At 72.3% G+C, this 55,733-nt stretch carries 53 protein-coding genes and 1 pseudogene (2 of these 54 cut by a window edge); 13 read left to right on the forward strand and 41 right to left on the reverse strand.

Annotation, left to right across the window (positions count from 1 at the left end; all coding sequences use genetic code 11):
* Nucleotides 1–688: the 3' portion of a biotin/lipoate A/B protein ligase family protein gene (locus ACF06X_RS08830; protein ID WP_392286511.1), read on the forward strand. The gene continues 386 nt to the left of window position 1, outside the view; the window shows 688 of its 1,074 coding nt (coding positions 387–1,074); the start codon falls outside the window, past its left edge; it ends in the stop codon at nt 686–688.
* Nucleotides 689–729: 41 nt separating this feature from the next.
* On the opposite strand, the gene ACF06X_RS08835 is transcribed toward ACF06X_RS08830, so the two are convergent.
* The 10 genes and pseudogenes from ACF06X_RS08835 to ggt all read right to left on the reverse strand — a co-directional run bounded on the left by ACF06X_RS08835 (nt 730) and on the right by ggt (nt 12,639).
* On the reverse strand, nt 730–2,139 hold the full coding sequence (locus ACF06X_RS08835) for an amidase (RefSeq protein ID WP_392286512.1): 1,410 nt from the start codon (nt 2,137–2,139) through the stop codon (nt 730–732).
* A gap of 65 nt (nt 2,140–2,204) precedes the next feature.
* On the reverse strand, nt 2,205–3,719 hold the full coding sequence (locus ACF06X_RS08840) for an NCS1 family nucleobase:cation symporter-1 (RefSeq protein ID WP_392286513.1): 1,515 nt from the start codon (nt 3,717–3,719) through the stop codon (nt 2,205–2,207).
* Between the two features lie 102 nt (nt 3,720–3,821).
* The gene (locus ACF06X_RS08845; RefSeq protein ID WP_392286514.1) at nt 3,822–4,823 is read right to left on the reverse strand and encodes a TIGR03842 family LLM class F420-dependent oxidoreductase; all 1,002 of its coding nucleotides are present in this window, start codon (nt 4,821–4,823) and stop codon (nt 3,822–3,824) included.
* Between the two features lie 11 nt (nt 4,824–4,834).
* Nucleotides 4,835–6,238 (reverse strand): dihydropyrimidinase, encoded by a 1,404-nt coding sequence (gene hydA, locus ACF06X_RS08850; RefSeq protein ID WP_392286515.1) that lies wholly within the window; start codon nt 6,236–6,238, stop codon nt 4,835–4,837.
* Between the two features lie 30 nt (nt 6,239–6,268).
* Nucleotides 6,269–7,549 (reverse strand): aspartate aminotransferase family protein, encoded by a 1,281-nt coding sequence (locus ACF06X_RS08855; RefSeq protein WP_392286516.1) that lies wholly within the window; start codon nt 7,547–7,549, stop codon nt 6,269–6,271.
* The gene (locus ACF06X_RS08860) at nt 7,546–8,388 is read right to left on the reverse strand and encodes a nitrilase-related carbon-nitrogen hydrolase (RefSeq protein ID WP_392286517.1); all 843 of its coding nucleotides are present in this window, start codon (nt 8,386–8,388) and stop codon (nt 7,546–7,548) included. The genes ACF06X_RS08855 and ACF06X_RS08860 overlap by 4 nt, the downstream gene beginning before the upstream one ends.
* Before the next feature lie 238 nt (nt 8,389–8,626).
* Nucleotides 8,627–9,961, reverse strand: a complete 1,335-nt coding sequence (locus ACF06X_RS08865; RefSeq protein ID WP_392286518.1) for a UL36 very large tegument protein — start codon at nt 9,959–9,961, stop codon at nt 8,627–8,629.
* 121 nt (nt 9,962–10,082) lie between these two features.
* Nucleotides 10,083–10,517 (reverse strand): PPOX class F420-dependent oxidoreductase, encoded by a 435-nt coding sequence (locus ACF06X_RS08870; RefSeq protein ID WP_392286519.1) that lies wholly within the window; start codon nt 10,515–10,517, stop codon nt 10,083–10,085.
* Nucleotides 10,518–10,539: 22 nt separating this feature from the next.
* A pseudogene (locus ACF06X_RS08875) lies at nt 10,540–10,611 on the reverse strand (XRE family transcriptional regulator); the annotation flags it as partial.
* Between the two features lie 225 nt (nt 10,612–10,836).
* Nucleotides 10,837–12,639, reverse strand: coding sequence for a gamma-glutamyltransferase (gene ggt, locus ACF06X_RS08880; RefSeq protein ID WP_392286520.1), 1,803 nt, complete (start codon nt 12,637–12,639; stop codon nt 10,837–10,839).
* A gap of 104 nt (nt 12,640–12,743) precedes the next feature.
* Between ggt and ACF06X_RS08885 the strand changes: the two genes are divergently transcribed.
* Nucleotides 12,744–13,475: a hypothetical protein gene (locus ACF06X_RS08885; protein WP_392286521.1), complete on the forward strand. Its 732-nt coding sequence runs from the start codon at nt 12,744–12,746 to the stop codon at nt 13,473–13,475.
* On the opposite strand, the gene ACF06X_RS08890 is transcribed toward ACF06X_RS08885, so the two are convergent.
* Nucleotides 13,426–14,682 (reverse strand): cytochrome P450, encoded by a 1,257-nt coding sequence (locus tag ACF06X_RS08890; protein ID WP_392286522.1) that lies wholly within the window; start codon nt 14,680–14,682, stop codon nt 13,426–13,428. The genes ACF06X_RS08885 and ACF06X_RS08890 overlap by 50 nt on opposite strands.
* Nucleotides 14,683–14,817: 135 nt before the next feature.
* On the opposite strand from ACF06X_RS08890, the gene ACF06X_RS08895 reads away from it, so the two are divergent.
* Together ACF06X_RS08895 and ACF06X_RS08900 are read left to right on the forward strand one after the other, a co-directional pair.
* Nucleotides 14,818–16,149 (forward strand): radical SAM protein, encoded by a 1,332-nt coding sequence (locus tag ACF06X_RS08895; RefSeq protein WP_392286897.1) that lies wholly within the window; start codon nt 14,818–14,820, stop codon nt 16,147–16,149.
* Between the two features lie 124 nt (nt 16,150–16,273).
* A complete protein-coding gene (locus ACF06X_RS08900) occupies nt 16,274–17,848 on the forward strand; it encodes an alpha/beta fold hydrolase (protein ID WP_392286523.1) in 1,575 nt (524 codons plus the stop codon).
* A gap of 52 nt (nt 17,849–17,900) precedes the next feature.
* On the opposite strand, the gene ACF06X_RS08905 is transcribed toward ACF06X_RS08900, so the two are convergent.
* The 15 genes from ACF06X_RS08905 to ACF06X_RS08975 form a co-directional block, all read right to left on the reverse strand.
* A complete protein-coding gene (locus tag ACF06X_RS08905) occupies nt 17,901–18,773 on the reverse strand; it encodes an amino acid ABC transporter permease (protein WP_392286524.1) in 873 nt (290 codons plus the stop codon).
* Complete coding sequence (locus tag ACF06X_RS08910) at nt 18,770–19,414, reverse strand: amino acid ABC transporter permease (RefSeq protein WP_392286525.1); 645 nt, start codon at nt 19,412–19,414, stop codon at nt 18,770–18,772. Before ACF06X_RS08910 ends, ACF06X_RS08905 begins: the two co-directional genes overlap by 4 nt.
* Before the next feature lie 17 nt (nt 19,415–19,431).
* Nucleotides 19,432–20,361 (reverse strand): glutamate ABC transporter substrate-binding protein, encoded by a 930-nt coding sequence (locus ACF06X_RS08915; protein WP_392286526.1) that lies wholly within the window; start codon nt 20,359–20,361, stop codon nt 19,432–19,434.
* Nucleotides 20,362–20,377: 16 nt separating this feature from the next.
* Nucleotides 20,378–21,124 carry an amino acid ABC transporter ATP-binding protein gene (locus tag ACF06X_RS08920; RefSeq protein ID WP_392286527.1) on the reverse strand — a complete coding sequence of 249 codons (747 nt, stop codon included), beginning with the start codon at nt 21,122–21,124 and terminating at the stop codon, nt 20,378–20,380.
* Between the two features lie 152 nt (nt 21,125–21,276).
* The gene (locus ACF06X_RS08925) at nt 21,277–21,714 is read right to left on the reverse strand and encodes a DUF6278 family protein (protein ID WP_392286528.1); all 438 of its coding nucleotides are present in this window, start codon (nt 21,712–21,714) and stop codon (nt 21,277–21,279) included.
* Between the two features lie 102 nt (nt 21,715–21,816).
* Entirely contained in the window at nt 21,817–22,770 is a 954-nt protein-coding gene (locus tag ACF06X_RS08930; RefSeq protein ID WP_392286529.1) for a glycerophosphodiester phosphodiesterase, read from the reverse strand.
* Between the two features lie 269 nt (nt 22,771–23,039).
* A complete protein-coding gene (locus tag ACF06X_RS08935; RefSeq protein WP_392286530.1) occupies nt 23,040–23,819 on the reverse strand; it encodes an exodeoxyribonuclease III in 780 nt (259 codons plus the stop codon).
* Nucleotides 23,820–23,886: 67 nt separating this feature from the next.
* Nucleotides 23,887–24,519, reverse strand: coding sequence for an MBL fold metallo-hydrolase (locus ACF06X_RS08940; protein WP_392286531.1), 633 nt, complete (start codon nt 24,517–24,519; stop codon nt 23,887–23,889).
* 54 nt (nt 24,520–24,573) lie between these two features.
* A complete protein-coding gene (locus ACF06X_RS08945; RefSeq protein ID WP_392286898.1) occupies nt 24,574–25,875 on the reverse strand; it encodes an alpha/beta fold hydrolase in 1,302 nt (433 codons plus the stop codon).
* Nucleotides 25,876–25,902: 27 nt separating this feature from the next.
* Nucleotides 25,903–26,487 (reverse strand): hypothetical protein, encoded by a 585-nt coding sequence (locus tag ACF06X_RS08950; protein ID WP_392286532.1) that lies wholly within the window; start codon nt 26,485–26,487, stop codon nt 25,903–25,905.
* Nucleotides 26,484–27,659 (reverse strand): ROK family glucokinase, encoded by a 1,176-nt coding sequence (locus ACF06X_RS08955; RefSeq protein WP_392286533.1) that lies wholly within the window; start codon nt 27,657–27,659, stop codon nt 26,484–26,486. The genes ACF06X_RS08950 and ACF06X_RS08955 overlap by 4 nt, the downstream gene beginning before the upstream one ends.
* 36 nt (nt 27,660–27,695) lie before the next feature.
* Nucleotides 27,696–28,484, reverse strand: a complete 789-nt coding sequence (locus ACF06X_RS08960; protein WP_392286534.1) for an ATP-binding cassette domain-containing protein — start codon at nt 28,482–28,484, stop codon at nt 27,696–27,698.
* Complete coding sequence (locus tag ACF06X_RS08965) at nt 28,481–29,539, reverse strand: ABC transporter permease (RefSeq protein ID WP_392286535.1); 1,059 nt, start codon at nt 29,537–29,539, stop codon at nt 28,481–28,483. Before ACF06X_RS08965 ends, ACF06X_RS08960 begins: the two co-directional genes overlap by 4 nt.
* Nucleotides 29,536–30,555 (reverse strand): sugar ABC transporter substrate-binding protein, encoded by a 1,020-nt coding sequence (locus tag ACF06X_RS08970; RefSeq protein ID WP_392286536.1) that lies wholly within the window; start codon nt 30,553–30,555, stop codon nt 29,536–29,538. Before ACF06X_RS08970 ends, ACF06X_RS08965 begins: the two co-directional genes overlap by 4 nt.
* 85 nt (nt 30,556–30,640) lie before the next feature.
* Nucleotides 30,641–31,360 carry a GntR family transcriptional regulator gene (locus ACF06X_RS08975; protein ID WP_392286899.1) on the reverse strand — a complete coding sequence of 240 codons (720 nt, stop codon included), beginning with the start codon at nt 31,358–31,360 and terminating at the stop codon, nt 30,641–30,643.
* 143 nt (nt 31,361–31,503) lie between these two features.
* Here ACF06X_RS08975 and ACF06X_RS08980 point away from each other — a divergent pair, with 143 nt between their 5' ends.
* Nucleotides 31,504–32,514 (forward strand): Gfo/Idh/MocA family oxidoreductase, encoded by a 1,011-nt coding sequence (locus ACF06X_RS08980; RefSeq protein ID WP_392286537.1) that lies wholly within the window; start codon nt 31,504–31,506, stop codon nt 32,512–32,514.
* A gap of 140 nt (nt 32,515–32,654) precedes the next feature.
* On the opposite strand, the gene ACF06X_RS08985 is transcribed toward ACF06X_RS08980, so the two are convergent.
* Genes ACF06X_RS08985 through ACF06X_RS09000 form a run of 4 tightly spaced genes read right to left on the reverse strand, consistent with a single transcriptional unit; the run spans nt 32,655 to nt 36,242 of the window.
* A complete protein-coding gene (locus tag ACF06X_RS08985; RefSeq protein ID WP_392286538.1) occupies nt 32,655–33,083 on the reverse strand; it encodes a PaaI family thioesterase in 429 nt (142 codons plus the stop codon).
* Between the two features lie 4 nt (nt 33,084–33,087).
* Entirely contained in the window at nt 33,088–34,266 is a 1,179-nt protein-coding gene (locus ACF06X_RS08990; RefSeq protein ID WP_392286539.1) for a cytochrome P450, read from the reverse strand.
* Nucleotides 34,267–34,275: 9 nt separating this feature from the next.
* A complete protein-coding gene (locus tag ACF06X_RS08995) occupies nt 34,276–34,947 on the reverse strand; it encodes a response regulator (protein WP_392286540.1) in 672 nt (223 codons plus the stop codon).
* Nucleotides 34,944–36,242: a sensor histidine kinase gene (locus ACF06X_RS09000; protein ID WP_392286541.1), complete on the reverse strand. Its 1,299-nt coding sequence runs from the start codon at nt 36,240–36,242 to the stop codon at nt 34,944–34,946. The genes ACF06X_RS08995 and ACF06X_RS09000 overlap by 4 nt, the downstream gene beginning before the upstream one ends.
* Before the next feature lie 145 nt (nt 36,243–36,387).
* On the opposite strand from ACF06X_RS09000, the gene ACF06X_RS09005 reads away from it, so the two are divergent.
* Entirely contained in the window at nt 36,388–36,606 is a 219-nt protein-coding gene (locus ACF06X_RS09005) for a hypothetical protein (protein ID WP_392286542.1), read from the forward strand.
* Nucleotides 36,607–36,726: 120 nt separating this feature from the next.
* On the opposite strand, the gene ACF06X_RS09010 is transcribed toward ACF06X_RS09005, so the two are convergent.
* The 5 genes from ACF06X_RS09010 to ACF06X_RS09030 all read right to left on the reverse strand — a co-directional run bounded on the left by ACF06X_RS09010 (nt 36,727) and on the right by ACF06X_RS09030 (nt 41,075).
* Entirely contained in the window at nt 36,727–37,932 is a 1,206-nt protein-coding gene (locus ACF06X_RS09010; RefSeq protein WP_392286543.1) for an NAD(P)/FAD-dependent oxidoreductase, read from the reverse strand.
* Between the two features lie 113 nt (nt 37,933–38,045).
* Complete coding sequence (locus tag ACF06X_RS09015; RefSeq protein ID WP_392286544.1) at nt 38,046–38,990, reverse strand: RNA polymerase sigma-70 factor; 945 nt, start codon at nt 38,988–38,990, stop codon at nt 38,046–38,048.
* A gap of 35 nt (nt 38,991–39,025) precedes the next feature.
* Nucleotides 39,026–39,385: a hypothetical protein gene (locus tag ACF06X_RS09020; protein ID WP_392286545.1), complete on the reverse strand. Its 360-nt coding sequence runs from the start codon at nt 39,383–39,385 to the stop codon at nt 39,026–39,028.
* Between the two features lie 11 nt (nt 39,386–39,396).
* Entirely contained in the window at nt 39,397–40,332 is a 936-nt protein-coding gene (locus tag ACF06X_RS09025; RefSeq protein WP_392286546.1) for a DMT family transporter, read from the reverse strand.
* A 131-nt stretch (nt 40,333–40,463) separates the two neighbouring features.
* Nucleotides 40,464–41,075, reverse strand: coding sequence for a dihydrofolate reductase family protein (locus tag ACF06X_RS09030; RefSeq protein ID WP_392286547.1), 612 nt, complete (start codon nt 41,073–41,075; stop codon nt 40,464–40,466).
* A 170-nt stretch (nt 41,076–41,245) separates the two neighbouring features.
* Between ACF06X_RS09030 and ACF06X_RS09035 the strand changes: the two genes are divergently transcribed.
* Nucleotides 41,246–41,989 carry an SDR family oxidoreductase gene (locus ACF06X_RS09035; protein WP_392286548.1) on the forward strand — a complete coding sequence of 248 codons (744 nt, stop codon included), beginning with the start codon at nt 41,246–41,248 and terminating at the stop codon, nt 41,987–41,989.
* Nucleotides 41,990–42,161: 172 nt separating this feature from the next.
* On the opposite strand, the gene alc is transcribed toward ACF06X_RS09035, so the two are convergent.
* Complete coding sequence (gene alc / locus ACF06X_RS09040) at nt 42,162–43,277, reverse strand: allantoicase (RefSeq protein WP_392286549.1); 1,116 nt, start codon at nt 43,275–43,277, stop codon at nt 42,162–42,164.
* 4 nt (nt 43,278–43,281) lie between these two features.
* The gene (gene allB, locus ACF06X_RS09045) at nt 43,282–44,625 is read right to left on the reverse strand and encodes an allantoinase AllB (RefSeq protein WP_392286550.1); all 1,344 of its coding nucleotides are present in this window, start codon (nt 44,623–44,625) and stop codon (nt 43,282–43,284) included.
* A gap of 345 nt (nt 44,626–44,970) precedes the next feature.
* Here allB and ACF06X_RS09050 point away from each other — a divergent pair, with 345 nt between their 5' ends.
* The gene (locus ACF06X_RS09050) at nt 44,971–45,792 is read left to right on the forward strand and encodes an IclR family transcriptional regulator (RefSeq protein ID WP_392286551.1); all 822 of its coding nucleotides are present in this window, start codon (nt 44,971–44,973) and stop codon (nt 45,790–45,792) included.
* Nucleotides 45,793–45,854: 62 nt separating this feature from the next.
* Here ACF06X_RS09050 and ACF06X_RS09055 read toward each other — a convergent pair whose 3' ends face one another.
* Nucleotides 45,855–46,541: an ABC transporter ATP-binding protein gene (locus tag ACF06X_RS09055; RefSeq protein WP_392286552.1), complete on the reverse strand. Its 687-nt coding sequence runs from the start codon at nt 46,539–46,541 to the stop codon at nt 45,855–45,857.
* Nucleotides 46,538–47,623 carry an ABC transporter permease gene (locus ACF06X_RS09060; protein ID WP_392286553.1) on the reverse strand — a complete coding sequence of 362 codons (1,086 nt, stop codon included), beginning with the start codon at nt 47,621–47,623 and terminating at the stop codon, nt 46,538–46,540. Before ACF06X_RS09060 ends, ACF06X_RS09055 begins: the two co-directional genes overlap by 4 nt.
* Nucleotides 47,624–47,735: 112 nt before the next feature.
* On the opposite strand from ACF06X_RS09060, the gene ACF06X_RS09065 reads away from it, so the two are divergent.
* Nucleotides 47,736–49,091: a histidine kinase gene (locus ACF06X_RS09065; RefSeq protein ID WP_392286554.1), complete on the forward strand. Its 1,356-nt coding sequence runs from the start codon at nt 47,736–47,738 to the stop codon at nt 49,089–49,091.
* Nucleotides 49,088–49,714: a response regulator gene (locus ACF06X_RS09070; RefSeq protein WP_392286555.1), complete on the forward strand. Its 627-nt coding sequence runs from the start codon at nt 49,088–49,090 to the stop codon at nt 49,712–49,714. The genes ACF06X_RS09065 and ACF06X_RS09070 overlap by 4 nt, the downstream gene beginning before the upstream one ends.
* A gap of 33 nt (nt 49,715–49,747) precedes the next feature.
* Here ACF06X_RS09070 and ACF06X_RS09075 read toward each other — a convergent pair whose 3' ends face one another.
* Nucleotides 49,748–50,071 (reverse strand): DUF5955 family protein, encoded by a 324-nt coding sequence (locus ACF06X_RS09075; RefSeq protein ID WP_392286556.1) that lies wholly within the window; start codon nt 50,069–50,071, stop codon nt 49,748–49,750.
* A 154-nt stretch (nt 50,072–50,225) separates the two neighbouring features.
* On the opposite strand from ACF06X_RS09075, the gene ACF06X_RS09080 reads away from it, so the two are divergent.
* From ACF06X_RS09080 to ACF06X_RS09090, 3 genes are all read left to right on the forward strand, one after another.
* Nucleotides 50,226–50,840: an NTP transferase domain-containing protein gene (locus tag ACF06X_RS09080; RefSeq protein ID WP_392286557.1), complete on the forward strand. Its 615-nt coding sequence runs from the start codon at nt 50,226–50,228 to the stop codon at nt 50,838–50,840.
* A gap of 225 nt (nt 50,841–51,065) precedes the next feature.
* Nucleotides 51,066–52,697, forward strand: coding sequence for a malate synthase A (gene aceB, locus ACF06X_RS09085; RefSeq protein WP_392286558.1), 1,632 nt, complete (start codon nt 51,066–51,068; stop codon nt 52,695–52,697).
* Between the two features lie 272 nt (nt 52,698–52,969).
* Nucleotides 52,970–54,136, forward strand: coding sequence for a GDSL-type esterase/lipase family protein (locus tag ACF06X_RS09090; protein WP_392286559.1), 1,167 nt, complete (start codon nt 52,970–52,972; stop codon nt 54,134–54,136).
* 35 nt (nt 54,137–54,171) lie between these two features.
* On the opposite strand, the gene ACF06X_RS09095 is transcribed toward ACF06X_RS09090, so the two are convergent.
* Nucleotides 54,172–55,733, reverse strand: the 3' portion of a protein-coding gene (locus ACF06X_RS09095; protein WP_392286560.1) for a hypothetical protein. 331 nt of this gene lie beyond the right edge of the window; the window shows 1,562 of its 1,893 coding nt (coding positions 332–1,893); its start codon lies beyond the right edge, outside the window — the gene reads right to left on this strand; it ends in the stop codon at nt 54,172–54,174.

Here is a 55,733-nt window from a genome sequence, read left to right on the forward strand (position 1 = left end):
CCGGCCGCCGACCCTGCGGGTCTGGGAGTGGGGCGCACCGGCCGTGGTCATCGGCAGCTTCCAGTCCCTGCGCAACGAGGTGGACGCGGAGGCGGCCGCGCGCCACGGCATCGAGGTGGTCCGCCGGATCAGCGGCGGCGGCGCGATGTTCATCGAGCCCGGCAACACCATCACGTACTCGCTCTCGGTCCCCGGCGACCTGGTCCGGGGGCTCTCCTTCACCGACAGCTACGCCTATCTCGACGACTGGGTCCTCGGCGCGCTGGGCGACATGGGGATCAGGGCCTGGTACCAGCCGCTCAACGACATCGCCACGGAGGCCGGCAAGATCGCGGGCGCGGCGCAGAAGCGGATGGTGGGGGTCGGGGGCGAGGGTGGCGGTGGGGGTGCGGTCCTGCACCACGTGACGATGGCGTACGACATCGACGCCGAAAAGATGACCGAGGTGCTGCGGATCGGCCGCGAGAAGCTCTCCGACAAGGGCACCAGGAGCGCGAAGAAGCGGGTGGACCCGCTGCGCCGCCAGACGGGCCTGCCGCGCGAGGCGGTGATCGAGCGGATGATCGAGTCCTTCCGAAGCCGATACGGCCTGAGCGAGGGCCGGGTCACGGATGAGGAGACGGCGGCGGCCGAGAAGCTGGCGACGGCCAAGTTCGGAACCCGCGAGTGGACGGCCCGGGTGCCGTAGGACACGCCGAGGCTCGCACGCTCGCCTCACGCGTGTGTCCCTCAGGCGGGCGCGGGCGAGGGCGGGTGGTGGTCGAACCAGCGGCGGGTGTCCTCGAGTTGGGCGGCGAGGGAGATCAGCAGCGGCTCGCTTCCGGCGGGTCCGAGGAGCTGGGCTCCGACCGGAAGTCCGTCCGGGGTGAACCCGGCGGGCACGTTCACGCCCGGCCAGCCGAGCACGTTCCACGGCCAGGCGTAGGGGCAGGCGGCCGCCATCGTCAGATCGGTCCGCCAGGCCGGCATCGCGTCGAAGGCCCCGATCCGGGGTGGCGGCGCCGCCGTCGTCGGGGTGAGCACGACGTCGTACGTGTCGAACAGCCCGCCGATCCTGCGGTGTTGGTGGACCTCGCGGGCGCGGGCGGCCCGCAGGAGGCGGCCGCCGAGACGCCGTCCGGTGCGGGTGGCGCCGCGGGTGCGCGGGTCGAGCAGGGTGGGGTCGGGGTGCCGGTCGGCGTACTCGGCGATCCCGGCTGTCGCGCGGGGCAGGAAGCTCAGCCCGATGAGGCCGTAGCGGGGACGGGCCTCGTCCACGGTGTGTCCGAGGCCGGCGAGGGCTTCGGCGAGGTCGGTGACGGCCAGGGCAATCCCCGCGTCGAGCGGGTTGCGGGTGGCCGTGAAGGGAGGCCGCCACGCGAGGGCGATCCGCAGCCGTCCGGGCTCCCGGCGGGCGGCGGCCGAGGCGTCCACGGCGGTCGGCTGGAACCGGTCGCCCGCGTGCGGCCCGGCGACCGCGTCGAGGAGCAGCGCGGCGTCGCCGACGGTCCGGGCGAGCGGCCCGTTGACGGTGAGCCCCTGGAAACAGTCGTCGTAGGGGTGGACGGAGACCCGGCCGCGCTGTGGCTTGATGCCGACGAGGTGCGTCCAGGCGGCCGGTATCCGGATGGATCCGGCGCCGTCGGAGCCGAGCGCGGCGGGCACGAGTCCGGCGGCGACGGCCGCGGCGGACCCACCGGAGGAGCCGCCCGGGGTGTGGCCGGTGTTCCAGGGGTTGCGGGTGGCGCCGAAGGCGGGGCCCTCGGTGAACGGCCACTGGCCCAGCTCGCAGGAGTTGGTCTTGCCGACGATCACGGCTCCGGCGGCGCGCAGCCGGCGCACGGCCTCGCCGTCCTCCGTCGCGTCCGGGATGTCACCGGCGCAGCCGAAGCGGGTGGGCAGGCCGGCGACGTCGGTGTCGTCCTTGACCGCGATCGGCACGCCGAGCAGCGGCAGCTTCTCCCCCGCGGCGAGTCTGCGGTCGGCCTCGGCCGCCTCGGCGAGGGCGGCCTCGGGCCGGGTGCAGCGGAAGGCGTTGAGGGTGGGCTGGGTGGCCTCGATCCGTGCGAGCGCGGCCTGGACGAGGGCCGTCGAGGTGACGGCCCCCGCCCTCAACTCCCGTACGTTCTCAGCCAGTCCGGTGTACTCGGTCGCGGTCACGGCAGCCCCCTCGTCTCTTCGGCTGCCGGAACCCTACTGGAGCGTAACCTCGCTGTCAGTTCACTTCAGCCCACTTCAGTTCCCTGGAGAGTTCGGTTTCGTCCCGCACTCATGAGCCCGGTGTAGAGCAGCAGGGACGCCGCAAGACCGACGGCCCACCCGTAGTCCGCGAGCGGCCTGAGGAAGGGGATGAGGCCGTCCGCCGGGAAGGGGCCCTTCCCGGGGGCCGAGTGCGAGCCGCCGATCGCCAGGACACCGCCGACGGCGAAGGCGAGGAAGGCGACCGGGTTCCAGCCGCCCCGGTACCAGTAGGGGCCGCCCGCCCGGTAGAGGCCGGCCAGGTCGAGGACGGTCCGGCGGACGATCCAGTAGTCGGCGATGAGGATGCCCGCGACCGTACCGAGAAGTCCGCCGACGAGCCCGAGCCAGGTGAAGATGTACAGCTCCGGCGTCTCGGTCAGCTTCCACGGCATGATCAGGACACCGACGACACCCGTGATCAGCGCCCCTGTACGGAAGTTGACGAGCTTCGGCGCGAGGTTGGCGAGGTCGTACGCCGGTGAGACCACGTTCGCCGCGATGTTCACCGAGATCGTGGCGACCAGCACGGTGACCAGGGCGAAGAGGAGCCCGAAGACGTTGTCGGTCTTCGCGGCGAGCGCGACCGGGTCCCAGACGGGCGCTCCGTACACCGCCTGCGAGCCGGAGGTGACGAAGACGGAGAGCAGCGCGAACAGCGTCATCGTCGTCGGCAGGCCGAGGGTCTGGCCCCAGATCTGCGCCCGCTGGCCAACCCCGAACCGGGTGAAGTCCGGGATGTTGAGGCTCAGGGTCGACCAGAAGGCGATCATTCCCATCAGCGACGGGAAGAACACCGGCCAGAACTCCGCGCCCCAGCCCAGCTTCGAGGGCTGGTCGAGGAGCGGTCCGAACCCGCCCGCCTTCACCGCGATCCAGACCAGCAGCACGAGCGCGCCGACGATGACGAAGGGCGCGGCCCAGTTCTCGAAGCGGCGCAGCGCCTCCATCCCCCGGTAGATGATGGCGAGTTCGAGGATCCAGAAGAGGACGAAGCACAGCCAGAGCGTCCACGGCTGGCCGCCCACCACGGCGGCCTCGGCCCAGCCGCCGAAGACCTTGTCGAGCAGGATGAAGATCCCCTGGCCGCCGATCCAGGTCTGGATGCCGAACCAGGCGCACGCGACACCGGCGCGGATCAGGGCGGGAAGGTTGGCGCCGCGCAGCCCGAACGAGGCGCGGGCGAGGACGGGGAAGGGGATGCCGTACTTGGGGCCCGCGTGCCCGGTCAGCAGCATCGGCAGGAGCACGATCACATTGGCGAGGGCGATCGTGAGGACCGCCTGCTTCCAGTCCATGCCGAGGGCGACGAGTCCGGAGGCGAGCAGCCAGGAGGGGATGTTGTGGGCCATGCCGACCCAGAGCGCGGCGAAGTTGTACGTCGTCCAGCGGCGCTGTTCGACGGGGACGGGCAGCAGGTCGTCGTTGACGAACCGGGGGTCTTCCGGGACCGTGCCGGGCGGGAGTTCGACACGGCCCTCGGGTATGGCGGTGGAGGTCATGGCGGCGTGCCCCTTCTCTTCGTCGTACGGAGCGCCCGTCAGGCGTCGCGCGCGTCAGGACTCGCGCGCGTCGGGTGTCGCCTGCGTCAGGTGTCGCGCGCGTCAGGCGTTGATCGCCCGGATGATCCGCTCGCCGTAGGCGTCGATCGTCGCCTCCCTGGCGTCGTGCATGGCGTACACGGCGAACTGGTCCACGCCCAGCTCCCGTAGCCTCCGCAGCTTCTGAATGTGGGCCTCGGCCGGCCCGAGCAGGCAGAAGCGGTCGACGATCTCGTCGGGGACGAAGTCGGTGGAGGGGTTGTCGGCCCGGCCGTGGTGGCTGTAGTCGTAGCCCTGCCGGTTCTTGATGTACGCGGTCAGCTCCTCCGGCACCATCTCCGAGTGCTCGCCGTACTTGGCGACCAGGTCGGCGACGTGGTTGCCGACCATGCCGCCGAACCAGCGGCACTGCTCGCGGGCGTGGGCCAGGTCGTCCCCCACGTAGGCCGGGGCGGCGACGCAGACGGTGATCGCGTCGGGGTCGCGGCCCGCGTCGGCGGCGGCCCGGCGGACGGCCTTGACCATCCACTCGGTGAGGAAGGGGTCGGCGAGCTGGAGGATGAATCCGTCCGCCTTCTGTCCGGCGAGCGCCAGCGCCTTCGGCCCGTACGCCGCCATCCAGACGGGCAGCTTCCCGTCCTTGATCCACGGGATGCGGATCGGGTTGCCGTCGACGACCGCCTCCCGGCCCTCGGCGAGGTCGCGGATGACGTCGATGGCCTCGCCGAGCCGGGCCAGGGTGTTGGGCCTGCGGCCGGCGACGCGCATGGCGGAGTCGCCGCGGCCGATGCCGCACACGGTCCGGTTGCCGAACATGTCGTTGAGGGTGGCGAAGGTGGAGGCGGTCACCTCCCAGGTGCGCGTGCCCGGGTTGGTGACCATGGGGCCGACGCGCAGCTTCGTGGTGTGTTCGAGGATCTGGCTGTAGATGACGAAGGGTTCCTGCCACAGCACGGCGGAGTCGAAGGTCCAGCCGTAGCGGAAGCCGTTGCGCTCCGCCCGGCGCATCAGGCCGACGACCTGCGAGGCGGGCGGATCGGTCTGCAGGACGAGTCCGAAGTCCAAGGAGCAGCCTCCTAGTTCAGGTACTGACAGGTGGAGCGGGGGACGAAGACGCCGTGGCCGGTGCGGCCCACGAACGTCCTGTGGTCGATGACGGTCTCGCCGCGCGAGAGGACCGTCTCGACCTGGCCGGTGACCGTCTTCCCCTCGTACGCCGAGTAGTCGACGTTCATGTGGTGCGTCTCGGCCGACAGCGTCTGTGTCGCGTGCGGGTCGTAGATGACGATGTCGGCGTCCGCGCCCGGCGCGATCGTGCCCTTCTGCGGGTAGAGGCCGAACATCCGGGCCGGGGTCGCGCAGGCGATCTCGATCCAGCGGCGGCGGGTGATCCGCCCCTCCACCACCGCCTGGTGGAGGAGGTCCATGCGGTTCTCGACGCCCGGCAGGCCGTTGGGGATCTTGGAGAAGTCGCCGCGGCCCAGCTCCTTCTGCCCCTTGAAACAGAACGGGCAGTGGTCCGTGGACACCACCTGGAGGTCATTGGTCCGCAGGCCCCGCCAGAGCGCCTCCTGGTGCTCGCGGGGCCGCAGCGGCGTCGAGCAGACGTACTTGGCGCCCTCGAAGCCGGGCTCGGCGAGGTTGTCGGTGGAGAGGAAGAGGTACTGCGGGCAGGTCTCGCCGAAGACGTTGAGCCCCATGTCGCGGGCCGCCGCCAGCTCGCGGACCGCCTCCTCCGCGGAGACGTGGACGACGTAGAGGGGCGCCCCGGCCACCCGGGCGAGCTGGATGGCCCGGTGGGTGGCCTCGGCCTCCAGCAGGACCTTGCGTACCTCACCGTGGTGGCGCGGGTCGGTCTCGCCGCGGGCCAGGGCCTGTTCGACCAGGACGTCGATCGCGATGCCGTTCTCGGCGTGCATCATGACGAGCCCGCCGTTGTGCGCCGCGCGCTGCATCGCGCGCAGGATCCGGCCGTCGTCGCTGTAGAAGACGCCGGGGTACGCCATGAAGAGCTTGAAGGAGGAGATGCCCTCCTCCACCAGCTTGTCCAGCTCGCCGAGGCTCTGCTCGTTGACGTCCGAGAGGATCATGTGGAAGCCGTAGTCGACGGCGCACTTGCCGTCGGCCTTGGCGTACCAGGTGTCGAGCCCTTCGCGCAGGGAGTGGCCGACGCTCTGCACGGCGAAGTCGACGATGGTGGTGGTGCCGCCCCAGGCGGCGGCCCGGGTGCCGGTCTCGAAGGTGTCGGAGGCGGCGGTGCCGCCGAACGGCAGCTCCATGTGGGTGTGCGCGTCGACCCCGCCCGGGATGACGTACCGGCCGGTGGCGTCGATGGTGCGATCGGCGGTCCAGCGGGCGGCGGCGTCGGAGCCGTGGGCGGCGAGCGCGGCGATCCGGCCGTCCTCGATCAGGACGTCGGCGTGGAGCTCGTCGGCGGCGGTGACGACCAGGCCGCCGCGGATGAGGGTACGGGTGCTCACGGGCTGCTCCCCTGAGTCGGCGTGGATGGACTACAGGTCTCTGAGCGCCTGTTCGAGGATCGCGGCGCCCTCTTCGGCCTCGGCGACGGTGAGCGAGAGCGGCGGCGCGATGCGCAGGGAGGAGGTGTTGTGGCCGCCTCCCTTGCCGATGAGCAGTCCGTTCTCGCGGGCGGCCTCAAGGACCGCGGCTGCCGCCGCCGGATCGGCCTGGTCCGTGCCCGGTACGGTCAGCTCGATGCCGATCATCAGGCCGCGGCCGCGGACCTCCCGTACCGCCTCGACGCCGGCTCCGACGGCGCGCAGCCGTTCGAGCAGCAGGCCGCCGACGCGGCGGGCGTTGCCCTGGAGGTCGTGCTCCAGGAGGTACCCGAGGTTGGCCAGGCCGGCCGCCATGGTGACCGGCGAACCGCCGAAGGTGGAGATGGAGTTGGCGTCCAGGCAGTTCATGATCTCGGCGCGGGCGACGACGCCGCCGACGGACATGCCGTTGCCGATGCCCTTGGCGAAGGTGAGGATGTCGGGCGGTCCGGCCTGGTCGTGCGCCTGCCAGCCCCAGAAGTGGTCGCCGGTGCGGCCCCAGCCGGTCTGCACCTCGTCGGTGATCCACAGGATGCCGTGGCGGTCCAGGACGCGGCGGAAGGCGGCGTAGAGCCCGTCGGGCGGGGAGGTGAAGCCGCCGACGCCCTGGATGGGTTCGGCGATGAGCGCGGCGACGTCGCGGGTGTGGCCGAGGAGGTCCTCGAGGTCGGCGACGCAGGCGTCGATGAACCGCTCGTCGCTGTACTGCGCGTAGGGGCCGCGGGTGCGGACGCCGCCGTGCACGTACAGGGTCTGCAGCGGGGAGAGGCTGGTGGGCGACCAGGAGCGGTTGCCGGTGATGCCGACGGTGGAGAAGGAGCGGCCGTGGTAGCTGTTGCGCATCGCCAGGATCTGGTTCGAACGGCGGTACGCGGTGGCCAGGAGCAGGGCCGTGTCGTTGGCCTCGGTGCCGGAGGTCGTGAAGAAGACGCGGGCGTCGGGGATGCCGGAGAGCGTGGCGACGCGCTCGGCGAGCTCGACCATGGGGCGGTTGAGGTAGAGCGTCGAGGAGTGGATGATCCGGCCGGCCTGCTCGGCGACGGCCTTGGTGACCTCGGGCACGGCGTGGGCGGTCATGGTGGTGAGGATGCCGCCGAAGAAGTCGAGGTACCTGCGGCCCTCGGCGTCCCAGACGTGGCGGCCCTCGCCGTGGGTGATCTCGATGGGGTCCTGGTAGTAGAGGGCGACCCAGTCGGGGATGACGGCCTTGTGCCGGTCGTACAGGCTGGTCACGGCCGCACCAGCCCGTCGTACGCGTCGGGGCGCCGGTCGCGGTAGAAGGCCCACTGCTGCCGGACCTGCTCGATGAGGCCGAAGTCGAGGTCGCGGACGAGGAGTTCCTCGGTCTTGTCGGAGGCGACGTCGCCGACGAACTGGCCGCGCGGGTCGACGAAGTAGCTGGTGCCGTAGAAGTCGTTGTCGCCGTACTCCTCCACGCCGACGCGGTTGATGGCGGCGATGAAGTACTCGTTGGCGACGGCGGCGGCGGGCTGTTCCAGCTGCCAGAGGTGGGAGGAGAGGCCGCGGTGGGTGGCGGACGGGTTGTAGACCAACTGCGCGCCGTTGAGGCCGAGTTGGCGCCAGCCCTCCGGGAAGTGGCGGTCGTAGCAGATGTAGACCCCGACCTTGCCGACGGCCGTCTGGAAGACCGGCCAGCCCATGTTGCCCGGGCGGAAGTAGTACTTCTCCCAGAAGCCCTTGACCTGGGGGATGTGGTGCTTGCGGTACTTGCCGAGATAGGAGCCGTCGGCGTCGATGACGGCGGCGGTGTTGTAGTAGAAGCCGGAGTCCTCGATCTCGAAGACGGGGACGACGATCACCATGCCGGTCTCGCGGGCGAGGTCCCGCATCCTGCGCACGGTGGGGCCGTCCGGGACGGGCTCGGCCCAGCGGTAGTGCTCGGGCTCCTGCACCTGGCAGAAGTAGGGGGCGTTGAACACCTCCTGGAACCCGATGACCCGGGCGCCCTGCCGAGCCGCCTCACGGGCGTGTTCCTCATGCTTGGCGATCATGGATTCGCTGTCGCCGGTCCAGGTCGCCTGGACGAGCGCGGCGCGTACGACGTCGGTCATGAGCTGCTCCTTCGGCACGGCGTCAGAGAGCCTCTACGCACGTAGACGCGGTGCGTAGGAGGAGAACGTAAGCCCCGTCACACCCCGGAGCAAGACCACCGCCGTGAACCGCCTGAGTCGATCATGTTTCATACCCGAGTGGTCCACGTCGGACACACACCGACACGTCCGTGTCTGTTCCGGTTGCCGGGTGCCGGCCTGCCGCCTGCCGGCCTGCGCGGTACGGCGGGACGGAGGGTCAGGAGCGGGCCAGGCCGGCCACGCGGAGGGCGTGGAGCAGGTCCCGTTCGCGGGCCGGGGACACCGTGCGGGCCGCGTCGAGGAGTTGCGGGACGAGACCGTGCGGGTCGGCGCTCGCGAGCCGGGCGGCGTCCTCGGGGGTGCGGACGCGCACGAACGCGGCGAGGAGGGCGTGCGCCTCGCGGTGGTGCCCCTCGGCGTGGAGGGCGGCGCAGGCGCCGGCGAGCTCCTCGGCGGGGCGCGCGACTCCCTGGCGCAGGAGCTGGTCGCAGTCCTGCGCGCGGCCCGCGTCGGCCAGCGCGCCGGCGACGGCGGCGAGCCGGCCGGGCGGCAGCGAGGCCGCCTCCCAGAGCAGGGTGGCCCAGTCGGCGCCGAGGCCGACGCGGTGCAGCTCCGTCGCGAGCGCCGGCAGCCAGGCGGGAGGCCCGGCGACGGCCTCACAGAGCAGGGCGTGCGCCTCGCCGCTGCGGCCTTGAGCGCGCAGTCGCCGCAGGGCGTAGACCGCGTTCGAGGCCGCGCGCGCGGCCTCGGCGGCGGCCTCACCGGTGACGGTGGAGGAGGGGGCGGGCGGGGCGGCGGCCCGCGCCTCCGCCCCACCGAACCGGGCCCCGCGCGGCGCCACCCCGCCCATGGGCAGCTCCGGCACGGCCACGGGCCCGCCGTCCCGCCCCTCCGCGACCTCGTCCATCCACGCATACCGCGCACCGCGCGGCCTCCGCCTGCCGCCGACACCCTTCGCGGACGGCGGGGGCGCGGCGGCCCCGGGGCCCGGGGCCGGGCTGGGGCTGGGGGTCCGGCTCGGGCTCGGGTACGGGATCGGGCCGGGCCCCGCGATCCTCTCTGCCGCCAGGCGGGCCAGCCGGGTCGTCAGTTCGGTGGTGCGGGAGGTCGCGCGGTGGTGGTCGTCCTGGGCCCAGGCCAGCTCACCGGTCAGTCTGGCGGTGTCCGGTGAGGCCGGGTCCGCCCGCAGGCGGGCGCTCAGTTCGTGGGAGCGGTCCTCGGCGTACCGCCGCTCCCGCTCCATCGATTCGAGGCGCTCGTGCAGCGCCTCCTCCCCGCCCGGCCGGCGGTCGTGGGCGGCCGCCGCAGCGGTGTGCAGCGCCCTGGCGTGGGCCGCCCGCGGCCCGTCACCCGCCTCGCCGAGGTCCTGGAGGAGGGATTCGACGACGTCCCAGGGCGGGATCTCGGCCCCGTCGAGGCAGGCCCGCAGACCCTCGGGGTCGCGGCTCGCGAATACCCCGTACCAGCCCTCCCCCGGCTCGAGACGGGACACCAGTTCTCTGAGGTACCGCGCGAACGCGCCGACCTCCGCCGGGAGTTGATACACCGTCATGCTGCCCGCACCACCCGCGTACTCGACTGGAACCTTCCGGTCCGCAGATATTCGACCCCAGTCGTGTTACGGGACGGCTACAGGCTGTTTTCGGGCGGGACCCGGCTGCCGCGCAAGCGGGTCACGCGGACGGAGAGGACGAGGGCGAGGACGAGGGCGAGGGCGAGGGCGAAGACGTCAGGCTCACCGCGATGCCGGTGTGCGGACGCTTGCCGAGGCGGGCGATCGTGGCGGGCCAGTCGACGAGCCAGAACTGCCAGGTGTACTTCCGGGCGAGCAGCTTCCGCACCCGGCGCAGCTCGTCCGCCTCCAGGAGCCGCGCGGTGCCCGCCACGCTCACCGCGCCCTCCGCGACCTTTCCGCGCACGTCGCAGACGGCGAGCACGGCCCGGGGGTCGTTCCGCAGCCGCTTGACCTTCCAGGAGTCACTGCGGGTCCACGCGTACAGCTCGGCGCCCTCCACCGCGTACCAGACCGGCGTCGCCACCCCCGTCCCGTTCCTGCGGAAGGTGGTCAGACTGACGTAGCGGCCGCGCCGCAGCTCCTCGGGCATCATGCGGCCGACACTACGCGCCCTCCGCATGGTCACCGCGGGCCTCGCGGAGGAGGAGGCCGAGCCGCTCGCCGCGCTCGCGCTCTTCGGGGGTCAGGCGCTGCAGGCGCCCGGTCGGCGGGGGGGCCCCCCCCCCCCGCCCGGCCCCCCCCCCCCCCCCCGGGGCCGGCCCCCCCCCCCCCCCCCCCCCCCCCCCCCCCCCACCCCACCCCCCCCCCCCCCCCCCCCCCCCCCCCCCCCGGCGCGGGGTGTGGGGGGGGCGGGCGGGGCCGCCCCGGGGGGGGGGGGCCGCCCCCCCGGGGGGGCCGCCCCCCCGCCCGCCTCAGGGTGCCGGCCGGACGACCATCGCCGAGCCGCCGCCCCGTCGTACGGTCTCCGCCGCGGCGACCCAGCGGCCGTCCGGAAGGCGCTGTACGCCGGTCGCCGCCCCGATCTCCGGGTTCTGGCGGAAGCCGTGTCCGATGGCCTCAAGATCGGCCCTCAAGGGGCTGTTCCACAGGCCCGGTTCCAGTTCGGTGGTGGTCTGGTTCCGCTGGCTGGCCCGGGGGGCGGCGATGGCCTCGACCAGCGGCAGGCCGCGGTCCACGACCCCGGTGAGGGTCTGCAGGACGGTGGTGATGATGGTGGCTCCGCCCGGGGAGCCGAGCGCGAGGACCGGCCGCCCGTGCCGGTCGAGGACGATCGTCGGGGACATCGAGGACCGCGGCCGCTTGCCCGGCCCCGGCAGGTTCGGGTCGTGGACGGCGGGGTTCGCCGGGGCGAAGGAGAAGTCGGTCAGCTCGTTGTTGAGCAGGAAGCCGCGGCCCGGAACGGTGATCCCGCTGCCTCCCGTCGACTCGATCGTCAGCGTGTAGGCCACGACGTTGCCCCAGCGGTCGGCGACCGTCAGGTGGGTGGTGTTCTCACCCTCGTACGTGGTCGGCGCCGCCGTCCCCCCGGCGGCGCAGGCCGCGGGCTTGCGCGGGTCGCCCGGCGCCAGCGGGCTGGTCAGCACGGCGTCGTCGCGGATCAGGCAGGCCCGGGAGTCGGCGTACCGCTGGGAGAGGAGCTCGCGCGTGGGTACGTCCTCGAAGGCGGGGTCGCCGACCCAGCGGCCCCGGTCGGCGAAGGCGATCCGGCTGGCCTCGATGAAGCGGTGCAGATAGGCGGCGCGCGAGGCGGAGGAGAGGTCGGTCCGCTCCAGGATGTTGAGCGCCTCGCCGACGGTCGTGCCGCCGGAGGAGGAGGGCGCCATGCCGTAGACGTCGAGGCCCCGGTAGGAGATCTTCGTCGGCCGGCGCCACTCGGTCTCGTAGGCGGCGAGGTCACGCTCCGTCAGGTCGCCGGAGCGGACGACCCGGGTGGCGCCGGCGCGGACGGGCGGGGTGCGCACGGTGTTCACGATGTCCCGGGCGAGCGGCCCCTTGTAGAGCGCCCCGACGCCGTCGCGCGCCAGTTTCTCGTACGTACGGGCCAGGTCGGGGTTCTTGAACGTGGAGCCCACCACGGGGAGTTGACCGCCGGGCAGGAAGAGTTCGGAGGAGGCGGGGAAGTCCCGGAAGCGGGCCTCGTTGGCGGCCGTCTGGGCGCGGAAGGTGGCGTCGACCGTGAAGCCCTCGCGGGCCAGGCGTCCGGCCGGTTCGAGCAGGGTGCGCAGTGGCTTGCTGCCCCAGGCGTCGAGCGCGGTCTTCCAGGTCGCCGGGGTGCCGGGGGTTCCGACGCTCCGGCCGCTGGTCATGCCCTCCTCGAAGGGAATGGGCTTGCCGTTCTCCACGAAGAGGTTCGCGTCGGCCGAGCGGGGCGCGGTCTCCCGGCCGTCGATGGTGTGGACGACGCGCTTCTTCGCGTCGTAGTGGACGAAGTAGCCCCCTCCGCCGATGCCGGCCGAGTACGGCTCGGTGACGCCGAGGGCCGCGGCCACGGCGACGGCCGCGTCGACGGCGTTCCCGCCCCGGCGGAGCACCTCGATGCCGGCGGCGGAGGCGTCGGCGTCGACGCTGGCGACGGCCCCGCCGTAGCCGACGGCGACGGGTTCCTTCACGGGCGGCTTCGGGCCGGTCCCGGTCGGTGGCGCCGCCGCGCCCACCGAGAGCACCGTCACGGCGACGGCGAGCAGGGAGACCTTCCGAGCGGTGGAGCGTCGCACTTGTACCTCCAGTCAACGGCCGTCCGCGCAGCGTAACTTCCGTCCGGCCTTCTCGTCAGGACCGCCTCGAACAGCGGTGCGCCGTAGCGCTACCATGCGCGCCCATGAACGAAGACCTGCGCAACGTCGTGCTGGGCGTCCTGGCGACCGGGGTCAGCGCCTCACTGGGCTGGCTGACCCGGACGTATCTGTGGCGCCGCGCGCTCCGGCGCAGGCAGGCGTTCTTCGGGCTGCGCGACGGCTCCGAGTGCCTGCTGGTGGTGAACCGCAAGGCGGGCGCCGAGCGGGCGGTGCACAACGTCGACGTCTCCGCGCTCCTCGAACTCTCCGCCCTGATCAAGGACTGCGGGGCGCGCCCGGAGATAGTCCAGCACGACGAGGCCCGGCAGGGGCTGGGGGACCGCGCGGAGTTCTGCGTCGGCGGCCCGTACTCCAACCGCCGGATGGCCGCGCACCTGTCGACCCTGCTTCCCGGCCTGACGATGAACGTGGAGTCGGAGCCGGCCGGGGACCGGGGCATGATCACGGTCGGGGGCGAGGTGTACCGGTGCGTGAACGGGTCCACCGAGCACGTGATCCTCGCCCGTCTCACCGGTGGCGAGGGCGGGCGACCGGTCTTCCTCCTCTGCGGCCAGGCCGCGGTCGCCAACCAGGCCGCCAGCCGCTATCTGTCCCGGCACCACGAGAGGCTGGCACGGACGTACGGCTCCGGCCCCTTCGTGCTCCTTCTCAAGGTCGTCAACTCGGACGCGTACGGCCCCGATGTGGTGGAGCTGGTCGCGGATGTCACGTCGGCGGCGCGGACCGCGCCCGCACCCGAACCGGCAGCGTCTTGAGGCCGTTGATGAAATTCGAGACGAGCCGCCGCGGCGGGGCGGCGAGTTCGAGGTCCCGCAGGGTGTGACGCGCTTCTTCGTGCAGGACGCGCAGTTGCAGCCGGGCGAAGTGCGCGCCGAGGCAGACGTGCGGGCCCTCACCGAAGGAGACGTGCGGGTTGGGGCTGCGGTCCAGGTCGAGGCGGTCGGGGTCGGCGAAGACGCGTTCGTCGTGGTTGGCGGAGGCGTGGAAGACGACGACCTTGTCGCCGGCAGGGACGCGACGGCCGGCGAGTTCGGTGTCGTGGGTCGCGGTCCGCCGGAACGACAGCACGGGCGGGTGGACGCGCAGGAGCTCCTCGACGGCCCGGTCCACGGCGGCCTCGCCGCTCCAGAGCCGCCGGCGCTCGTCGGGGTGGACGGCGAGGGCGAGCAGGCCGCCGGGGGCCGCGCTGCGGACGGTGTCGTTGCCGGCGACGGTGAGCAGGAAGAAGAACATCTCCAGTTCGGCGGGGCGGAGTTCGGAGGCGGCGAGCGCGGTCATGACGTCGTTCGCGGGGTTCTTCCGCTTGTACGCGGCGAGCTCCCGGGCATAGTCGAACATCTCGGCGAGCATGGCGGGCGAGCGGGGGTTGACCGGCCGCCCGCGGTCGTCGATGACGGGCGGCTCGTCGGGGTCCTGGTAGGCGATGACCCGCTCGGTCCAGGCGTGCAGCAGGCCCCGGTCACTCGCGGGCACCCCGAGCAGGTCGGTCAGGTTGAGCAGCGCGTAGTCGTCGGTGACGGCCCGCACGAGATCGACCTCGGGGCCCGCGTCGACGGCGGCCTTCAGCAGCTCGCGCGCCCGTTCCCGAGCGGTCCCGGCGAACCGCCCGATGCGTCCGGGCGTGAACGCCCGGCTGACGAGCCGCCGCAGCCGCCCGTGTTCCGGCGGGTCCTGATTGAGCATCATCCGGCGGATGAACGGCAGGTCGGCCGGGTCCGGGTCACGGATCTGGGTGGCGCCGAGGCACGAGGAGTAGTGCGTGGAGTCCTTGAGCACGCGTACGACGTCGGCGTGCCGTGTGACGGCCCAGAAACCGGGCCCGGCGGGCCAGCCGAGGACTTCGTACTCCACCTGCCAGGCGACGGGATGCCGGTCTCGCAGGGAGCGGTACGCCTCGTGCGGCGGTCCGTCGGCATAGATCCGCGGATCGAAGACATCGGGTACGTCGCCGGGGTTCTCCACGGCACCAGCTTGGGGCGCCCGTCCCCGGAATTCCAGGTCGCCGCCCCGGGACGTGTCACACCCCGGCTCCAGGCGCGTCACTTACACGGGGTTACGCTTCGAAGGACCCTCATGGATTCGAGGACGGAGCAGGACATGGAGAGCGTCAGCCGTACCGCACTGGTCGAGGACCTGATGGGGCGCTTCCCGCACGTGCCCCGGGAAGCCGTGATCAAGGAGGATCTCCTGCGGGGCGGCATGGCCTTCGACGCGTCCGCGCTGAGCGGGGGCGCCGACGGGGCCTCGGGTGACGTCAAGCCGAAGTCGTACTTCATCTTCTCCTTCGACCACCGCACGCTTCCGGAGCTCGGGGCCGCCGCGCTCAACCGGCCCCCGGAGGAGATCGTGCTCACGGGCGGCCCGTACGGACTGCGCCGGACCGTCGTGTCGGTGCGGGTGAACCCGGACTCGCCGTACGTCGTGCGGGCCGGCGAGGACGGCACGCTGGGGCTGTACCTGGACGGGGCGCGGATCGCGGACGTCGGCCTGCCGCCGATGCCGGAGTACTACCGGCACACGCTGTCGAACGGCAAGTCGGTGATGGAGGTCGCGCCGACCATCCAGTGGGGCTACCTCGTCTATCTGACGGTCTTCCGGGTGTGCCAGTACTTCGGCGCCAAGGAGGAGTGCCAGTTCTGCGACATCAACCACAACTGGCGTCAGCACAAGGCGGCGGGGCGGCCGTACACCGGTGTGAAGCCCGTCGAGGAGGTGCTGGAGGCGCTGGAGATCATCGACCGGTACGACACGGCGGGGACCTCCCGGGCCTACACGCTCACCGGCGGTTCGATCACCTCGCAGGTCGCCGGCCGGGACGAGGCCGACTTCTACGGGCACTACGCGCAGGCCATCGAGGAGCGTTTCCCCGGGCGCTGGATCGGCAAGGTCGTCGCCCAGGCGCTGCCGCGCGACGCCGTGCAGCGGTTCCACGACTACGGCATCCGGATCTACCACCCGAACTTCGAGGTGTGGGACCGGCGGCTGTTCCAGCTGCACTGCCCCGGCAAGGAGCGTTACGTCGGCCGCGACGAGTGGCACCGCAGGATCCTGGACTCCGCCGAGATCTTCGGTCCCCGTCATGTGATCCCGAACTTCGTGGCGGGCATCGAGATGGCCGAGCCGTTCGGCTTCACCAAGGTGAGCGAGGCGATCGACTCGACCACCGAGGGACTGCGGTTCTTCATGTCGCACGGCGTCGTCCCGCGCTTCACCACCTGGTGCCCGGAGCCCACGACTCCGCTGGGCAAGGCCAACCCGCTGGGCGCGCCGCTGGAGTACCACATCCGTCTGCTGGAGACCTACCGGGCGACGCTGGAGGAGTTCGGCCTGAGCTCTCCGCCCGGGTACGGCCCCGCCGGTCCGGGCCGTGCGGTGTTCTCCGTCAGCTCGTTCATGGACAGCCTCGAAGGACTCGAGGGCCCGCGTTGACACCGCGTCCAATAATCGTTACCGGCACGTAACTTACCCACCGGTTACCACGAGTAAGTCGCACCGGTTACCGTCGGGTCACTTTCACTGCCCCCCATCAGTGATCCCCAGTGAGGAGTGACCCGTGCGCACAGCCTTGGTCTTCGCCGTCTCGGCCGCCCTCGTGGCCGGGACGGCCGTCGGGCTCGCCCCCGCCGCGAACGCCACCGCCGACGCCGACGCCGCCACCGCCTCGGAGACCGGAATCCGGTTCGTCGACATCGCCGGCGACGGCGGCACCGTCCTCAAGGCCAACGTCGTCACCCCGGCCGGCGCCGACGGCTCCGCCCGCTACCCCGTGATCGTGCTTCCCACCAGCTGGGGCATGCCCCAGATCGAGTACCTCGTCCAGGCCCGGAAACTCGCCGACTCCGGCTACGTCGTGGTCAGTTACAACTCCCGCGGCTTCTGGCAGTCCGGGGGCGAGATCGAGACCGCCGGACCGAAGGACGTCGCCGACGCCTCCAAGGTCATCGACTGGGCCCTCGCCAACACCCCCGCCGACCCGGACAAGGTCGGCATGGCGGGTGTGTCGTACGGCGCCGGCATCAGCCTCCTCGCCTCCGCGCACGACAAGCGGATCAAGGCCGTCGCGGCGCTCAGCGGCTGGGCCGACCTCATCGACTCCATCTACAGCGGCCGCACCCAGCACCTCCAGGCCGCCGCCCTGCTGGGCGGCGCGGGCTACCTCACCGGCCGGCCCGGCCCCGAACTGCGGCAGATCCTGGGCGACTTCCTCTCCTCCGACCTCTCCAAGGAGGATGAGATGATCGCCTGGGGCAAGAAGCGCTCCGCCGTCACGTACCTGGACCGGATCAACGCCAACGGCACGGCCATCATGCTCGGCAACGCCTGGGGCGACACCATCTTCCCACCCAACCAGTACGCGAGCTTCTACGAGAAGCTCCAGGGCCCCAAGCGGCTGGAGTTCCGTCCCGGCGACCACGCCACCGCGGAGGGCACCGGTCTGCTCGGTCTGCCCAACGACACCTGGACCAACGCCCACCGCTGGTTCGACCACCACCTCAAGGGCGCCGACAACGGCATCGACCGCGAGCGGCCCGTGCAGCTCAAGTCCCGCTCCACCGGCGGCTACGAGGGCTACCCCGACTGGAAGTCGGTGGGCGAGAAGCAGCGGAGGATCGCGCTGAACGACACCGAGCACGTCTGGGCCAACGTCGACTCCGGCGCCAACGGCGGTGTCGTGCTGCTCTCCAACCTCCTGGACCAGTTCCTCCAGGCGCCACCCGTCGCCTCGATCCCGCTGCTCCCCCGCTCCTTCGCCGGCGTGTGGCAGTCCGAGCGGTACGACACCGTCCAGCGGGTGCGGGGCACGGCGAAGCTCCACACCACGGTCACCGCCACCAAGGAGAGCGGCACCCTCGTCGCGTACCTCTACGACGTGGGGCCGCTCGGCCTCGGCAAGCTGGTCAGCAATGCCCCGTACACGTTCCACGGCAAGACGCCCGGCACGCCGTTCTCCGTCGACCTGGAGCTGTTCTCCACGGCCTACGACGTTCCGGCCGGCCACCGTCTCGCCCTGGTCGTCGACACCGTCGACCCGCTCTACATCGAGCACAACCCGACCGGCGCGCAGCTGACCTTCTCGTCCCCGTCGGCCGACCCGTCGTACGTGTCGATCCCGCTGCGGGAGGAGTGATCACCGGCTGCTGCCGGGCGGGCTCGGCTCCTTGCGAGCTGCTGCGAGGCCGCTACGGCCCCGTGGGAGGACCCCCACCCGGCAGCAGCGTCCCTGGATCGGCCGAGGCGACCTCCACGGCCTTCGTCTTCGGGTTGCGGCGCTCCTTCCTGGCCACCCAGCCGGCGAACCAGGACAGCAGGACGCACATCCCGATGTAGATCGGTGAGATCACCATGACGACGGGGATGAACGGCAGATCGTAATCGAGGTTCGAGGCGATCAGCTTGCCCGCGTGCAGGAACTCCTCGTAGGTGATGAGGAATCCGAGCGAGGTGTCCTTCAGGGCGACCACCAACTGGCTGATGATGGCCGGCAGCATGGCCCGAACGGCCTGCGGCACCAGGACGTAGGTCATGACCTGGGTCTTGCGCATGCCGAGGGCGTACGCGGCCTCCCGCTGCCCCCGGTCGACCGAGTTGACCCCGGTACGGAACACCTCGGCGAGCACCGAGCCGTTGTAGAGGGTCAGCCCGGCGACCAGCGCGGGCAGCGGCTGGACCTTCAGCGCCACGAAGATGAAGAAGATCATCACCAGGACGGGCATGGCGCGGAAGAACTCGACGAACAGGGTCGACACCCAGCGCAGGACCCGGTGTTCGGAGAGGCGTCCGGTGGCAAGGAGGCCGCCGAGCGCGAGCGAGAGCACCGAGGCGTACGCGAAGGCCTTGAGGGTGTTCCCGAGGCCACGCAGCAGCAACTCCTGGATCCCCACGTAGGTGAAGGGGGCCCACTTGACGGCGGTGAACTGCCCGGTGTCGAAGAGGAGATACAGGATCCAGCCGAGCAGGGCCAGCAGGACCACCGTCGAGAGCACGCCGTAGAGCCGATGGCGTCGCCGGGTGCGGGCGCCCGGGATGTCGTACAGGGCGGTGGACACGGTCATCGGGCGACTCCCCAGCGGCTCTCCAGGACGTTGAAGATCGCGCTGATGGTGAGGGTGATGATCAGGTAGCCGACGGCGATCCAGACGAAGGTCCAGATGATGTTGTAGCCGAGCTCGCTCAACGTCTTGTAGGTACCGAGGAGTTCGGTGACGCTGAAGGCTCCGGCGATGGCGGAGTTCTTGGCGAGCGCGATGAGCGTGGAGCCGATGGGCGGGATGACGGACCGGAAGGCCTGGGGCAGGATGACGGCCCCCAGGGTCTGCCCGAAGGTCATGCCGAGGCTGCGGGCCGCCTCTCCCTGACCGCGCGGCACGGTGTTGATGCCCGAGCGCAGCGCCTCGCAGACGAAGGCGGAGGTGTAGCAGCCGAGCGCGAGGACCGCGAACAGCTGGAAGGGGAGCACGAGCCCGAAGCGCGGCAGACCGAGCATCACGGCGAAGAACAGCAGGGTGAGCGGGGTGTTGCGCAGGACCGTGACCCAGGCGGCGCCGAAGAGCCGGAGCGAGCCGACCGGCGCCGCCCGGAAGGAGGCCATGAGGAAGCCGAGGACGAGGGCCAGGGCGGAGGCGTAGACCGTGAGCTCGACGGTGCCGAGGAAGCCTTCGCCGTAGCGCGAGAAGTTCTCTGTCAGGACGTCCATGTCGGTCGGGACCCTCCTCAGCTCGCCGGGTAGCGGTCGATGGCGGGCGGTTCCGGGGCGGGGACGCCGGAGAGGCCGAGGGTCGCGTCGTACGCCTTCTTCCAGTCGCCGTTCCTCTCGTGTGCGGCGAGGGCGTCGTCGAGCGCGAAGCGCAGGGCGTTGTCGCTCCGGGGAACGCCGATGCCGTAGGGCTCCTTCGAGAACGGCCTGCCGACGACCTTCAGTTCGTCGGGGGCCTTGGCCGCGTAGCCCATGAGGATCGTGTCGTCGGTGGTGACGGCGTCGACCTGGAAGGTGAGCAGGTTGTCGACGCAGACCGAGTAGGTGTCGTAGGCGACGAGGACGGCCTTCGGGTAGTCCTTCTGGATCCGCTGGTACGGGGTGGAGCCGGCGGCCGAGCAGACACGCTTGCCGTCGAGGTCCTGCGGTCCATCGATGTCGTTCTCGTCGGTGCGGACGAGGAGGGACTGGCCGGCCATGTAGTAGGGGCCGGCGAAGCCCACCAGCTTCTTGCGGTTGTCGTTGATGGTGTAGGTGCCGACGTAGTAGTCGATCTGCCCGTTCTGCAGGGCGGTTTCGCGGTTGGCCGAGGCGATCGTCCGGAACTCGACCGACGCCGGGTCGAAGCCGAGCGAGGCCGCCAGCATCTTGGCGATCTCGATGTCGAAGCCGGAGTACCGTCCGGTGGCCGGGTCCTTCTCCCCCATGTAGGGCTGGTCCTCCTTGGCGCCGACGACCAGACGGCCGCGCCTCTTCGCCTTCGTCCAGGTCGGGGAGTCCGGCAGCCGGAAGGCGGACCGCACCTGATAGACGGGGAGTTCGTCGGGCTGCGGTCCCTTGACCGGCGGGCTGCCCTCCCTGCCGCAGCCACTCAGGACGCTCATCGCGCTCAGGGCGAGGGCCAGCAGCGCGAAAAGGGCACGGGTGCGATGCGTACGGTGGTGCATGACGTCGGCCCCCCGCTCAGTGCTTCAGGATCTTGGACAGGAAGTCCTTGGCGCGCTCGCTGCGCGGGCTGGTGAAGAACTCCTCCGGCGCGCGGTCCTCGACGACGCGGCCGTCGGCCATGAAGACGACGCGGTTGGCGGCGGAGCGGGCGAAGCCCATCTCGTGGGTGACGACGACCATGGTCATGCCCTCGCGGGCGAGCTGCCGCATCACCTCGAGAACCTCGTTGATCATCTCGGGGTCGAGGGCGGAGGTCGGCTCGTCGAAGAGGAGCGCCTTGGGTTCCATGGCGAGGGCGCGGGCGATCGCCACCCGCTGCTGCTGTCCGCCGGAGAGCTGGGCGGGGAACTTGTCGGCGTGGGCGGCGAGGCCGACCCGGTCGAGGAGTTCGCGCGAACGCCGGTCGGCCTCCTCGCGCCTGCGCCCCCGGACCTTGATCTGAGCCAGGGAGACGTTGGCGAGGACGGTCTTGTGCGCGAAGAGGTTGAACGACTGGAAGACCATGCCGACCTCGGCCCGCAGCCGGGCCAGCGCCTTCCCCTCCTCCGGGAGGGGGCGTCCGTCGATGACGATCTCCCCCGACTCGACGGTCTCCAGGCGGTTGATCGCCCTGCAGAGCGTCGACTTGCCCGACCCGGACGGCCCGATGACCACCACCACCTCCCCGCGGCCGACGGTGAGATCGATGTCCTGCAGGACGTGCAACGTTCCGTAGTGCTTGTTGACGCCACGCAGCTCGATCAACGGATCGACAACAGCCATACGCTGCCCTGCCCCATTTCTCAACGGTGTCGAGGTCAGCGCAAACTATCCACCACGAAAAGGGACTTCACACCCGACACGCATAAACACGGCATAAGCCGTATTTACTGCAAAAGGGTGGTCGGGGGGCGAACGGGCGGGCGCCGGCCGTCTCAGGCCTCGGCGGCCTCCGCGTACACCTGGAACAGTTCGGGCGCCCCGGTGACCGCCCAGTCGAGGCCCGCCTCGACCACCTGGATCTCCCGGCCGGAGGCGAGCCTGACCACCGGCTGCCCGCCGGGCCACACGTGCCAGCCCGCTCCCGGTACGGTCCGCACGATGACCGTGCCCAGATAGAGCCCGGCGTCGTTGCCGAGCCAGGGCAGCTCCTCGGGATCGTCGCGCCAGCGCGGCGGAAGCTGGTCGAGCGCCGCCAGCGAGCGGGGGGTGTCGTCCAGCCTCACCCCGGCGGCCTGGGCCCTGGCGCGCAGCAGCTCGCACTCGGCGAGCAGCTCACCCACACCCTCGGGATCGCGGTCGAGGGCCGCTGCCAGAGGGGAGGGATCGGTCTCGTGTCGCTTGCGCCAGTTGTCCAGGAACGGGATGTTCATCCGACCAGCGTCGCATTCCACCCGCGCGCCACACCACCCGGCGCGCGGAGATCGTCGCGGGCCGGGCCGCCCTCGGCCGGAAGGGGGGCGGCGGCAGGCGCCTCAGGGGCGGGCGGCGTTCCAGCCGGTCATCTCGGCCGGGCGGTTGGTGATGACCGCGTCGGCGCCGAGCGCGTCCAGCTCCTTCCACCGCGCCGGGCTGTCCACGGTCCAGACCATCACGGCGACCCCGGCCTCGTGCAGCTCCTTCACCACGTCCCCATGGGTGGACAGCGCGCCGGCCGCCGGGTTGTACGCGCTCAGTCCGAGCTCCTCGGCGACCGCGACCGGGTCGGGGTCGAGCTGGGAACGCAGCAGGCCCAGGGGGAGCTCGGGGGCCAGTGCGCGGGTGTGCTGCAACGTGTCCACGTCGAAGCTCTGCACGAGCACCCGGCGGGTCATGTCGTGGTCCCGGACGAGCCGGACGATCCGGGCCACCTCCTCCCGGCTGTGCCTGCCCTTGATCTCCAGGAGCAGGTTCCCGCCGCGGACCCGCAGGTCCTCCAACTGGGCGGCCAGGGTGGGGACGCGGGCGCCGATGTAGGCGGGGGCGAACCAGGCGCCCGCGTCGAGGGCGTCCAGCTGCGCGGCGGTCAGTGCGCGGATCGGCCCGGTGCCGTCCGTGGTCCGGTCGACCGTGGTGTCGTGGAGGACGTAGGGCACGCCGTCCCGGCTCGGCTGGACGTCGTTCTCGATCCACCGCGCACCGCCCCGCCGGGCGACCTCGTCCGAGATCAGGGTGTTCTCGGGCGCGGCCGAGGAGGCGCCCCGGTGGGCGATCACCGTCATCGGCGAGCCGACCGGACGGATCAGGGGGTTCGCGGAGGCCCGGGCGCCCTTCCTGTCGTCGGCGGTTCGCGCCGCGGCCTCGCCGCGCGGCGGCGCCTGCCCGGCCGGAGCGCACCCCGTCGCGAGACCGCACGAGGCCGCGAGCAGGAGCGCGGCGGCGACGGCATGACGCCGCCCGCGCGGGGCGCGGGCGGCCGGGAACAAGGGCTTGACGGCAGACTCGATCACGCCCACACCCTAGGGGGTGTCTTGTCGATCAGGCCGGATCAGCGAGCGGGGTCTGGTGCATGGGGCCTCCCCAGGCCCGCCAGGGCCAAGGGGACGGATCGCAAGGCGGAGGAGGGAGACAACGCGGAGCGTTGGCGACCGACGACAACGCGGCGAGGCGCGGTGCCAGGGCACGCGAGCCCGGCATGATCGGCAAGACACCCCCTGGGGCCGCCACGAGAGAGCGGTGGACCGCCCGCCCGGTCGGCCGGGAACGTCCGGGCCGGCTGCTAGACGTCGAGGTCGACGACGACCGGGGCGTGGTCGGAGGCGCCCTTGCCCTTGCGCTCCTCGCGGTCGACGTAGCTGTCCTTCACCGCGTCGGCGAACGGCGCGTTCCCGTAGACCAGGTCGATGCGCATGCCCCTGTTCTTGGGGAAGCAGAGCTGGCGGTAGTCCCAGTACGTGAAGGGGTGGTCGTACTTCAGGGGGCGCGGGACCACGTCCGTGAGGCCGGTCTCGCGCAGTCCGGCAAGGGCGGCCCGCTCGGGCGCGGTGACGTGCGTGGCGCCGTCGAAGAGGCCGATGTCCCAGACGTCGTCGTCGGTCGGGGCGATGTTGAAGTCACCGAGGACGGCGAAGGGCCGCTCGCCGGCCGCGTCCTCGGCCACCGCCGCCTGGAGCGCCTCCAGCCAGCGCAGCTTGTAGGCGTAGTGCTCGTGGGCGACCTCGCGGCCGTTCGGTACGTACACCGACCAGAGGCGGACCGGGCCGCAGGTCGCGGAGATCGCCCGGGGCTCCGCCACGCCTTCGTACTCCGGCGCGCCGGGCAGTCCGTGGACGACGTCCTCCAGGCCGACGCGCGAGACCAGGGCCACTCCGTTCCATCGGCCGGTGGCGTGGACCGACGAGGCGTACCCCAGCTCGCGCAGCTCGTCGGTGGGGAACTGCTCGGCGGTGCACTTGGTCTCCTGGAGGCAGAGCACGTCCGTGCCACTGCTCTCCAGCCAGGTGAGGAGACGGGGCAGCCGGGCGGTGATCGAATTGACGTTCCAGGTCGCGATGCGCATGAGCGCAAGCCTAACGGCGGGGTGTGACAGTCGCGGTTCCCGGGCGGTCGGTCAGGCGGCCCGGGCGTCAGAGGTCGGTGGAGTCGCCCGGGGTCAGCCGGCTGTGGTCCGTGCCGCCGAGGGCGCCGATCTGACGGTCGTAGATCGGCCGGGCGAGGTCGGTGAGCAGGGCGTCGTGGACGTCGAAGGCCCGGCGCGGCTTGACCTCCCGTACGTAGTCGATGACCTCGGAGATCTTGTTCCACGGCGCCATCACGGGCAGCAGCAGCGTGTCCACGGGGTGGTCGGGGACGGTCAGCGCGTCGCCGGGGTGGAAGACGGCGCCGTCCACGAGGAAGCCGATGTTGGTGACGCGCGGGATGTCGGGGTGGATCACGGCGTGCAGTTCGCCGTGGACCTGGACGTCGAAGCCGGCCACGGTGAAGGTGTCGCCGTGGCCGACGGTGTGGACCCGGCCGGGGAAGGCGGCGGAGATCTTCTCGGCGACGCTCCGCAGCGTCCAGATCTCGGCCGCCGGGTCGGCCTCCAGGGCCGCCCGCAGCCGGCCCTCGTCGAAGTGGTCGGGGTGCTCGTGGGTGACGAAGACCGCGTCGGCGCCGAGGGCGGAGTCCTCCTCGCTGAAGCCGCCGGGGTCGATGACGAGCGTCCGCCCCTCCTTCTCCAGCCGGATGCAGGCGTGCGACTTCTTCGTCAGCTTCACAGGACTCCACCTCACGACGGTGCCGAAGACGGTGCGGACGGGCGAGAGATCAGCCTACGCCTGGGGCGTGGTCTCCTCCTTGATCACCCGGCCGACCACGCGCAGGGCGCTCTCGGCGGCGGGCAGCCCGCAGTAGACCGAGGTCTGCAGGACGACCTCGCCGATCTCGTCGGGGGTCAGCCCGTTGCGCAGCGCGGCGCGGGTGTGGTCGGCGAGCGCGTCGAGGTGGCCGCCGGTGATCAGGGCGGCGAGGGTGACGCAGCTGCGGGTGCGGCGGTCGAGGCCGTCCCGGCTCCAGACCTCGCCCCAGGCGTAGCGGGTGACGAGCCCTTGGAGGTCGGTGGCGAACTCGTCCCGCAGGACCTGGTCCACGTGCGCGTCGCCGAGGATCTCGCGGCGCAGCTTCAGCCCGGTGTCGTACGGGTCGGGCGGCGCGGCTCCGGCGGGCTCGGCCTCGGCCCCGGCGGGGGCGATCTCGGCGACGGGCACGACCGGGGCGGAGACGGGCGGCATCGGCGGGGCGAGCAGGGCGCTCTGCGTGTCGTGGACGATGCCGGCGAAGTGGTGGGTGAGCAGGTCGGTGACGGCGGCCGGCTGCTCGACCGGGGCGAGGTGCGAGGCGCCGGGGACGACGGCGAGCCGGGCGTCGGCTATCCCGGCCACCAGGGTGCGGGCCTCGGCGGGGCCGGTGACCTGGTCGTCGGAGCCGACGAGGACGAGGGCGGGAACGCCGATCCGGCCGAGGGCCTCACGGACGTCGAAGACGGCGAGCGCCTCGCAGGCGCCGATGTAGCAGCCCGGGTCGGTCGTGCGGACCATCTGCACGGCCCACTCGACGATCGCGGGCTGGGCGGCGGCGAAGCCGGGGGTGAACCACTGCTCGGGCGCGGTGCGGGCGATGGGCTCCAGGCCGTTGGTGCGGACGATCACACCGCGCTGGCGGAACTCGTCGGCGCTGCCGAACCGGGGCGAGGCGGCGACCAGCGCCAGCGAGGCGACCCGGTGGGGCGCCCGCAGCGCGAGGTCGAGGCCGACCGCGCCGCCGATGGAGCAGCCGACGTAGCCGAAGCGCTGGACGCCCAGCTCGTCGAGGGTGGCGAGCAGCCGGTCGCCGAGCTCGGCGACGGAGACGAAGGGGCGGGCGGGGGCGCCGCCGTGGCCGGGCAGATCGAAGCGGACGACGCGCCACTGACGGGTGAGCTCGGGGATCTGCCGGTCCCACATGTGCAGGGTGGTACCCAGGGAGGGCCCGATGACCAGGACGGGAGCGTCTTCTCGCCCGTCGAGGCGGTACTGCAGGGTGGGCGTCGGGGTCGGCTGCGGCGGGGGCGTCTGCGTCTGGCTCACTCGCTCCAGGGTAATGAGCGTGTTTTCGGGCCCCTGTCAGGGGGTGGTGGTGGACACCACGTACACCCGGGGGGCGGCCGGGTCGGTGAGGTCGACGGTGATGTCCTCGCTGGGGCGCGGCTTGTCGCGGCTGATGGTGGTGCCCGACCAGTCGTGGTCGGCGGGGAAGTCCCAGCCGACGATGTCGGCGTCACGTTCGCCGACGGTGACCTCGCCCGGGACGAGTCGGGAGCGGCTGGAGCCGACCTCGTGGAGGAAGGTGTCCAGCCGGCCGGCGGTCGTCGTGAACTGGACGTACAGCCGGCTGGTGCGCCAGTTGCTGGTCTCGTAGTAGGCGACGTCGGTGCTGCCCGGGGGGATCGGGACCTCGAAGATGCGGCGCTTCATCTGGGAGGGCCAGTTGTCCCGCAGCCCCGTGGCCGAGGACTCGCGCTCCTTGTCGCGGCCGCTGTCGCGGCTCTGTCCGGCGGAGATCACCAGATAGCCGGCGGGGATGCCGACGAGCAGCACGATGATGATCGCCGTCAGCCAGCGCCGGCCGATCATGTGGCGCCGGTCCTCCGGCAGCTTCGTTCCCTGCTCGGGCGAGGCGGGCTGGGCGGGGAGGGTGGGCACGGTCATGACTGCGGGTCCTGGGTGGTGCGGGAGGGGCGGCCTTCGGTGCCGCCCCGCAGGGCCTGGGCGTAGCGTTCGTACCGCTCATGGCGTTCCAGGCGGCGGCGGTTGGCGCGGCGGAAGCGGCGGGCGACGAGGCGGGCCATGTCGGCGGCGCCGACCATGCCGGCCTCGGGTCCGAGCTGGGCCTTGGCGATCCGGGCCTCGGGGCGGTAGCCGCGACCGGTGAGATGGCGGCGGAAGGCGTCCCTCGCGGGGCCGATCAGCAGGTCGTCGGCGGCGCTGACGCCGCCGCCGATGACGAAGCAGGAGGGGTCGAGGGCGGCGGCGAGGTTGGCGATGCCGACGCCGAGCCACTGGCCGATGTCCTGGAAGAGCTCGACGCACATGGCGTCGCCCTCGCGGGCCAGTTCGGTGATGAGCGGGCCGGTGATCTCGGGGATGTTGCCCTTGACCCGCTCGATGATGTTGTACGCGACCGGGGAGTCGGCGGCGGCCAGTTCCCGGGCCTCGCGGACCAGGGCGTTGCCGGAGCTGTACTGCTCCCAGCAGCCGCGGTTGCCGCAGGGGCAGCGGTGGCCGCCGGGGACGACCTGCATGTGGCCGAACTCGCCGGCGACGCCGTACTTGCCGCGCTTGACCTGGCCGCCCTCCAGGATGGCGCCGCCGATGCCGGTGCCGAGCGTGATCATGACGAGGTGGTCCTCGCCGCGGCCGGCGCCGAACCGCCACTCGGCCCAGGCGGCGGTGTTGGCGTCGTTGTCCACCATGACGGGGACGGCGAGCCGGGACTGGAGGGAGTCGCGCAGCGGCTCGTTGCGCCAGGCGAGGTGGGGGGCGAAGAGGACGGTGGCCCGTTCGGCGTCCACCCAGCCGGCCGCGCCGATGCCGACGGCGTGCACGTCGTGCCGGTCGGAGAGGTCGAGGACCAGCTCGGTGATGGTGTCCTCGACGACCTTGGCGCTCTTGGACTTGTCCGGCGTCTCGGTCTTGATCTTCTCCAGGATGACGCCGTCCGCGTCGACGACCCCGGCCATCACCTTCGTACCGCCGATGTCGATGCCGACGGTGGGGACCCGTGGCGCGCTGAGGTGGGAGCGCCGTTCGCGGCTGCCGACGGTCCGCAGCACGGTGCCCCGGGCGGAGCCGCGCTGGGTGAGGTCGCGGTAGGTACTCATCGGCTCGATTCTGCCAGGTGCGGTGTCGGAGGACCGTTATGTGGCGGAGGGGCGCTCCAGCTCGTGGCGGAGGTCGTCCAGCTCGCTGCCGCCGGCCATCTGCCGGGTCAACTCGTCGAGGGTCACCGAGCCCTTGGTGTGGGCGGCCGCCATGAGGCCGCGCTTGAGCAGGACGAACCGGTCGCCGACGAGGTAGGCGTGGTGCGGGTTGTGGGTGATGAGGACCACTCCGAGGCCCTGGTCACGGGCGGCGGCCACATATTTCAGGACCACTCCGGACTGCTTCACGCCGAGGGCTGCGGTGGGCTCGTCGAGGACCAGGGCCTTGGCGCCGAAGTGGACCGCGCGGGCGATGGCCACACACTGGCGCTCGCCGCCGGAGAGGGTGCCGATGGGCTGGTCGACGTCGCACAGGTCGATGCCCATGCGGAGCAGCTCGGCGCGGGTGGTCGCGCGCATGAGCTCGACGTCGAGGCGCTTGAAGGGGCCGGACCCCTTGGTGGGCTCGGAGCCGAGGAAGAAGTTCCGCCAGACCGGCATCAGGGGGACGACGGCCAGGTCCTGGTAGACGGTGGCGATGCCCAGGTCCAGGGCTTCGCGCGGGCTGGCGAGGGAGACGTCCTCGCCCTCGATGCGGAAGGTGCCGGCGTCGTGCCGGTGGAGGCCCGCGATGATCTTGATGAGGGTGGACTTTCCGGCGCCGTTGTCGCCGAGGACGCAGGTGATCTCGCCCGCGTGGACCTCGAGCGAGACCCCTTCGAGGGCGCGGACGTTCCCGTAGTACTTGCTGACGTCGTCCAGCTCGACCAACGGTGTCGTGCTCATTTGGTGGCCTCCACGCGCTTGCGGATCCAGGCGTTCAGCAGGGTCGCCAGCAGGAGCATCGCGCCCAGGAAGAACTTGAACCAGTCCGGGTCCCACTCCGCGTACACGATGCCCTTGCCGGTCATGCCGAAGATGAACGCGCCGACCGCGGAGCCGATGGCGGAGCCGTACCCGCCGGTGATCAGACAGCCGCCGATCACCGCCGCGATGATGTAGATCAGCTCGTTGCCGACACCCTCGCCCGACTGGACGACATCGAAGGAGAAGAGGAGGTGCTGGCCGGAGATCCAGGCGCAGAAGGCCACGCCCATGTAGAGCCCGATCTTCGTCCTGGCGACGGGCACGCCGACGGCGCGGGCGGCGTCGGCGCCGCCACCGACGGCGAAGATCCAGTTGCCGAAGCGGGTGCGCAGCAGGATCCAGGTGGCGAGCGCGACCAGCCCGATCCACCACAGGATGGTGACCTTGAGCTCGACGCCGCCGACGGTCAGCTGGGAGGCGAAGAGCTTACGGGCGGAGGGGAAGCCCTCCATGTCGGCGATCGACTTGGTGGAGACGGTGCCGCTGATCAGCTTGGTGAAGCCGAGGTTGAGACCGGTCAGCATCAGGAAGGTGCCGAGGGTGATGATGAAGCTGGGCAGCCTGGTGCGGGTCAGCAGGACGCCGTCGAAGACGCCGACGGCGAGGGTGACGAGCAGCGAGACGCCGACGCCGACCCAGACGTTCGCCGTCATCTGGTAGCTGAACATCGACGAGACGAGCGCCGAGCTGGTGACCAGGACACCCGCCGACAGGTCGAACTCGCCGCCGATCATCAGCAGGGCGACGGGCACCGCCATGATCCCGATGGTGGAGGCCGCGTAGAGGACCGTGCCGAGGCTGGAGGCGCGCAGGAAGCTGTCGGCGACGATCGAGAAGAAGAGGAAGACGGCGACGGCGCCGACGACCGAGCCCAGTTCGGGGCGGGCGAGCAGCTTCTTCAGCGGGGAGGTGCGCAGCAGCCGCTCGTCGACGTGGTCGAGGTCGTCGGCCGGGGCCGGGGCGGTCGCGCTCATCGGGTGCCCCGCTCCGTGTAGCCCTTCAGCGCGGCGGCGTCGTCCTTGGTGATGATCTGGGGGCCGGTGAGGACGGCCTTGCCGCCGCCGAGGACGTCGGCGTTGTACTTGTAGAGCCAGAGCAGGTCGACGGCCTGGTAGCCCTGGAGGTAGGGCTGCTGGTCGACGGCGAAGCCGAGGGTGCCGGCGCCGAGCGCGGTGGCGACCTTGGCGTTGAGGTCGAAGGTGTCGATCTCGGCCTCGGAGCCCGCGGTCCGCTTCGCCTGCACGGCCGCGTCGGCGAACGGCGCGCCGAGGGTGACGACGGCGTCGATGGCGGGGTCGGACTGGAGCTTGGCCTCGATGGAGGCCTGCACGTCGGGCATGTTGGTGCCGTCGACGTACAGGTTCTGCAGCTCCCCGCCGAAGGTTTTCTTCGCACCGGCGCAGCGCTGCTCGTGGCCCACGTTGCCCTGCTCGTGCAGGACGCACAGGGCCTTCTTCCGGCCCCGCTTGTCCAGCTCGTCGCCGACGGCCTCGCCGGCGACGGTCTCGTCCTGGCCGATGTGGGTGAGCGCCCCGAAGGCCTTGGACTGCTCGGCACCGGAGTTGACGGTGATCACCGGGATACCGGCCTTGACCGCCTTCTCGACGGCCGTCTTCATCGCGTCGGGCTTGGCAAGGGTGACGACGAGCCCGTCGACGCCCTTCGCGATGTACGAGTCGATGAGCTGGGCCTGCGCCTGGCCCTCGTCGCTGTGGGCGTAGAGGAAGTTGATGTTGTCCTTGACGGCGGCCTGCTTCGCGCCGTTCTGCACGATGTCCCAGAAGGTGTCGCCGTCGCCCGAGTGGGTGACCATGGCGAAGGTCCACCGGGGGGTGTTCACGGCGGACCTGCCCTGGGCCGCGGCCTCCTTGCGGGCGTCCTCCGCGCGCTTGCCTCCGGTGCTGCTGCACCCCGCGAGCGCGGCGGTCAGCGCCACCGCGAGCACGGCGCCGATCGTCGCGCGTACCCCTCCTGTGCGAACCCTGGTCACGAGGCCGTGCCCTCCTTTATGTCCTTCTGCGTGCATTGCAGTATCGGTCATACGGGTCATCCGGCCGGTCACCGGGGTTGTCGGCTCACGCTCTGACCAGCAGCTGGAACTCGAAGGAGTACCGCGAGGCCCGGTAGAGGTGGGAGCCGAACTCGACGGCGCGGCCGGTGTCGTCGTACGTGGTGCGTTCCATCGTCAGCAGCGGGGCGCCCTCCTCCTCGGCGAGCAGTTCGGCCTCGGCCGCGGTGGCGGCCCGCGCGCCGACGGTCTGCCGGGCGCTGTGCAGAGTGATACCGGCGCCGCGCACCATCCGGTAGAGGCCGGTCGTCTCCAGTCGGGCGGTGTCCGGCTCCAGCAGGCCGGCCGGCAGGTGGTTGCGCAGGTACGCCATGGGCTCGCCGTGCGCCGCCCGAAGCCGCTCGACGTAGCGCACGTCGGTGCCCTCCGGTACGCCGAGGGCGGCGGCGACCCGGGCGGTCGCGGGTTCGACGCGGTTGGCCAGGACCCGGGTGGCGGGGTGCTGGCCGGCCGCCTCCAGGTCGTCGTAGAGGCTGCTCAGTTCCAGCGGGCGCCGCACCTGGCTGTGCAGGACCTGGGTGCCGACCCCCCGGCGGCGGATCAGGAGGCCCTTGTCGACGAGGGACTGGATGGCCTGGCGGACGGTGGGGCGGGACAGTCCGAGGCGGGTGGCGAGGTCGATCTCGTTGCCGAGCAGGCTGCCGGGGGTCAGCGCGCCGTTCTCGATCGCGGCTTCCAGCTGCTGGGCGAGCTGGTAGTAGAGCGGGACCGGGCTGGTGCGGTCCACGGAGAGCGGGGGGAGGGAGGCGGACGCCGACTGCTTGGACACGGACGGAGCGTAGCCCGAGGAGATGATGACAGGAAGTGGTGAAGTCCGATTGTCCTGACAAATCCTTGACAGGGTGCGCGTTCGGCACCACCTTGGGGGCCATGCGCATCGGACTCATCGGAACGGGTCGTATCGGGGCCTTCCACGCGGGCGTGCTCGCCCGCCACCCGGAGGTCACCTCGCTGGTCGTGGCGGATGCCGACGCCGGCCGGGCGGCCCAGGTGGGCGGGGCGGTCGGCGCCACCGTCGCGCCCACCGTCGACGCCCTGCTCGACCACCCGCTCGACGCCGTCGTCATCTCCTCCGCCACCGCCGCCCACGCCGAACTCATCGCCCACGCGGCCGACGCCGGGCTCCCCGCCTTCTGCGAGAAGCCCATCGCCCTGGACGTACCGGGCACGCTCGCCGCGCTCCGGGCGGTCGAGAGCGCCGGCACGGAGCTGCAGTTGGGGTTCATGCGCCGCTTCGACGCCGGGTACGCGGCCGCGCGCGAGGCCGTACGGGCGGGCCGGCTCGGCCGTCTGCACACCGTACGGACGGTCACCTCCGACCCGGCGCCGCCGCCCGCCCCGTACCTGCCGCTCTCCGGCGGTCTGTTCCGGGACTGCCTGGTGCACGACGCCGACATCCTGCGCTGGGTGACCGGGCGGGAGGTCGTCGAGGTGTACGCGACCGGCTCGGACGCGGGTCCGGCGATGTTCCGGGAGGCCGACGACGTGGACACGGCCGCGGCGGTGCTCACCCTGGACGACGGCACGCTGGCGACGGCGACAGCGACGCGGTGCAACGGGGCGGGCTACGACGTACGGATGGAGCTGGCCGGCGATCGCGACCAGATCGCCGTCGGCCTCGACGACCGCACCCCGCTCACCTCGGTGGAGGCCTCGGGTCCGCCCGCCCCGGTCAAGCCGTGGCCCGGGTTCCTGGAGCGGTTCGCCCCCGCGTACGAGGCCGAACTGGACGCCTTCGTCCGCCTGGTCCGCGGCGAACGCGCCAACCCGTGCGACGGCCGCGAGGCCCTGGAGGCCCTCCGGATCGCCGAGGCCTGCGAACGCTCCCGCCGCGAACGCCGCCCGGTCGCCTTGACGGAGATCCCGTCGGCGCTGTCCTGACGGGCGGTCGGGCCGGGCCGTCGGGCGGCCGGGCGGGCGGCAGGCCGTCGGGGCGGCCAGCCGCGAGACCGGGGCCGCGCAAGCATGGGGCCGAGGAGGCCGCAGGCCCCCGGCCGACAAGCCGGTGCGCCGCCCGGGTGTCAGGCGTTCGCTGCCAGGACCGTGCCCTGGGCCACCGCGCACAGGGTTTCGGCGCCCTCCGCGTCGACCGTCAGCAGGTCGCAGCGGACCACCGCCTGGCGGCGGCCCGCGTGGACCACCTCCGCGCGGGCGAGCAGGGTGACGCCGAGCGCCGGGCGGACGTACTGGATGGAGAAGCCCGCGGTCAGCACGGCGCCGCCGAGCGCCGTGCCGGCGGCGAAGGTGAGCGCGTTGTCGGCCGCGTACGACAGCACGCCGCCGTGGACGAAGCCGTTCTGCTGCCGGAGTTCCTCGCGCAGCGGGATCTCCAGGGTCGCCCCGCCCTCCCCGAAGGCGGTGATGCGCGCGCCGAGGAGCCGGCTGAACGGCTGGGCGTCCAGGACCTTCCGGGCGAGGGCGAGGTCGAGATCGTGCGACGGGGCGGTCATCGGATCACCATCTGACGGGAAGGCGGCGGACGCCGCGGATGAGCATGCCGGGCAGCCAGTCCAACGCCCCGCCCTCCGGGTCGAGTTCCAGTCCGGGGAAGCGTTCCAGGAGCGTCCGGATCGCGATACGGGCCTCGAGGCGGGCGAGCGGGGCGCCCAGGCAGTAGTGGATGCCGTGGCCGAAGGCCAGATGGCCCCGCGTGTCCCGGTGGAGATCGAAGCGGTCGGCGTCGGGGTAGCGCGCCGGGTCCCGGTCGCCCGAGGCGAGGGAGACGAGCACCGGTTCGTACGCGGGGAGGAGCGTCCGGCCGATCCGTACCGGCTCCCGGGTGAACCGGAAGGTCGCGTTCTCCACCGGCCCCTCCCAGCGCAGCGTCTCCTCCACCACGGCGTCGAGGAGGCCGAAGTCGGCGCGGACCGCCGCCAGTTGGTCGGGGTGGGTGAGCAACGCCCGTACGGCGTTGGAGATGAGGTTGACGGTGGTCTCGTGCCCGGCGATGAGCAGGAGGTAGGCGAGAGCGCGCAGCTCGGCCAGGGAGAGCCGGTCGCCGTCCTCCGCGCGGGCGGTGATCAGGTCGGAGAGCAGGTCGTCGGTGGGTCCCGCGGCGCGCTTGTCCTCGACGAGCGCGTCGAGATAGCCGGCGAGGCCCTCGATCGCCTCGGCCTCCGGCCCGGCGCCGGTCGGGGCGACGATCTCGTTGGACCAGGCGCGGAAGGTGTCCCGGTCGGCGGCCGGGACGCCGAGGAGTTCGCAGATGACGGTGATGGGCAGCGGGAAGGCGTAGGAGTCGACGAGGTCGGCGCGGCCGGCCGGCGCCATGGCGTCGGCGAGTTCGCCGGTGAGGCGTTCCAGGCGCGGCCGGAGGCTCTCCACCCGCCGGCCGGTGAACTGCCCGGCGACGAGCTTCCTCAGCCGGGTGTGGTCGGGCGGGTCGAGCACGAGGAGATTGGGCCCGATGACCTGCTCGTCCAGCATGGTCATCCCGACGACGGACGGCGACTTGGACAGCCTCGGGTCAGCCAGCGCGGCGCGAGCCTCCTCGTAGCCGACGACCAGCCACAGCTCGGCGCCGTCCGTGGTGCGTACCCGGTGGACGGGCCCGGCCTCGCGCATCTTCGCGTAGTACGGATAAGGGTTCGCGGTGAAGTCCGCGCCGTACTCCCCCAGATCGATGACGGACATCGGTCCAGCCTATGCGCTGTCCTCGTCCTCCAGCAGGCCGGCGTCGTGGACGAGCAGGGCGATCTGGACCCGGTTGTTGAGGCCGAGCTTGGCCAGGACGCGCGAGACGTGCGTCTTGACGGTCGGGACGCTCATGTAGAGGGTCGCGGCGATCTCCGCGTTGGAGTGGCCGCGGCCGACGGCGACGGCCACCTCCCGTTCGCGCTGGGCCAGTTCGGCGAGACGGTCGGCGGCGGTGGCGCGCCGGGGCTGTTCCTGGTGTCCGGCGACGTGGCTCATGAGCTGGCGGGTGACGGCCGGGGAGAGGACGGGGTCGCCGGCGGCCACCCTGCGTACGGAGGCGACGATCTCGGCGGGCGGGGTGTCCTTGAGGACGAAGCCGGCCGCTCCGGCGCGCAGGGCGCGCAGGACCTGTTCGTCGGCGTGGAAGGTGGTGAGGACGACGACCTCGGGTGCGTCGGGGCGGGCGCGGAGCCGTTCGGTGGCCGTGAGGCCGTCGACGTACGGCATCCGGATGTCCATGAGGACGACGTCGGGGGCGTGCCGGTCGACGAGTTCGGGGACGTCCCGGCCGTCGGCGCCCTCGCCGACGATCTCGATGTCCTCGGCGCCGCCGAGCATGAGGGTGAGTCCCGCGCGGACCAGGGGGTCGTCGTCGACGATGAGCAGCCGGATGGTCATGGGGGCCACGGTAGCCAGGCGCGCAGGGCGAATCCGCCGCCGGGGGCGGGGCCGTGCTCCAGCCGGCCGCCGGCGAGGGTGGCGCGTTCGGCGAGGCCGATGAGGCCCTGGCCCGATCCGGGCACGTGCGGGACGGGGCCGGTGGGGGCCGGGTTGCGGACCTCGACGGTCAGTCCGTCGCCGGGTCGGCCGCGGACGGTGACGGTGACCTCGGTGCCGGGGGCGTGCTTTCGGGCGTTGGTGAGGCCTTCCTGGGCGATGCGGTAGACGGTGCGGCCGGTGGCGGCGGGGACACGGGGGTCGGCGGGGTCGGCGGCCGACTCGTGACCCGGGTCGAGGTCGGGGTCGGGGTCGACGTGGAGGTCGGGGTCGAGGCCGAGGTCGACGTCGAGGACGACCTCCGTACCGGCCCGGCGGGACTCCTCGACCAGCGTGTCGAGGCTGGCGAGGGTGGGCTGGGGCCGGTCCCCGTCGACACCGTCGCCCGGGGCGCGGAGCACGCCGATGATCTCGCGCAGGTCCTGGAGCGCTTCGTGGGCGCTGTCCCGGATGACGCCGGCGGCGCGGGCGACCTGCGCGGGCGGGGCGTCGGGGCGGAATTCGAGGGCTCCGGCGTGCACGCTGAGCAGCGTGAGCCGGTGAGCGAGGACGTCGTGCATCTCGCGGGCGATGGCTTCCCGGGCGAGCCGCTGGGCCTGCTCGGCGCGCAGCTCGGCCTCCGACTCCGCGCGGTGGGCGCGCTCGCGCAGGGCCTCGACGAGCTGGCGCCGGGAGCGTACGAGCATGCCCCAGGCGGTGACCAGCAGGGTCAGGACGATGCCGATCACGACGGACGCGGCCGGGTGGAGGGAGGGGTCGGGGCGCAGGAAGACCTGGGCGGTGGAGGAGACCACGGCGATCGCGCCGATGGTCGCGGTCTCCCGGACGGGGCGGCGGACGGCGACGCCGAAGAGCGCGGCGAGGGCCGCTCCGCCGGCGACCGGCGCCACCGTGCTGACGACGGTGAGGACGATCGCGATCCCGGCGGGCCAACGGCGGCGCAGCCAGAGGGCGCAGCAAGCGGCGGCGCCGACGAGCTGGTCGGCGAAGGCGACGACGTCGCTGTTGAGCTGGTCGGTGCTCTCGGCGGCGAGGAGTCCGACGAAGGCCGCGAGGAGGAAGAGGAGGGTGTCGACGAGCCAGTCGCGTACGGTCCGGCGCGGGCGGCGGCCCGGTGGGGTGTCCGCCGGGGTGCCGGCCTGGGTGTCGGCCATGGCCGAGGGAAGCAACCGGGCGTGGCGGTCCGTCCGTGTCATACGCACCAAAGTACGCAGGTGAGGGGCGCGGCGGCGGTCACGGAGCGGCGGAAGCTACCAAAGTCGCGGAAGGCGAGACTTCGGTCGCTCCGCCATGTCCGGTGGACCGACGCGGGCGCCCCGGCGGACCGATCATGCTCGGCGCATGAAGAAGTTTCTGGAGATCCTCGGCGCCCTCGTCCTCATCGGCGGCGTCTCGGGGGTGCTGCGCGAACTGACGGGCTGGTTCCCCTTCATGGGCTTCACCCGGTTCCTGACGGAGAACGTGTGGTTCCTGGACGGCAGGGAGCTGTTCGCGAACATCGTGATCGCGGTGCTGGGTCTCGTGGTCCTCATCCTCTCGGACCGGGTGAAGAAGGCTTAGGGGTGTCGCGTCGTGTCGCGTCGTGTCGGTCGAACGGCCGGTGGCGGCCGACGCGGGTCACCACGTCGGCCGCCACCGGCCGCCACGTCGGTCTCCACCGGCAGTTCGACACCGGCGAGGTCAGGCCGCCGCCTCCGCCCGCGCACGGCTCCGGGTCTCCTGCCGTACGACCCGCCGGCGCCGGGACGGCAGGCCCGCCGTCGGGTTGGCGACGCCCCAGGCCGCGCCCTTGCAGATCAGTTCCTTGTAGAGGGCGGCCATGCGGCCGGTCAGGGCACGGTCGACCGCTCGGTCGTCGGCGGTGACGAACTGGATCAGGCCGTCCTCGCGGCCGAGGGAGACGCACTGCTGGAAGTAACGGATGGGGACGCGGGGGATCTTGGTGCCCGCGAGGCGGGCGGCGAGGGCGTCGGCGGCCTGCCAGGCCATGGGGACGCCCGAGGCGCAGGACATGCGCAGCGGCTTGTCGTTCGGGCCGATCGCCATCGCGGCGTCGCCCACGGCGTACACGTCGGGGTGGGAGACCGACCTCATCGTGCCGTCGACCACGATCTGGCCCCGGTCGGTGACCTCCAGGGTGGTGGCCCGGGCGATCGGGTGGACGGCGAAGCCGGTGGTCCAGACGGTGACGTCGGCGGGCACGTTCCTGCCGTCGGCCGTCGTCACGCCGTCCGCCGCCACGGCGGTGACCGCGGCGTGTTCGTGGACCGTGATGCCCAGCTTGTCCACCGCCTTCCGCAGGTGGGCGCGGCCCTTCCGCGAGAGCCAGTCACCGAGGACGCCGTGGGTGGCCAGGGCGACGTCGAGGTCCGGGCGGGACTCGGCGATCTCGGTCGCGGCCTCCAGGCCGGTCAGGCCGCCGCCGACCACGACCACGGGCCGGCCGGCGTCCAGGGCGGCCAGTCGGTCGCGGAGGCGGAGCGCGCCGGGGCGGCCGGCGATGTCGTGGGCGTGTTCGGCGACGCCGGGGACACCGCCGTCGTTCCAACCGCTGCCCAGGGCGTAGACCAGGGTGTCGTACTCCAGTTCCTCCCGCTCCCCGGGGCCGTTCACGGCGGTGACCGTCACCGTCCTGCGGTCCACGTCCACGGCGGTGACCCTCGCGAGCTTCAGTGCCACGCCGGTGCCCGCGAACATCTCGCCGAAGGGCCGGGGCTTGAGGTCCTGTCCGGCCGCGAGCTGGTGCAGCCGGACGCGCTCGACGAAGTCGGGCTCGGGGTTGACGAGGGTGATGGTGACGTCCTGGCGGTGCAGCCGCTTGGCGAGGCGGCCGGCGGCGACGGCTCCGGTGTAGCCGGCTCCGAGGACGACGATGCGGTGCTGCATGTGCCTGCTCCTGTCTGCGAGGTTCCGCCGCTGTCTTTCGCGGTTTCGCCCCTTGAACCGGGCAGCCCGGCGTTTCCTGACAGGATCAGGATGTGAAGCACGTCACACCCTGTTCAGAGGGTGTGGAGCGGGGCCTCGCCCTGGTGCGCGGCGGCCCACAGCTCGGTCGCGCGGACGAGCTTGTCCGGGTTGACCTGGCTGCGGATCGCGGCGATGCCCTCGGCGGTGACCTCCAGGCACGAGATGCCGACGACCCGGCCGTCCACGACCGCCACGACGGCGGGCTCGCCGTTGGCCGTCGTGGCGTAGATCTCGGGCGCGCCGCCGACGTAGGCACGCTTGGCGGCGCTGGGCTTGAACAGGCCGCGCAGGAACTTGGCGACCGCGAGCGCGCCCTCGAAGCCCTTCGCCCGGGCCGGGACCTTCCCGCCGCCGTCGCCGACCGAGAGGGCGTCCTGGGTGAGGAGGTGTACGAGGGGTTCGGTACGGCCGCTGGTCGCCGCGGCCAGGAACTCCTCGACGATCCTCCGGGCGGCGGCCTCGTCGATCTCGGTGCGCGTTCTGCCGTCCGCGACGTGCTTCTTGGCCCGGTGGTAGATCTGCTGACTGGCGGCCTCGGTGATGTCCAGGATCTCGGCGATCTCCCGGTGCGGGTAGTCGAAGGCCTCGCGCAGCACGTACACCGCCCGCTCGCCCGGCGACAGCCGCTCGAGCAGGACGAGGACGGCGTACGACACCGACTCGCGCTGCTCGGCGGTTTCGGCCGGGCCGAGCATCGGGTCCCCGGCGAGAAGCGGCTCGGGGAGCCACTGCCCCACGTACGTCTCACGCCGGGCACGTGCCGAAGTGAGCATGTTGAGGCAGAGGTTGGTGAGGACCTTCGTCAGCCAGGCCTCCGGCACCTCGATCCGCTCGACGTCGGCGGCCTGCCAGCGCAGGAACGTCTCCTGCACGGCGTCCTCCGCCTCGCTCGCCGAGCCGAGCATCCGGTAGGCGATGGCCTCCAGCCGGGGCCTGGCGGCCTCGAACCGGTCCACGTCGCTCATGATCAGGGCCATGCCGGGATCCTAGCCGCCCCGAGGGCGGAACGGTGTTAGCCCTTCGCCTCGTTGAGGCGGGTGACCTCGGCGAGGTGTTCGGCCATGCGGTGGGAGACGGAGCCGCTGGTGTGGAGGACGGCGCCGACGACGGCGAACGGCACGGACACGCCGAGGAGTGCCATCAGTTCGGGCCAGTCGCGCTCCGCCACACAGCTGCTGTCGCTGTTGTGGAGGCTCTCGCTCGTGAACCGGGAGGTGCACTCGCGGCTGGACTCCCCGGCCTTGTACGGCATGAAGAGCAGGACGGCGAACCAGATCCACAGCAGGCCGGAGACGGCGAGCAGCCCGAGTCCCCAGCCCTGGGTGCGCCGTGCGCGGGCGCGGAAGTCTATGTCGTACGCCAGTGAACGCATGGATCAAGAACCTATCGGGCGCCCGCGTCGGCGGCCCGACGGCCCCAGGTCGTCCCGGCCAGGACGAGCAGGGCGCCCGCGATGCCGAGGACTCCCGGGCGGTCTCCGGCGAGCGCGATGCCGGCCGCCGCGGCCCAGAGCGGTTCGGTGCCGAGGAGGAGGCTGACCCGGGACGGGGAGGTGCGGCGCACGGCCCACATCTGCACGAAGAAGGCGAAGAGCGTGCAGAAGACGGAGAGGAAGACGAGTCCCGCCCACTCGCGCGCCCCGAAGCCGAGCGCCACCGACCAGGGTGAGGCGCCCGTGCCGGGAGCCGCCGCGAGCAGGGCGAAGACGAGGACGGCGGAGCCGAGTTGGACGGTGGTGAGGGAGAGGGAGTCGGCGCTCCGCACGGCCTTGATCCGGGCCATGGCCAGGACGTGGACGGTACGGGCCAGGGCGGCGAGCAGCATGAGCAGGTCGCCGAGCGAGGGCGTGCTGAACCCGGCCCCCTGCGTCAGCAGTACCACGCCCGCCACCGAGAGCGCGGCGGCGGCCAGGAAGGCCCGGGGCGGGCGGGTGCGGGTGACGACCGCCTCCGCGAGCGGGGTGAAGATCATGGTGAGGCTGATGATCAGGCCCGCGTTGGTGGCGGAGGTGTGGACGACGCCGTAGGTCTCCAGGAGGAAGATCCCGCTCAGCACGAGGCCGAGGAGGCCGGCGCCGCGCCACTGGGCGGGGCTCAGGGCCCGCAGTCTGCTCCATCCGGCGACGACGAGGACGGGCAGGACGACGGCGAACCGCAGGACCAGGACCGCGACGACGGTGTGGGTGGTGGTGATGCCCTTGGCGGCGAGGTAGCTGGCCCCCCAGACGACGGCGACGAGGAGCACCGGGAGGTCGGTGAGCCAGGCGCGGCGGGGGGCGCGAAGGGGGACGGAAGCGGCGATCGGGGACGCAGCGGTCATGTGCGGACCTGCTCCAACTCGGTGGGCTGAGTGGAGACTTCGGCGGCTCGCACGCGGAACGCCCACCGTACCGGGAGCGGCCCGTGGAGGCTACACCTTTCTTCCGCGGGCAGCCCCTGCCACCTGCGCCGTCACGCGTAACTGCCGTACTCGGGGCGGCCCGCGAGGTCGTAGGTGTGGATGGCGATGCCCGAGGCCGTCGTCCTGGCCTCGGTGTGACGGAAGGCCGTGGGGCGGGCGCCGTCGGTGAAGAGGCGGCGGCCCGTACCGAGGACGACGGGGAAGACGAGGAGGTGGAGGGTGTCGATCAGGTCGTGCGCCAGCAGGGTGCGGGCGAGGCCGCCGCTGCCGTGCATCTGCACCTCGCCGTCGGTGCGGTCCTTGAGCGCGGTGACCTCCTGGACGATGTCGCCGCCGAGGACGGTCGTGCCGGACCAGTCGGCCGAGGTCAGCGTGGTCGAGGCGACGTACTTCGGGAGGGAGTTGAGCTTCGAGGCGACCGGGTCGGCGGGGTCGGTCTGCTTCGGCCAGAAGCCGGCGAAGATCTCGTACGTGCGGCGGCCGAGCAGGAAGGCGGCGGGCCGCCGGAAGACCTCGTCGATGAAGCGGCCGAAGTCCTCGTCGCCGTACGGCACGGACCATCCGCCGTGCTCGAAGCCGCCGCTGCGGTCCTCGTCGGGGCCGCCGGGCGCCTGGTAGACGCCGTCGAGGGTGAGGAACTGGGTGAGGCTGAGCTTGCCCATGGCGCGGTGCCTTTCGGTTCGGGCCGGGTGTCCCCCGGTCCATCGTGTCTCACAAGCTCTGACTCCACCGCCCGGCGAAAGTCATCGGTGTCCGATTGCCGCCAGCGCCGGCCCCACCCTCCGACTTTCATTGAACCCGCAACCACTCAGCACTTTTCAGGAGGTTCGGGATGTCCACGACGATGAACGGCAAGGCGGTCCTGGTGACGGGCGGCAGCCGGGGCCTTGGCGCCGCCACCGCCCTGCGGCTGGCCCGGGAGGGCGCGGACGTGGCCTTCACGTACGTACGGGGCGAGGAGCCGGCGCGCGAGGTCGCGGCGGCGATCGAGGCGGCCGGCCGCAAGGCGCTGCCCCTGCGCGCCGACGCGGCGGACGCCGGGGACGCGGCGGGCGCGGTGGAGTGGGCGGCGGACGCCCTCGGGCGCCTGGACGTGCTGGTCAACAACGTGGGCGTGGGCGTCATCGGCCCGCTGGAGAGCCTGAGTCTGGCGGATGTGGACCGGGTGCTCGCGGTCAATGTGCGCGCGGCCTTCCTCGCCTCGCAGGCGGCGGCCGCGCGGATGGGGAGCGGCGGCCGGATCATCACGATCGGCACGTGCATGACGGCCCGTGTCCCGGGCCCCGGCGGCACGCTCTACACGACGAGCAAGTCGGCGCTGGTCGGTCTCACCAAGGCGCTCGCGAGGGAGCTGGGCGGTCGGGGCATCACGGCCAACATCGTCCATCCCGGCCCGGTCGACACCGACATGAACCCGGCGGACGGACCGTACGCGCGGGACCAGGCGGCCATGACGGCGCTCGGCCGTTTCGGGGCCCCGGAGGAGGTGGCCGCGATGGTGGCCTTCCTGGCGGGTCCGGGCGCCGAGTACGTGACGGGCGCGGAGTTCTCGGTGGACGGCGGCCACGCGGCCTGAACGTGGCGCGAGGCAGGGAGTGACGCGAGGGAAGGAGGGGAGGAGGCAGGGAGTGACGCGAGGGCGCACCGGTGCTGTCGGGCCGGTGCGCCCTCGCGGGCCGGGCGGGGTGTCGTGGCCCGCCCAGTTCGTGGTGACCCGTCGGGTCACGCGTCGGGGGTGACCCCCGTGGTCACCCGCCCAGTTCCTGGTGGCGGGCGATCAGGCGGGCCGTGCCCGCTTCGGTGAGGGAGCCGAAGAGGCGGAGGCGGGAGATGCCGCCGTCCGGGTAGATGTCGATCCGGACGCGGGAGCCGACCGCCGGGGTGTCGAGGACGAAGCGGTGGTTGGTGTCGGGCTGGAGCCGGGTCCTGGGCAGGACCTCGGTCCAGTCCTCGGAGCCCTCGGCCGCCACGGACAGCGCGGCCCAGCCGGCGCTGTTGCCCTTGAGGTAGGCCGTGTCGATCTCGACGGCGCGGATCTCGGACTCGGCGGCCAGGCTGTAGCGGATCCAGTCGTTGCCCTTGTCACGGCGGCGGCGGGTCTCCCAGCCGTCGTCCATCTTGCGGGAGCGGCCCGGCTGGATGGTGTTGGTCGCCGGGGAGTAGAAGCGGTCGGAGGCGTCCTCGACCTGGCCGCCGTTCTCGAGCGCCGCGAGGTCGAAGGTGCCGAGGACGGCGAGCCACTTCGGGTCCGGGGCGACCTCGCCGTACACGCGCAGGCGGGCGATGCCGCCGTCCGGGTGCTGGTTGACGCGCAGGTGAGTGAAGCGCTGCTCGACGTCGACGGCGAAGCCGTTGGCGGCGTGGCCGCCGATGGCGGTGCGCGGGACGAGGGTCGTCCACTTCACGTCGTCGGCGAGGAGCTCCTCGGGAGAGGGCGAGCCAGCCACGGAGGTGGCCTCGACGGAGACGGCCTGCGGGTAGTTGCCGCGGAAGTGCGCGGTGTCGATCACGATGCCGCGGACGACGCCGGGGGCGCCGAGGCGTACCAGCGCCCAGTCGTGGTCGTCCGCGGTCGGGTGCGGCTGCTGGGCGGAGACGCCACGGCGGCGGCGGGTCTCCCAGCCGTCCATGATCTTGCCCTTGTGGCCGAAGTGCTCGGGGTCGAACTCGGCCGCCTCGGGCTTGAGCATGTTCTCGCGCTCGGCGAAGAACTCGTCGTTGGCGGCGATCACGCCCGCGCCGAGGCGGCGGTCGGCGAGGTCCGCGTACTGCGTGAAGGGGAACTCCGCGGTGCGGTAGTCCGCGTACGGGTCGCCGCCGCCGTAGGGGCTGGCGTCACCGGTGAAGGAGGGTATGCCGGTCACGGGGTCAGTTGTTCCTTTCGAGGAGGCGGCCGGAGGGCTCGGCCAGGGTGCCGTTGTCGGCGATGCGCTCTCCGCGCAGCCAGGTGGACTTCACGACGCCGTACAGGGTCTTGCCCGCGTACGCGGTGATCCGGTTGCGGTGCTGGAGTTCGGCCGGGTCGACCGTGAAGGTCTCGTCGGGCGCGAGCACGGCGAAGTCGGCGTCGCGGCCGGCCTCGATGGCGCCCTTCTGCGACAGGCCCGCGAGCCGGGCCGGGGCCTCGGACATCCAGCGGGCGACGTCCTCCAGGTCGCGGCCGCGGCGGCGCGCCTCGGTCCAGATGGCCGGCAGGCCGAGCTGGAGGGAGGAGATGCCACCCCAGGCGGAGAGGAAGTCGGGGGTCTTGAGGTCGGGGGTGGAGGGCGAGTGGTCGGAGACGATGCAGTCGATCGTCCCGTCGGCGAGCCCCTCCCACAGGGCGTCCTGGTTGGCGGCCTCGCGGATCGGCGGACAGCACTTGAACTCGGTGGCGCCGTCCGGGACCTCCTCGGCCGTGAGGGTGAGGAAGTGCGGGCAGGACTCGACCGTGATCTTGACGCCTTCGGCCCTGGCGGCGGCGATCATCGGCAGCGCGTCCGAGGAGGACAGGTGCAGCACGTGGACGCGGGCGTTCAGCCGACGGGCCTGGTTGATCAGGTTCTCGATGGCGGTGTTCTCGGCGTCGCGCGGCCGGGAAGCGAGGAAGGTCGCGTACTTGGTGGCCTCTTCGCCCTTTCCCTGGGGCGCGGCGGCAAGGTGGTGCGGGTCCTCCGCGTGCACGATCATCAGGCCGCCGAAGCCGGCGATCTCGGCGAGGGAGTTCGCCAGCTGCTCCTGGTCCAGCTCGGGGAACTCCTCGACGCCGGAAGGCGACAGGAAGCACTTGAAACCGAAGACACCGGCGTCGTGCAGCGGCCGCAGGTCCTTGACGTTGTCGGGCAGCGCGCCGCCCCAGAAGCCGACGTCGATGTGCGCCTTGCTGCGGGCGACGTCCTGCTTGATCCGCAGGTGCTCGACGGTGGTCGTCGGCGGCAGCGAGTTCAGCGGCATGTCGAGGAGGGTCGTGATGCCACCGGCGGCGGCCGCGCGGGTGGCGGTCCAGAAGCCCTCCCACTCGGTGCGGCCCGGGTCGTTCACATGGACGTGGGTGTCGACGAGCCCGGGGAGCACGACGTCGTCGCCGACGTCCTCAAGCCGCGCACCCGCCGGCACCTCGGCGTCGTACGGCAGCACGGCGGCGATGGTCCCGCCGGAGACGGCGATCGACGCGGGGCGCGTCCCCTCGGGGGTGATGACGCGTGTCGAGCGCAGTACCAGGTTGACGTCCACCCGTACCCCTTCTTTTTCACCCAGCAGAATTTCAACGAACTGTTGAAGGAGTCTTCACTCAGGACGACATGTCGTCAAGGGCACACTTTCAGCATGAGGCCACGGAACCCGGGCGCCACCGGCCGTCTTGGACGTTTCCATGAAGTGGAAGAGAAATTTCGTACAGTAGAACGTAGCTCCGCACATGCGCGGAGGAGGCGGACTCCGCCGGGCAACCGCCGACACCGGACAAACACCCCTCTCGACCGGCTCTGACCGGCCCGGACGCCCCGGCCGGGGCCGTGTGTCCGGACGGACGGCCCGGTAGGCTGCTGCCTTGCCCGCCTGCCCCGAAAGGACCTTGACGTGCCGACGTCCAGCGCCAGCACCACCGACGCCGCCAAGCCCGCCGCCGCCAGCGGTGGCGTCCAGTCCCTCGAGCGTGCCTTCGATCTCCTGGAGCGGATGGCCGACGCCGGGGGCGAGGTCGGGCTGAGCGAGCTCTCCGCCAGCAGCGGGCTGCCGCTGCCCACCATCCACCGGCTGATGCGCACGCTCGTGGCCTGCGGTTACGTCCGCCAGCAGCCCAACCGGCGGTACGCCCTGGGCCCCCGCCTGATCCGCCTCGGCGAGTCGGCCGCACGGCTCCTCGGGACGTGGGCCCGCCCTTACCTCGCGCGGCTCGTCGAGGAGACGGGCGAGACGGCGAACATGGCGCTGCTCGACGGCGACGAGATCGTGTACGTCGCCCAGGTCCCGTCCAAGCACTCGATGCGCATGTTCACCGAGGTCGGCCGGCGAGTGCTGCCGCACTCCACGGGCGTGGGCAAGGCGCTGCTCGCGCACACGCCGCCGGAGGAGGTCCGCGCGCTGCTCGCCCGTACGGGGATGCCGGCCGCGACCGAGAAGACGATCACCACGCCGGAGGGCTTCCTCGACGCGCTCAAGCTGGTGCGGGACGCGGGGTACGCGGTCGACGACAACGAGCAGGAGATAGGAGTCCGCTGCCTCGCGGTGTCGGTCCCCAACTCCCCCACCGCGGCGGCGATCTCGATCTCGGGCCCGGCGGGCCGCGTGACGGAGGCGGCGACGGAGAAGATCGTCCCGATCCTCCAGCAGGTCGCCGAGGAACTGTCGACCGCCCTCGCCAACACGGCGGGCAACGGCAACGGCAACGGGCAGGGCTGAGCCGCGGTTCCACAGCCGTGAGGTCGGGGTGGAAGCGGCAGTCCGCCGCTTCCACCCCGACCTCAACGCTGTACGGGTACGGCCTCGGTAAGCCGGCCGTCTCGGACGGTCACCGTGCGGTCCGCCCGGCCCAGGTGCGTGCGGTCGTGGGTCACCAGGACCGTCGCCGTGCCACGGTCCCGGGTCAGCGTCGCCAGGAGGTCCACGATCGCCGCACCCCGCTCGTGGTCCAGCGCACTCGTCGGCTCGTCGACGAGGAGGACCGATGGCTCGTTCATCAGCGCACGGGCCAGGGTGACCCGCTGACGCTGCCCGCCCGAGAGCTGGTGCGGCCGGCGGGCCGCCAGGTCCGCGAGGCCGACCGCGTCCAGGAGGGCCAGGGCCCGCTCCCGTACCGCCTTCGGCTTGACGCCCGAGAGGTGCGCCATCACCTGGAGCTGTTCCACCGCCGTCAGCGACGCCAGCAGATTCGGCTGCTGGAAGACGATCCCGATCCGCTCCCGCCGCAGCGCCGCCTTCCCCGCCGCGTCCAGCGCCCCCGTTTCCGTACCGGCCACCACGACCCGCCCCCGGTCCGGGGTGACGAGCGTCGCCGCCACCGCGAGCAGGCTCGACTTGCCGGAGCCGGACGGCCCGACGACCGCCGTGACACTGCCGGCGGGGACCTCCAGGGAGACGGAGTCGAGGGCCGTGAGGCGCCCGTCCCCGTCCGGATAGGTCAGGGTCACATCGTCCAGGACAAGACTCATCGGGCGCTCCCGAGGGCGGTCAGAGGGTCGACGGCGGTGATCCGCCGGATGGACAGGGCCGCGCCGAGCACACCGAGCACGATCATCACGGCGGCCGGGCCGAGCACGGTGAGCGGCTCCAGGACGAACGGCACGTCCCCGCCGCTGACCAGCGCGCCGACGATCACCGCGAGGCCGGTGCCGAGCAGCGTGCCCGCGCCCAGCATCAGCACCGCCTGCCCGAGCGCGTCCTTCAGGAGGTACGGGGTCGAGGCGCCGAGCGCCTTCAGGACGGCGACGTCGCCGCTGCGCTGGATCGTCCAGACCGTGAAGAAGGCTCCTATGACGAGCGCGGAGATGACGAAGAGGAAGCCGCGCATGAGCTGGAGGGAGCCGTTCTCGGCCTGGTACGACCCTATGGCGGTGAGCGCCCCGTCGACGGTCCTCGACTCCGTGCCCGCCGCCCGGTCGCCGGCCGCGAGGTCCGCCCCCTCGCCCGTCCTCAGCACGATGACGGTGGCCTGCTCCTCTGGGGTGGTGCCGCTGTGCCCGAGCTTCTGCCAGTCGTCGAGCGCGGTCCACACGACGGGCGTGTGGCTGTACGAGGCGTCGCCCGCGACCGCCGCCACGGTGGCCTCCAGCGGCCCCAGACGTACGGCCCCGCCCACCGCCGCCCCCAGCTCCTCGGCGGCGGACGCCGAGAGCACGACGCGCCCCGGGCCCAGCCTGCCGCTCTCGGGCGCGATCCCGGCCGCCGGTTCCGTGCCGAAGGCGGAGACGGCGGCCGTACGGTCCCCCGCGGCGGCGTTGAGCGTACGGATCCCGAGCGGCTCGGCGCTCCTCACCCCCGGCCGCTGGGCCCACCGCCGCCACTGGCTCTCGGTCACGGCCGAGCTGGTGAAGGAGACCGACTGGCCGGTGGGCGGGGCGGCGAAGGCCAGCCGGTCCGCCGGCAGCCCGGTGATCGCCGAGATGTTCTCGCGGGCGAGTCCGGCGGTCAGCCCGGACAGCAGTCCGACGAGCAGCGTGATCAGCACGATCACCGTGCCCATCAAGGTGAATCGCCCTTTGGCGAATCTCAGGTCTCTCCATGCCACGAACATGGGAACCAGGGTGCGCGGCCGGAGCGGGCCGGGGCATCGCGCCACGGATGGCTCCGCAATCAAACTTTCGGTTGAGTCCGGATTGTCTGCTCCGGCCTACGCTGGGGGGATCATGGATCCGCGTTCCCTCACCCCCGTCCTGCGCGTGCTGCGCCTCTGCCTGCATCTGCTGATGGCGGGGCTGCTGGCGCTGGCCGCGCTCCGGGCCGACTCCCCCGCAGGCGTCGCCCTCGCGGCGCTCACGGGCGCGGTCTACGCGGCCGGCTCCTTCCTGCCCTCCGTACAGGAGTCGCGGCGGGCGGCCGGGATCTGGCTCGGTGTGCTGTGCGCGTCCTGGCTCGCGCTGCTGGGGCTGACCCCGGACGGGCTGTGGGTGGCGTTCCCGTTGTACTTCCTCCAGCTCCATCTGCTGCCCGTGCGCTGGTCGGTCCCGTCGGTGGCGCTGACGGCGTGCGCGGCGATCCTGTCGTACGTACGGCACGGCGCGCCGCTCAATCCCGGTGTCTTCATCGGTCCGCTGCTCGGTGCGGCGGTGGCCGTGGCGACGGTGCTGGGCTACCAGGCGCTGTACCGGGAGAGCGAGCGGCGGCGCCGGATGGTGGAGGAGCTGATCGCCACCCGGGCGGAGCTGGCGGCGGCCGAGCGGCACGCGGGCACGCTGGCGGAGCGGGAGCGGCTCGCGCGGGAGATCCACGACACCCTGGCGCAGGGCCTCTCCTCGATCCAGCTCCTGCTGCGGGCCGCCGAGCGGACGCTGCCCGACGACTCGCCGGCCGCCGGGCACATCGAACGGGCGCGGCGGGCGGCACAGGACAATCTCGCGGAGGCGCGGCGGTTCGTACGGGCGCTGTCCCCGCCGGACCTGGAGCACGGCTCACTGGCGGCGGCCCTGGAGCGGCTCTGCGAGCCGGCCGGGACGAGGCCGCACGAGGCGGGCCCGGCCGACGCGGGGCCTGCCGACGCGGGGCCTGCCGACGCGGGGCCTGCCGACGCGGGGCCTGCCGACGCGGGGCCTGCCGACGCGGGGCCGCACGGTGCCGGTCCCGAGGGGGCGGGCCAGCACCACGCGGGGCCGCGGGTGCGGTTCTCGGTGAGCGGGGAGCCGGTGGAGCTGCCGACGCCGTACGAGGTGGCGCTGTTGCGGATCGCCCAGTCGGCGCTGGCGAACACCGTGCGGCACGCCTCGGCGGCGCGGGCGGAGATCACGCTGTCGTTCATGGACGCGTCGGTGACGCTGGACGTCGTCGACGACGGGCAGGGCTTCGACCCCGCTCTGCTCGCGCCCTCCGCCGACGGCGGCTTCGGGCTGCCGGCGATGCGCTCGCGGGCGGAGTCGTTGGGCGGCACGTTCGCCGTCGAGTCCGCCCCGGGTCAGGGCACGGCCGTCGCCGTGTCCCTCCCCCTCCCCGTTCCCCCTCCAGTTCCCGCTCCCGTCCCCGTCCCTGGTCCCGCTGGAGTGTCGACATGACGATCCGTCTTCTGCTCGCGGACGACCATCCGGTGGTACGGGCGGGGCTGCGGGCGGTCCTGGCCACGGAGCCGGACTTCCGCGTGGTCGGCGAGGCGGCCACGGCCGAGCGGGCGGTGGAGCTGGCCGCGGCGGGCGGGGTGGACGTGGTCCTGATGGACCTGCAGTTCGGGTCCGGGATGCACGGCTCGGAGGCGACCGCGGCGATCACGTCCCGTACCGGCGGGCCGCGGGTCCTGGTGCTGACCACGTACGACACGGACGCCGACATCCTGGCCGCGGTGGAGGCCGGCGCCTCGGGCTACCTGCTGAAGGACGCGCCGCCGGAGGAGCTGGCGGCAGCGGTCCGTACGGCCGCGGCGGGCCAGTCGGCGCTGGCACCGGCCGTGGCGCACCGCCTGATGGACCGGATGCGGACACCGGCGGAGGCGCTGACGAAGCGGGAGCTGGAGGTCTTGCAGCTGGTGGGCGAGGGCCTGTCGAACCAGCAGATCAGCAAGGCGCTCTTCCTCAGCCAGGCGACGGTGAAGTCGCACCTCGTACACGTCTTCGCCAAGCTGGGCGTCGACTCGCGGACGGCGGCGGTGGCCGCGGCGACATCCCGCCGTCTGATCAGGCGGTAGTCGCGCCGTACCCGCGTGGGCCCCGTCCTTCGCTCAGGGCGTCTCGCGCGAGGGCTCCCCGAAGAGCTCGACCGCCTCGCGGACCCCCGCCAGGCCGTTGGAGAGGGCGCTGACGGAGCCGATCGCACCGGCGATCACCAGCAGGGAGCGGCGCAGCCGCCGCACCTCGGGGATCCCGCTCACGGCCATCGCGTGCAGCGCGGCCAGTTCGTCCTCGGCGATCCCCCGGTCGGCGAACTCGGCACGGTGGGCCGCGAGTTCGCGACGGAGCCGGGAGACGGCGGCGGTCAGCTCCGCCACCCTCGGGTCCTCGCCGCCGCCGGTCGTCACACGCCTCTGCCCCATGCTTCGCAACACAGTTCTCCCCCTCCACGACTCTGTGCGTTTGTCCGGGCGCTCAGGGTCGCGGGCAAGTTAACGCCATCGCGCGCCGGCGGCGCCACTCCGTGGACGTAATTCAGGCATACGTGTGTACGGGCCCCGGTGACGCCCCATGAGGTATGCAGGGCTCATGACGCACACAGACACCACGCCTCCCCTGATCGCCGGTCTGCTGCTCGCCGCGGGGGGTGGCCGGCGGCTCGGCGGCCGCCCGAAGGCGCTCCTGACCCACCGCGGCCGTCCGCTGGTCGAGCACGCGGTGCGCGTGCTGCGGGAGGGCGGCTGCGAGGTGGTCCATGTGGTGCTCGGCGCCTCGGCCGATCGCGTACGGGAGCGGGCCCAGCTCGCCGGGTGCGTGCTGGTCGAGAACCCGGAGTGGGCCGAGGGGATGGGGTCGTCGCTGCGAGCCGGGCTCGCCTCGCTGGCGGCCGAGGCGCTGCCGGTGGACGCGGCCCTGGTGAGCCTGGTGGACCAGCCGGGGATCGGCGCGGAGGCGGTGGCGCGGGTCCGGTCGGCGTACCGCTCGCGCGACGCCCTGGTGGCGGCTTCGTACGACGGCAGGCGCGGCCATCCGGTGCTTTTCGGCGCGGACCGCTGGGCGGGGATCGCGGCGGGGGCGGTCGGGGACCAGGGGGCGCGCGACTATCTGAAGGAGCACCGGGATGCGATCACCCTGGTGGACTGTTCGGATGTGGCCGAGCCGTACGACATCGACACGGAGGCGGATCTGGCGCACCTTGAGTGAAGGGGGTGGCACTGAGCGCCACGTTCTGTCGATCCAGAGAATCTCGACATCAACAAACGATTGAACTTCCACTATGAGGAAACTAGTATCCACTGTTCAGAAGCGCCTGACCTTGTGACGGCGCTCGCGGCCGCATCTCGGCGCCTGCGGCACTCCGTGCCGAACCGCGACGCCCGGCGGCCGCAAGGCACCGCCCGTGAAGCCCGCTGAAGGAAGTGACAGTTCATGTCCGCACCAGCGCCGTCCCCCCTGGCCGTCGTCGAAGCCGAGCCCCTGCCGAGGCAGGAGGAGGTGCTGACCGACGCGGCCCTCGCCTTCGTGGCGGAGCTGCACCGGCGGTTCACGCCACGCCGGGACGAGCTCCTCGCCCGCCGGGCGGAGCGCCGCGCCGAGATCGCCCGCACCTCGACCCTCGACTTCCTCCCGGAGACCGCCGCGATCCGCGCGGACGACTCCTGGCGGGTCGCGCCCGCCCCGGCGGCCCTGAACGACCGGCGTGTCGAGATCACCGGCCCGACCGACCGCAAGATGACGATCAACGCGCTGAACTCGGGCGCGAAGGTCTGGCTCGCCGACTTCGAGGACGCCTCGGCGCCGACCTGGGAGAACGTGGTCCTGGGGCAGGTCAACCTGATCGACGCGTACACCCGGAAGATCGACTTCACCGACCCGAAGTCGGGCAAGTCCTACGCCCTCAAGCCGGCCGACGAGCTGGCGACGGTGGTCATGCGCCCGCGCGGCTGGCACCTGGAGGAGCGTCACCTGACCTTCGAGGGCCGCCCGGTCCCCGGCGCGCTGGTCGACTTCGGCCTGTACTTCTTCCACAACGCCAAGCGGCTCATCGAGCTCGGCAAGGGCCCGTACTTCTACCTCCCGAAGACGGAGTCGCACCTGGAGGCCCGCCTCTGGAACGACATCTTCGTCTACGCGCAGGACTACGTCGGCATCCCGCGGGGCACCGTGCGCGCCACCGTCCTGATCGAGACGATCACGGCGGCGTACGAGATGGAGGAGATCCTCTACGAGCTCCGCGAGCACGCCGCCGGCCTCAACGCGGGTCGCTGGGACTACCTCTTCTCCATCGTCAAGAACTTCCGTGACGGCGGCGCCAAGTTCGTCCTGCCGGACCGCAACGCGGTGACGATGACGGCCCCGTTCATGCGGGCGTACACCGAACTCCTCGTGCGCACCTGCCACAAGCGCGGGGCGCACGCGATCGGCGGCATGGCGGCCTTCATCCCGTCCCGGCGTGACGCCGAGGTCAACAAGGTGGCCTTCGAGAAGGTCAAGGCGGACAAGGACCGCGAGGCGGGCGACGGCTTCGACGGCTCCTGGGTCGCGCACCCGGACCTCGTCCCGATCGCGATGGCCTCCTTCGACGCGGTCCTCGGCGACCGGCCGAACCAGAAGGACCGCCTCCGCGAGGACGTCTCGGTGGCGCCCGGCGACCTGATCGCCATCGACTCCCTCGACGCGAAGCCCACGTACGACGGGCTGCGCAACGCGGTCCAGGTCGGCATCCGCTACATCGAGGCCTGGCTCCGCGGTCTCGGCGCGGTCGCCATCTTCAACCTGATGGAGGACGCGGCCACGGCCGAGATCTCGCGCTCGCAGATCTGGCAGTGGATCAACGCGGGCGTGGAATTCGAGCACGCCGGAGAGAGCGTGAAGGCCACTCCGGAGCTGGCCCGCAAGGTCGCGGCGGAGGAACTGGCCGCGATCCGCGCGGAGGTCGGCGAGGAGGCCTTCGCGGCCGGCAAGTGGCAGCAGGCCCACGACCTTCTGCTCCATGTCTCGCTCGACGCCGACTACGCCGACTTCCTGACCCTCCCGGCGTACGAGCAGCTGATCGGCTGATTTCTCATCACCGATTGATCGTCGCCCACTGACCGGCTGACCCGCACAGCGGCCGAGCAGTGTCCGGCAGTAACCGAAAAAGCAGGCTCCGCCCCTGGTGAACGCACAGCACCGGGGGCGGAGCCGTTTTCGATCCGGGGCGTTTCACAGGGCATGTGACGCAACCGAGACGTGCGGCTACCTAGCGGTAACAAGCCACGGCGTGCCAGATTCCGCATGCCACCGGCCGGCGGCTGACCCTCACTCCATCGCAAGGACGCAGGAGCGCAGCCATGCCCACCCCCCACCCCTCCCCCCGCCGTGCAGTGCGCGGACTTCTCGCCCTCTCGCTCGCCGCGGGCGGGCTGCTGGCCGCCGGTGGCGGCTCCCCGGCGCTGGCGAGCCCGGGCGCGGGGCCCACCGCCGTCGTGTCGATGGGTGACAGTTACATCTCGGGCGAGGCCGGGCGCTGGCAGGGCAACAGCCTGACCAACACCGGCAGCCGCAACGGGACCGACCGGGCGTGGACGGGGAGCGCGTACGATCCCAGCCGCGTCTACGGGACCACGGCCGCCAACGGCTGTCACCGATCCGACTCGGCCGAGGTGAAGAGCGCGGGACCGATCGCGTCGGCGCTGATCAACATCGCCTGCTCGGGCGCCACGACCCGGAACGTCTTCCGGGCGGCGAGCGGCGGCGTGGCCTACAAGGGCGAGGCGCCGCAGGCCGACCAGCTCGCCTCCATCGCCGCCTCCCACGACGTCGAGATGATCGTGCTGTCGATCGGCGGCAACGACCTGGGCTTCGCCGACATCATCACCACCTGCGCGACCGATTACATCGTCTGGTACTCCTACTGCCACGACGACCAGCAGGCCGAGGTCGACGCGAAGATCGACGGTGTGATGGCGAACGTCGGCAAATCGGTGGACGAGATCCGGGCGGTCATGTCAGGCGCCGGGTACGCCGCGTCCGACTACCGGATCGTGCTCCAGTCGTACCCCTCGCCCATCCCGCGCGGTGCGGAGAACCGGTACGCGGAGAGCGGCTGGAGCCGCACCAACACCGGCGGCTGCCCCTTCTGGAACCTGGACTCCGACTGGGCACGGGACTCGCTGGTCCCGCAGATCGCCAACCGTCTGAAGGGGGTTGCGGCGGCGAAGGGCGTGCAGTTCATGGATCTGCGCGACATGCTGCAGGGCCGTGAGGTGTGCGCGAAGGCCAGCAAGCAGGTCAGCGCGACCGTACCCGCCTCGGCGTCGACCAGTGAATGGGCTCGCTGGATCGACCAGAACCAGACTCAGGGCCCCCTCCAGGAGAACATGCACCCGAACCACTACGGGCAGTTGGCGCTCGGCCGCTGTCTCGCGCTGGTCCACGCCCGGCCGAGCGGGAACGTCAGCTGCCGGAACACGGCGGGGACGGGCGCGTCGGGGATGTACCTGACCTCCCTCTCCTGACCATCCCGTCCTACCTTTCCCGGCCCCCCACGGGATCAGCGGGTGCGGCGCGCGCTCCGGGGACGGCGCCGCGCCCGCTCCTTCCCCGGGCCCGGCGCGGGGAGGGCGATGCCGAGGGCTCTCAGCGTCCGGGAGGCCGTGTGCGGGTCGGCCGCGGCCATCTCCTTGGCCAGGGCCGGGGCGCCGCCGGGCCAGCCCGCGGCGGCGGTGTCGAAGGCGGTCCGTCCGGCGGCGGTGTCGAAGGTGGCGGTCCGTCCGGCCGAGCGGCGGGAGAGCCGGTCCAGGATCAGGACGGCGCGGGCGGAGGGCGGCACGCGGGTCTCGTCGGCCGGCTCACCCCGGGCGCGCAGCACGCCGTAGGCGTACGCCCCCATCACGGGGTCGTCGAGAGCCCCGCGCAGCGCCTCGACGGGGGCCGCCTCGGGGTCCAGGGCGCCGAAGAGGGCGCGGGTGGCGGCCGCCTCGGAGGTGCCGGCGTTGACGGTGCCGAGGGCGGTGAGCAGTTGGGCCCAGGCCTCGACGGTGTTCCCGTGCGCGCGGAGCCAGTCGGCGAGGACGCGGGAGGCGGCCGAGGCGGACCAGCCCTCGGCGGCGGCGATGATCGTCGGGGCGTCCCAGGCGGCGGCCTCGTCGGCGTCGGGCGCGGCGACGCCCCGGACCCGCAGCAGGTAGCGGAGCACCTCGACGCCCCACGGGGTGAGCCCGAAGGCGTCCCCGGTACGGAAGACCATGCGGGTCGCCGCGAGCCGGTCGACGGTGTCGGCCATGGCCCGGGCGGACGGTTCCAGCCGGGTCCGGTCGGCGTCCGTGATGGCCGATCCGACGAGCCGGGACAGCTCCGGGACGGGCGGCACCTGGTACTCCTCGGGCGCCTTCGCCGGTACGAGGACGGGCGCGTCCTCCAGGCGGGGATCGACCGGCCAGTCCTCGAACTCGGCGGCCCTGCGGGCGACCGACTCGGCGGTGGAGCCCCGCTGGTACAGCGCGTAGAGCAGGTGCGCGGCCTCGCCGTCGTAGAGTCCGCCGTTTTCGTCGCCCTTCATCTCCTCGACGGCGGCGGCGAGCAGATCGGCGCCGGCCTCGACCGACCGCTGGGGGTCGTGGGCCTCCATCGGGGGCGGCGGGAGCGGTGCCCAGGAGTCGCCGTAGTAGTCGAGGTGCTCGTCGAGGAGGGTGTCGGCGAGGACGAGATGGGGGAAGGCCTCGGGACCCGGCGCGAGGTGCGCGTACGGCCCGGCGAGCGCCCCGGAGAGTCCCTCGGCGGTCCACCGGTCGAGGAGTTCGCCCGCCACCCGGCCGACGCCGTGCGAGACGTCCTCGTCGGAGAGCAGCGGCCCGGCGGGCGAGGGCGCTTCGGCGTCCCTCATGTACGCCCCGGTCAGGAGTTCGGCGAGCATCATGCCGACGAACTCGCTGCGGTTCATCAGGTCGGCCCGGTGCAGCCCGTCGGGCGGGGTCACGTCGTCGCGGGCGGCGAGCCAGGCGCGTACGGCGGCGGGGTCGTCGCGGTCGACGCCGTCGGCGATCAGCAGGGAGGCGTACCAGCGCTGCCAGGTGAGGTTGGCGGGGTCCGTCATGGCCCGCTCGAAGTCGGGCC

Origin of the sequence: Streptomyces sp. NPDC015346 (assembly GCF_043078785.1) — a bacterium.
Lineage (GTDB): Bacteria > Actinomycetota > Actinomycetes > Streptomycetales > Streptomycetaceae > Streptomyces.

Excerpts from the sequence above, each read along its gene's own strand:
- ACF06X_RS08860 (WP_392286517.1), bottom strand. The coding sequence starts at position 8,388 with ATGACCGACGTCGTACGCGCCGCGCTCGTCCAGGCGACCTGGACCGGC.
- ACF06X_RS08920 (WP_392286527.1), bottom strand. The coding sequence starts at position 21,124 with ATGGCTGTTGTCGATCCGTTGATCGAGCTGCGTGGCGTCAACAAGCAC.
- ACF06X_RS09065 (WP_392286554.1), top strand. The coding sequence starts at position 47,736 with ATGGATCCGCGTTCCCTCACCCCCGTCCTGCGCGTGCTGCGCCTCTGC.
- ACF06X_RS08885 (WP_392286521.1), top strand. The coding sequence starts at position 12,744 with ATGAACGAAGACCTGCGCAACGTCGTGCTGGGCGTCCTGGCGACCGGG.
- ACF06X_RS09060 (WP_392286553.1), bottom strand. The coding sequence starts at position 47,623 with ATGTTCGTGGCATGGAGAGACCTGAGATTCGCCAAAGGGCGATTCACC.
- ACF06X_RS08980 (WP_392286537.1), top strand. The coding sequence starts at position 31,504 with ATGCGCATCGGACTCATCGGAACGGGTCGTATCGGGGCCTTCCACGCG.
- ACF06X_RS09070 (WP_392286555.1), top strand. The coding sequence starts at position 49,088 with ATGACGATCCGTCTTCTGCTCGCGGACGACCATCCGGTGGTACGGGCG.
- ACF06X_RS08995 (WP_392286540.1), bottom strand. The coding sequence starts at position 34,947 with ATGACCATCCGGCTGCTCATCGTCGACGACGACCCCCTGGTCCGCGCG.
- ACF06X_RS09090 (WP_392286559.1), top strand. The coding sequence starts at position 52,970 with ATGCCCACCCCCCACCCCTCCCCCCGCCGTGCAGTGCGCGGACTTCTC.
- ACF06X_RS08915 (WP_392286526.1), bottom strand. The coding sequence starts at position 20,361 with ATGCACCACCGTACGCATCGCACCCGTGCCCTTTTCGCGCTGCTGGCC.
- ACF06X_RS08865 (WP_392286518.1), bottom strand. The coding sequence starts at position 9,961 with ATGACGGTGTATCAACTCCCGGCGGAGGTCGGCGCGTTCGCGCGGTAC.
- ACF06X_RS08985 (WP_392286538.1), bottom strand. The coding sequence starts at position 33,083 with ATGACCGCCCCGTCGCACGATCTCGACCTCGCCCTCGCCCGGAAGGTC.
- ACF06X_RS08935 (WP_392286530.1), bottom strand. The coding sequence starts at position 23,819 with ATGCGCATCGCGACCTGGAACGTCAATTCGATCACCGCCCGGCTGCCC.
- ACF06X_RS09020 (WP_392286545.1), bottom strand. The coding sequence starts at position 39,385 with ATGCGTTCACTGGCGTACGACATAGACTTCCGCGCCCGCGCACGGCGC.
- ACF06X_RS09035 (WP_392286548.1), top strand. The coding sequence starts at position 41,246 with ATGTCCACGACGATGAACGGCAAGGCGGTCCTGGTGACGGGCGGCAGC.
- ACF06X_RS08950 (WP_392286532.1), bottom strand. The coding sequence starts at position 26,487 with ATGACCGTGCCCACCCTCCCCGCCCAGCCCGCCTCGCCCGAGCAGGGA.
- ACF06X_RS09015 (WP_392286544.1), bottom strand. The coding sequence starts at position 38,990 with ATGGCCCTGATCATGAGCGACGTGGACCGGTTCGAGGCCGCCAGGCCC.
- ACF06X_RS08925 (WP_392286528.1), bottom strand. The coding sequence starts at position 21,714 with ATGAACATCCCGTTCCTGGACAACTGGCGCAAGCGACACGAGACCGAT.
- ACF06X_RS08965 (WP_392286535.1), bottom strand. The coding sequence starts at position 29,539 with ATGAGCGCGACCGCCCCGGCCCCGGCCGACGACCTCGACCACGTCGAC.
- ACF06X_RS08870 (WP_392286519.1), bottom strand. The coding sequence starts at position 10,517 with ATGATGCCCGAGGAGCTGCGGCGCGGCCGCTACGTCAGTCTGACCACC.
- ACF06X_RS08905 (WP_392286524.1), bottom strand. The coding sequence starts at position 18,773 with ATGACCGTGTCCACCGCCCTGTACGACATCCCGGGCGCCCGCACCCGG.
- ACF06X_RS08960 (WP_392286534.1), bottom strand. The coding sequence starts at position 28,484 with ATGAGCACGACACCGTTGGTCGAGCTGGACGACGTCAGCAAGTACTAC.
- ACF06X_RS09030 (WP_392286547.1), bottom strand. The coding sequence starts at position 41,075 with ATGGGCAAGCTCAGCCTCACCCAGTTCCTCACCCTCGACGGCGTCTAC.
- ACF06X_RS09005 (WP_392286542.1), top strand. The coding sequence starts at position 36,388 with ATGAAGAAGTTTCTGGAGATCCTCGGCGCCCTCGTCCTCATCGGCGGC.
- ACF06X_RS09025 (WP_392286546.1), bottom strand. The coding sequence starts at position 40,332 with ATGACCGCTGCGTCCCCGATCGCCGCTTCCGTCCCCCTTCGCGCCCCC.
- aceB (WP_392286558.1), top strand. The coding sequence starts at position 51,066 with ATGTCCGCACCAGCGCCGTCCCCCCTGGCCGTCGTCGAAGCCGAGCCC.
- ACF06X_RS09080 (WP_392286557.1), top strand. The coding sequence starts at position 50,226 with ATGACGCACACAGACACCACGCCTCCCCTGATCGCCGGTCTGCTGCTC.
- ACF06X_RS09055 (WP_392286552.1), bottom strand. The coding sequence starts at position 46,541 with ATGAGTCTTGTCCTGGACGATGTGACCCTGACCTATCCGGACGGGGAC.
- ACF06X_RS08955 (WP_392286533.1), bottom strand. The coding sequence starts at position 27,659 with ATGAGTACCTACCGCGACCTCACCCAGCGCGGCTCCGCCCGGGGCACC.
- ACF06X_RS08990 (WP_392286539.1), bottom strand. The coding sequence starts at position 34,266 with ATGTCCGTCATCGATCTGGGGGAGTACGGCGCGGACTTCACCGCGAAC.
- ACF06X_RS08895 (WP_392286897.1), top strand. The coding sequence starts at position 14,818 with ATGGAGAGCGTCAGCCGTACCGCACTGGTCGAGGACCTGATGGGGCGC.
- ACF06X_RS09000 (WP_392286541.1), bottom strand. The coding sequence starts at position 36,242 with ATGACACGGACGGACCGCCACGCCCGGTTGCTTCCCTCGGCCATGGCC.
- ACF06X_RS09010 (WP_392286543.1), bottom strand. The coding sequence starts at position 37,932 with ATGCAGCACCGCATCGTCGTCCTCGGAGCCGGCTACACCGGAGCCGTC.
- ACF06X_RS08910 (WP_392286525.1), bottom strand. The coding sequence starts at position 19,414 with ATGGACGTCCTGACAGAGAACTTCTCGCGCTACGGCGAAGGCTTCCTC.
- ACF06X_RS08840 (WP_392286513.1), bottom strand. The coding sequence starts at position 3,719 with ATGACCTCCACCGCCATACCCGAGGGCCGTGTCGAACTCCCGCCCGGC.